The 57,671-nt window shown below is 31.2% G+C and carries 57 protein-coding genes, 1 tRNA gene and 1 pseudogene (1 of these 59 running past the window's edge); 40 read left to right on the plus strand and 19 right to left on the minus strand.

Annotation, left to right across the window (positions count from 1 at the left end; translation table 11 throughout):
- Nucleotides 1-326: 326 nt before the first annotated feature.
- The 3 genes from ES044_RS05585 to ES044_RS05595 form a co-directional block, all read right to left on the minus strand.
- Nucleotides 327-545 carry a Gfo/Idh/MocA family oxidoreductase gene (locus tag ES044_RS05585; RefSeq protein WP_147120321.1) on the minus strand — a complete coding sequence of 73 codons (219 nt, stop codon included), beginning with the start codon at nt 543-545 and terminating at the stop codon, nt 327-329.
- Between the two features lie 33 nt (nt 546-578).
- Nucleotides 579-1,982 carry a glucuronate isomerase gene (gene uxaC / locus ES044_RS05590; RefSeq protein WP_147120320.1) on the minus strand — a complete coding sequence of 468 codons (1,404 nt, stop codon included), beginning with the start codon at nt 1,980-1,982 and terminating at the stop codon, nt 579-581.
- A gap of 80 nt (nt 1,983-2,062) precedes the next feature.
- Nucleotides 2,063-3,085, minus strand: coding sequence for a LacI family DNA-binding transcriptional regulator (locus tag ES044_RS05595; RefSeq protein ID WP_147120322.1), 1,023 nt, complete (start codon nt 3,083-3,085; stop codon nt 2,063-2,065).
- 154 nt (nt 3,086-3,239) lie between these two features.
- Between ES044_RS05595 and ES044_RS05600 the strand changes: the two genes are divergently transcribed.
- From ES044_RS05600 to ES044_RS05615, 4 genes and pseudogenes are all read left to right on the plus strand, one after another.
- Nucleotides 3,240-4,280 carry a sugar kinase gene (locus ES044_RS05600; RefSeq protein WP_147120319.1) on the plus strand — a complete coding sequence of 347 codons (1,041 nt, stop codon included), beginning with the start codon at nt 3,240-3,242 and terminating at the stop codon, nt 4,278-4,280.
- 32 nt (nt 4,281-4,312) lie between these two features.
- Complete coding sequence (locus ES044_RS05605; protein ID WP_147120318.1) at nt 4,313-5,536, plus strand: 6-phosphofructokinase; 1,224 nt, start codon at nt 4,313-4,315, stop codon at nt 5,534-5,536.
- Between the two features lies 1 nt (nt 5,537).
- Nucleotides 5,538-6,206 (plus strand): bifunctional 4-hydroxy-2-oxoglutarate aldolase/2-dehydro-3-deoxy-phosphogluconate aldolase, encoded by a 669-nt coding sequence (locus tag ES044_RS05610; protein ID WP_147120317.1) that lies wholly within the window; start codon nt 5,538-5,540, stop codon nt 6,204-6,206.
- Nucleotides 6,207-6,424: 218 nt separating this feature from the next.
- Nucleotides 6,425-7,649: pseudogene (locus tag ES044_RS05615) on the plus strand (IS3 family transposase).
- Nucleotides 7,650-8,025: 376 nt separating this feature from the next.
- Here the strand turns inward: ES044_RS05615 and ES044_RS05620 are convergent.
- Together ES044_RS05620 and ES044_RS05625 are read right to left on the minus strand one after the other, a co-directional pair.
- Nucleotides 8,026-9,438 (minus strand): sialate O-acetylesterase, encoded by a 1,413-nt coding sequence (locus tag ES044_RS05620; protein ID WP_147120316.1) that lies wholly within the window; start codon nt 9,436-9,438, stop codon nt 8,026-8,028.
- 78 nt (nt 9,439-9,516) lie between these two features.
- A complete protein-coding gene (locus ES044_RS05625; protein WP_147120315.1) occupies nt 9,517-9,825 on the minus strand; it encodes an IS30 family transposase in 309 nt (102 codons plus the stop codon).
- A 687-nt stretch (nt 9,826-10,512) separates the two neighbouring features.
- Between ES044_RS05625 and ES044_RS05630 the strand changes: the two genes are divergently transcribed.
- From ES044_RS05630 to ES044_RS05665, 8 genes are all read left to right on the plus strand, one after another.
- The gene (locus ES044_RS05630) at nt 10,513-11,100 is read left to right on the plus strand and encodes a restriction endonuclease subunit S (protein ID WP_147120314.1); all 588 of its coding nucleotides are present in this window, start codon (nt 10,513-10,515) and stop codon (nt 11,098-11,100) included.
- A gap of 1 nt (nt 11,101) precedes the next feature.
- Nucleotides 11,102-12,625, plus strand: a complete 1,524-nt coding sequence (locus tag ES044_RS05635; protein WP_147120313.1) for a type I restriction-modification system subunit M — start codon at nt 11,102-11,104, stop codon at nt 12,623-12,625.
- 136 nt (nt 12,626-12,761) lie between these two features.
- On the plus strand, nt 12,762-13,772 hold the full coding sequence (locus tag ES044_RS05640) for a virulence RhuM family protein (RefSeq protein WP_147120312.1): 1,011 nt from the start codon (nt 12,762-12,764) through the stop codon (nt 13,770-13,772).
- 2 nt (nt 13,773-13,774) lie between these two features.
- The gene (locus ES044_RS05645; RefSeq protein WP_147120311.1) at nt 13,775-14,191 is read left to right on the plus strand and encodes a hypothetical protein; all 417 of its coding nucleotides are present in this window, start codon (nt 13,775-13,777) and stop codon (nt 14,189-14,191) included.
- A complete protein-coding gene (locus tag ES044_RS05650) occupies nt 14,188-15,477 on the plus strand; it encodes a restriction endonuclease subunit S (protein WP_147120310.1) in 1,290 nt (429 codons plus the stop codon). Before ES044_RS05645 ends, ES044_RS05650 begins: the two co-directional genes overlap by 4 nt.
- An 11-nt stretch (nt 15,478-15,488) precedes the next feature.
- Entirely contained in the window at nt 15,489-17,123 is a 1,635-nt protein-coding gene (locus ES044_RS05655) for an ATP-binding protein (protein ID WP_147120309.1), read from the plus strand.
- Nucleotides 17,124-17,488: 365 nt separating this feature from the next.
- Complete coding sequence (locus tag ES044_RS05660; RefSeq protein ID WP_223269241.1) at nt 17,489-20,608, plus strand: type I restriction endonuclease subunit R; 3,120 nt, start codon at nt 17,489-17,491, stop codon at nt 20,606-20,608.
- Entirely contained in the window at nt 20,608-21,309 is a 702-nt protein-coding gene (locus ES044_RS05665) for a M48 family metallopeptidase (protein WP_147120307.1), read from the plus strand. Before ES044_RS05660 ends, ES044_RS05665 begins: the two co-directional genes overlap by 1 nt.
- A gap of 102 nt (nt 21,310-21,411) precedes the next feature.
- Here ES044_RS05665 and ES044_RS05670 read toward each other — a convergent pair.
- From ES044_RS05670 to ES044_RS05680, 3 genes are all read right to left on the minus strand, one after another.
- A tRNA-Leu gene (locus tag ES044_RS05670) sits at nt 21,412-21,493 on the minus strand.
- A gap of 2 nt (nt 21,494-21,495) precedes the next feature.
- Complete coding sequence (locus ES044_RS05675; protein WP_147120306.1) at nt 21,496-21,741, minus strand: GIY-YIG nuclease family protein; 246 nt, start codon at nt 21,739-21,741, stop codon at nt 21,496-21,498.
- Between the two features lie 63 nt (nt 21,742-21,804).
- Entirely contained in the window at nt 21,805-22,050 is a 246-nt protein-coding gene (locus tag ES044_RS05680) for a GIY-YIG nuclease family protein (protein WP_147186936.1), read from the minus strand.
- Between the two features lie 254 nt (nt 22,051-22,304).
- Between ES044_RS05680 and ES044_RS05685 the strand changes: the two genes are divergently transcribed.
- From ES044_RS05685 to pth, 3 genes are all read left to right on the plus strand, one after another.
- A complete protein-coding gene (locus ES044_RS05685; RefSeq protein ID WP_147118883.1) occupies nt 22,305-23,246 on the plus strand; it encodes a ribose-phosphate pyrophosphokinase in 942 nt (313 codons plus the stop codon).
- A 21-nt stretch (nt 23,247-23,267) separates the two neighbouring features.
- Entirely contained in the window at nt 23,268-23,861 is a 594-nt protein-coding gene (locus ES044_RS05690) for a 50S ribosomal protein L25/general stress protein Ctc (protein WP_147118884.1), read from the plus strand.
- Between the two features lie 283 nt (nt 23,862-24,144).
- Nucleotides 24,145-24,711, plus strand: a complete 567-nt coding sequence (gene pth, locus ES044_RS05695; protein WP_223269162.1) for an aminoacyl-tRNA hydrolase — start codon at nt 24,145-24,147, stop codon at nt 24,709-24,711.
- Between the two features lie 363 nt (nt 24,712-25,074).
- Here the strand turns inward: pth and ES044_RS18470 are convergent, their stop codons facing one another.
- Nucleotides 25,075-25,212, minus strand: a complete 138-nt coding sequence (locus ES044_RS18470; RefSeq protein WP_189663240.1) for a hypothetical protein — start codon at nt 25,210-25,212, stop codon at nt 25,075-25,077.
- Nucleotides 25,213-25,237: 25 nt separating this feature from the next.
- Between ES044_RS18470 and ES044_RS05700 the strand changes: the two genes are divergently transcribed.
- Nucleotides 25,238-25,732, plus strand: coding sequence for a hypothetical protein (locus ES044_RS05700; protein ID WP_147118886.1), 495 nt, complete (start codon nt 25,238-25,240; stop codon nt 25,730-25,732).
- Between the two features lie 5 nt (nt 25,733-25,737).
- Nucleotides 25,738-26,487, plus strand: a complete 750-nt coding sequence (locus ES044_RS05705) for a hypothetical protein (RefSeq protein WP_147118887.1) — start codon at nt 25,738-25,740, stop codon at nt 26,485-26,487.
- A 67-nt stretch (nt 26,488-26,554) separates the two neighbouring features.
- Here the strand turns inward: ES044_RS05705 and ES044_RS05710 are convergent, their stop codons facing one another.
- From ES044_RS05710 to lysM, 9 genes are all read right to left on the minus strand, one after another.
- A complete protein-coding gene (locus ES044_RS05710; RefSeq protein WP_147118888.1) occupies nt 26,555-27,091 on the minus strand; it encodes a hypothetical protein in 537 nt (178 codons plus the stop codon).
- 75 nt (nt 27,092-27,166) lie between these two features.
- On the minus strand, nt 27,167-27,616 hold the full coding sequence (locus tag ES044_RS05715; protein ID WP_147118889.1) for a 6-pyruvoyl trahydropterin synthase family protein: 450 nt from the start codon (nt 27,614-27,616) through the stop codon (nt 27,167-27,169).
- Between the two features lie 152 nt (nt 27,617-27,768).
- The gene (locus ES044_RS05720) at nt 27,769-29,265 is read right to left on the minus strand and encodes a GH3 auxin-responsive promoter family protein (RefSeq protein ID WP_147118890.1); all 1,497 of its coding nucleotides are present in this window, start codon (nt 29,263-29,265) and stop codon (nt 27,769-27,771) included.
- A complete protein-coding gene (locus ES044_RS05725) occupies nt 29,265-30,131 on the minus strand; it encodes a M23 family metallopeptidase (protein ID WP_147118891.1) in 867 nt (288 codons plus the stop codon). Before ES044_RS05725 ends, ES044_RS05720 begins: the two co-directional genes overlap by 1 nt.
- 51 nt (nt 30,132-30,182) lie before the next feature.
- Nucleotides 30,183-30,767, minus strand: coding sequence for a nicotinate (nicotinamide) nucleotide adenylyltransferase (gene nadD / locus ES044_RS05730; RefSeq protein ID WP_147118892.1), 585 nt, complete (start codon nt 30,765-30,767; stop codon nt 30,183-30,185).
- A 140-nt stretch (nt 30,768-30,907) separates the two neighbouring features.
- Nucleotides 30,908-31,495: a guanylate kinase gene (gmk, locus tag ES044_RS05735; protein ID WP_147118893.1), complete on the minus strand. Its 588-nt coding sequence runs from the start codon at nt 31,493-31,495 to the stop codon at nt 30,908-30,910.
- Nucleotides 31,496-31,581: 86 nt separating this feature from the next.
- On the minus strand, nt 31,582-32,448 hold the full coding sequence (locus ES044_RS05740; RefSeq protein ID WP_223269163.1) for a YicC/YloC family endoribonuclease: 867 nt from the start codon (nt 32,446-32,448) through the stop codon (nt 31,582-31,584).
- A gap of 126 nt (nt 32,449-32,574) precedes the next feature.
- A complete protein-coding gene (locus ES044_RS05745; RefSeq protein ID WP_147118894.1) occupies nt 32,575-33,483 on the minus strand; it encodes a DMT family transporter in 909 nt (302 codons plus the stop codon).
- A 117-nt stretch (nt 33,484-33,600) separates the two neighbouring features.
- Nucleotides 33,601-34,071: a peptidoglycan-binding protein LysM gene (gene lysM, locus ES044_RS05750; protein WP_147118895.1), complete on the minus strand. Its 471-nt coding sequence runs from the start codon at nt 34,069-34,071 to the stop codon at nt 33,601-33,603.
- A 202-nt stretch (nt 34,072-34,273) separates the two neighbouring features.
- Here lysM and ES044_RS05755 point away from each other — a divergent pair, with 202 nt between their 5' ends.
- From ES044_RS05755 to upp, 5 genes are all read left to right on the plus strand, one after another.
- Nucleotides 34,274-35,026, plus strand: coding sequence for a hypothetical protein (locus ES044_RS05755; RefSeq protein ID WP_147118896.1), 753 nt, complete (start codon nt 34,274-34,276; stop codon nt 35,024-35,026).
- 41 nt (nt 35,027-35,067) lie between these two features.
- Nucleotides 35,068-35,898, plus strand: a complete 831-nt coding sequence (locus ES044_RS05760) for a hypothetical protein (RefSeq protein WP_147118897.1) — start codon at nt 35,068-35,070, stop codon at nt 35,896-35,898.
- Between the two features lie 11 nt (nt 35,899-35,909).
- Nucleotides 35,910-36,452 (plus strand): hypothetical protein, encoded by a 543-nt coding sequence (locus ES044_RS05765; protein ID WP_147118898.1) that lies wholly within the window; start codon nt 35,910-35,912, stop codon nt 36,450-36,452.
- Nucleotides 36,453-36,461: 9 nt separating this feature from the next.
- A complete protein-coding gene (locus ES044_RS05770) occupies nt 36,462-37,025 on the plus strand; it encodes a hypothetical protein (RefSeq protein WP_147118899.1) in 564 nt (187 codons plus the stop codon).
- A gap of 87 nt (nt 37,026-37,112) precedes the next feature.
- Nucleotides 37,113-37,766, plus strand: coding sequence for a uracil phosphoribosyltransferase (gene upp, locus ES044_RS05775; RefSeq protein WP_147118900.1), 654 nt, complete (start codon nt 37,113-37,115; stop codon nt 37,764-37,766).
- On the opposite strand, the gene ES044_RS05780 is transcribed toward upp, so the two are convergent.
- Nucleotides 37,761-38,690, minus strand: coding sequence for a DUF6427 family protein (locus ES044_RS05780; protein WP_147118901.1), 930 nt, complete (start codon nt 38,688-38,690; stop codon nt 37,761-37,763). The two genes, upp and ES044_RS05780, sit on opposite strands and share 6 nt — an antisense overlap.
- Nucleotides 38,691-38,731: 41 nt before the next feature.
- On the opposite strand from ES044_RS05780, the gene ES044_RS05785 reads away from it, so the two are divergent.
- The 18 genes from ES044_RS05785 to ES044_RS05870 all read left to right on the plus strand — a co-directional run.
- A complete protein-coding gene (locus tag ES044_RS05785; RefSeq protein ID WP_147118902.1) occupies nt 38,732-38,953 on the plus strand; it encodes a DUF6341 family protein in 222 nt (73 codons plus the stop codon).
- 9 nt (nt 38,954-38,962) lie between these two features.
- Nucleotides 38,963-39,634: a tRNA (guanosine(46)-N7)-methyltransferase TrmB gene (gene trmB / locus ES044_RS05790; protein WP_147118903.1), complete on the plus strand. Its 672-nt coding sequence runs from the start codon at nt 38,963-38,965 to the stop codon at nt 39,632-39,634.
- A gap of 373 nt (nt 39,635-40,007) precedes the next feature.
- Nucleotides 40,008-40,343, plus strand: a complete 336-nt coding sequence (locus ES044_RS05795) for an MGMT family protein (protein ID WP_147118904.1) — start codon at nt 40,008-40,010, stop codon at nt 40,341-40,343.
- A 229-nt stretch (nt 40,344-40,572) separates the two neighbouring features.
- The gene (locus ES044_RS05800) at nt 40,573-41,715 is read left to right on the plus strand and encodes an Mrp/NBP35 family ATP-binding protein (RefSeq protein WP_147118905.1); all 1,143 of its coding nucleotides are present in this window, start codon (nt 40,573-40,575) and stop codon (nt 41,713-41,715) included.
- Between the two features lie 143 nt (nt 41,716-41,858).
- Nucleotides 41,859-42,095 carry a NifU family protein gene (locus ES044_RS05805; protein ID WP_147118906.1) on the plus strand — a complete coding sequence of 79 codons (237 nt, stop codon included), beginning with the start codon at nt 41,859-41,861 and terminating at the stop codon, nt 42,093-42,095.
- A 268-nt stretch (nt 42,096-42,363) separates the two neighbouring features.
- Nucleotides 42,364-43,419 (plus strand): NAD(P)/FAD-dependent oxidoreductase, encoded by a 1,056-nt coding sequence (locus ES044_RS05810; protein WP_147118907.1) that lies wholly within the window; start codon nt 42,364-42,366, stop codon nt 43,417-43,419.
- Between the two features lie 89 nt (nt 43,420-43,508).
- A complete protein-coding gene (locus tag ES044_RS05815) occupies nt 43,509-43,838 on the plus strand; it encodes a hypothetical protein (RefSeq protein ID WP_189663241.1) in 330 nt (109 codons plus the stop codon).
- A 75-nt stretch (nt 43,839-43,913) separates the two neighbouring features.
- Nucleotides 43,914-44,201: a hypothetical protein gene (locus ES044_RS05820; RefSeq protein ID WP_147118908.1), complete on the plus strand. Its 288-nt coding sequence runs from the start codon at nt 43,914-43,916 to the stop codon at nt 44,199-44,201.
- Between the two features lie 94 nt (nt 44,202-44,295).
- The gene (locus ES044_RS05825) at nt 44,296-44,802 is read left to right on the plus strand and encodes a ferritin (RefSeq protein WP_147118909.1); all 507 of its coding nucleotides are present in this window, start codon (nt 44,296-44,298) and stop codon (nt 44,800-44,802) included.
- 271 nt (nt 44,803-45,073) lie between these two features.
- Nucleotides 45,074-46,237 carry a homogentisate 1,2-dioxygenase gene (locus ES044_RS05830; RefSeq protein WP_147118910.1) on the plus strand — a complete coding sequence of 388 codons (1,164 nt, stop codon included), beginning with the start codon at nt 45,074-45,076 and terminating at the stop codon, nt 46,235-46,237.
- A gap of 272 nt (nt 46,238-46,509) precedes the next feature.
- Nucleotides 46,510-47,670 carry a 4-hydroxyphenylpyruvate dioxygenase gene (gene hppD / locus ES044_RS05835; RefSeq protein ID WP_147118911.1) on the plus strand — a complete coding sequence of 387 codons (1,161 nt, stop codon included), beginning with the start codon at nt 46,510-46,512 and terminating at the stop codon, nt 47,668-47,670.
- A gap of 694 nt (nt 47,671-48,364) precedes the next feature.
- Nucleotides 48,365-49,282 (plus strand): tryptophan 2,3-dioxygenase family protein, encoded by a 918-nt coding sequence (locus ES044_RS05840; protein WP_147118912.1) that lies wholly within the window; start codon nt 48,365-48,367, stop codon nt 49,280-49,282.
- A 178-nt stretch (nt 49,283-49,460) separates the two neighbouring features.
- Nucleotides 49,461-50,231 carry a DUF3108 domain-containing protein gene (locus tag ES044_RS05845; RefSeq protein ID WP_147118913.1) on the plus strand — a complete coding sequence of 257 codons (771 nt, stop codon included), beginning with the start codon at nt 49,461-49,463 and terminating at the stop codon, nt 50,229-50,231.
- A gap of 99 nt (nt 50,232-50,330) precedes the next feature.
- Nucleotides 50,331-51,602 carry a M23 family metallopeptidase gene (locus ES044_RS05850; protein ID WP_147186938.1) on the plus strand — a complete coding sequence of 424 codons (1,272 nt, stop codon included), beginning with the start codon at nt 50,331-50,333 and terminating at the stop codon, nt 51,600-51,602.
- Between the two features lie 3 nt (nt 51,603-51,605).
- Nucleotides 51,606-53,171 carry a glucose-6-phosphate isomerase gene (gene pgi / locus ES044_RS05855; RefSeq protein WP_147118915.1) on the plus strand — a complete coding sequence of 522 codons (1,566 nt, stop codon included), beginning with the start codon at nt 51,606-51,608 and terminating at the stop codon, nt 53,169-53,171.
- Nucleotides 53,172-53,413: 242 nt separating this feature from the next.
- On the plus strand, nt 53,414-56,698 hold the full coding sequence (locus ES044_RS05860) for a TonB-dependent receptor domain-containing protein (protein ID WP_147118944.1): 3,285 nt from the start codon (nt 53,414-53,416) through the stop codon (nt 56,696-56,698).
- Between the two features lie 346 nt (nt 56,699-57,044).
- Complete coding sequence (locus tag ES044_RS05865; RefSeq protein ID WP_147118916.1) at nt 57,045-57,350, plus strand: hypothetical protein; 306 nt, start codon at nt 57,045-57,047, stop codon at nt 57,348-57,350.
- A gap of 215 nt (nt 57,351-57,565) precedes the next feature.
- Nucleotides 57,566-57,671 carry the start of a TonB-dependent receptor gene (locus ES044_RS05870; protein WP_147118917.1) on the plus strand. It continues 2,432 nt past the right edge of the window, so only the first 106 of its 2,538 coding nucleotides appear in the window; the start codon lies at nt 57,566-57,568; its stop codon lies beyond the right edge, outside the window.

Raw genomic sequence — 57,671 nt, forward strand, 5'->3', positions numbered from 1 at the left:
ATATTCTTTGCAATTTTTATCTGTTTTAAACCGTTCAGTAAACTCTAAAAGGTTTTGTCCTGTAAATAAATCCATAATCACCCTATTTTATTGACTTACAAGATATGAAATTATCTACTTACCTCAATAAAATTTTTCCGATTATAGCAGCATCAACTAATTCTTTTACTTTTTCAAAAGTAGGTAGTTTCCTTCTATAATGTATAACGACTAGTTTATCTGTTTTTATCTTTGAATGTATCCAATTCTATTACTTTAGAGAAGTTTAAGATTATAGGTTTTTCTAAATAAATAAATTTTTGCAGGCAAACATTTTTTGGCGATTTCTAAATGAGTAGAAGGTGGGTTGCAATATAAACAGCGTTTATCTTGCTGTTTTCTAGCAACTCACCTACAGAATTATACCAAAAAGGAACTTGATGTCTTTCTGCGAAATGGTGCGCTTTTGCCGAACTTCTTCTCATAACTGCAATTAGTTTTGAGTTTTTTACTTTCTGAAAAACCGGTCCGCTTTTTATTTCAGCAACGTCTCCACAGCTAATTATACCCTAATTAGTTGTTTTTATACTAGAAAAAACTTATTTAAAATTAAAATAATTTTGAGCATTGTAATAACAAATATCACTTATGATACTACCTAAAAATTTTTCATCATTTGGTAGTTCACCGTTCTCAACATCAGTTCCAATTATATTGCATAAAATTCTTCTAAAATAATCGTGTCTTGGAAACGATAAGAAGCTTCTAGAATCGGTTAACATGCCAACAAAACAAGTTAATAAACCTTGATTAGAAAGTGTGTTAATTTGTTTTTCCATGCCGTCTTTTTGATCTAAAAACCACCAAGCCGCACCAAATTGTACTTTTCCTTTTACAGTACCATCATTAAAATTACCAACCATAGTAGCAAAAACTTCATTATCAGACGGATTCAAATTGTAAACAATTGTTTTTGTCAACTGATTTGTACTGTCTAGCGCATTTAAAAATCCGCTTAATGCTTTTGCTTGCGAGAAATCTCCAATAGAATCAAAACCAGTATCCGGGCCTAACTCTTTTAATAAACGTTTGTTATTATTTCTGATGGCACCCAAATGCAATTGCTGCGTCCATCCTTTTTTATGATACATTTTTCCTAAAGCAATCATTGTTTTTGCTTTAAAAAATGAGACCTCTTCAGGCGCTAATTCTTGGTGTGCTTTTACTTTATCAAAAAGGTCTGCAATAGCATATTTTTCAGTTTCAAAATAGTACAATTGTTCCAAACCATGATCGGACAATCTACAGCCGTTTTCATTAAAAAAATCAACTCTATTTTCTAGGGCAGCTAATAAATCAGTATAAGAATTAATAGAAATTGCACTCGCTTTTTCTAGTTCTAATAAGTAAGTATTATATGTTTTTACATCTTCTACCCCAAAAGATTTATCTGGTCTAAAAGTAGGGAAAGTTTTTACTTTAGAAGCATCCTTTTGAATGGCAATATGATATTCTAGAGAATCTATTGGATCATCTGTTGTGCATAAAGATTCTACATTTTGCATTTTTAATAATCCGTTTGTAGAATGCGTTTTTTGTTGTAAAAGCTCCGATGTTTTCTCATAAATTTCTTCGGCGTTTTCTGGGGATAAAATTTCATCAATTCCAAAATAGGCTTTTAGTTCTAAATGTGTCCAATGAAATAATGGATTTCGAATGGTAAAAGGAACCACTTCTGCCCACTTTAAGAATTTTTCTTTATCCGAAGCAGTACCTGTAATGTACTTTTCATTAATTCCAAAAGCACGCATTGCGCGCCATTTGTAGTGGTCTCCAGACAACCAAACTTGCGTAATGTTTTCAAACTGTTTGTCTTCTGCAATTTGTTGTGGTGCTAAATGATTGTGGTAATCTATAATCGGCAACGACTTTGCATAGTTGTGGTATAATTTTATTGCGAAATCGTTTCGTAATAAAAAATCGTTTGTTATAAAGCTGTTCATGGTATGAATCTCTTATTTTATAATAAATACTTATGGTATTCTTATATTGGTTTATTATGATAACAATATGGAGTAAAAAATTAGGTAAGTTTAGAAGAATCTCTAATAATTAATTCCGCGTTTAATATAATTTTATTTAAATTTTGTTTAATATTTTTTTCATTCTGATAAAATAAAAATCGTTCTGCTGCTTGTTTTCCGATTTCCTCGCTATGTTGATTAATACTAGATATTGTAGGCGTAACCATAGCAGTAAAAGGCTCATTTCCAAAACCAACTAAAGCTATTTCATTAGGTACTTTTATGGTATTCTCTTTCAAAATTTGCAGGGCACCCAGAGCAGCGTAATCTCCTGCAACATAAACGGCATCTGGTTTGTCTTGCAAATTGATCAGTTGTAACATATATTTTCTTCCATCTTCAATGGTCAAATTACACTCTATTAACAATTCCTCTTCCAATGGTAAATTATGTTCTTTTAATGCATCGATATACCCACGAATTCTATTATTAAAGATTCGTGTACGTTTGTAACCGCCAATATGAGCTATTCTTTTACAGCCTTGTTCTGCAAGATGTTTTACAATTAGATGACTGCTTGCATAGTCATCTATACCCACATAGTCTACGTTTAAATCGTTTTCTCCTCGGTCAAATAGAATCAAAGGAATTCCTTTGGATTTTATTTTTTCATAAAAAGATAAATCTACGGTTTCATTCGCCATAGAGGCGATAATACCATCAACTTGCGTAAAAAGTAACGTATCAATACTATCGCATTCTTTCTTATACGATTCGTTAGATTGGGTTATAATAATATTATATCCTTTCTTATTTAAAACTTCTTCAATATTTTGAATAACTGATGAAAAAAAACTACTATTTGTTCTTGGTACAATGACACCAACTAAATAACTCTTTCCACTTCTTAAGGCACTTGCCAAATGATTTCGTTGGTAATTTAATTTTTCTGCAACTTCTCTTACTGCTATTTTTGTTTTTTCACTTATTCTAGAATCGTTATGTAACGCTTTAGAAACAGCTGCTGCAGAAATATTTAACACGTTTGCAATATCTTTTATCGTAGTTTTTTTAGTTTTTATCAAAATATTTATATATTTGCTTAAACGTTTAAACAAATATAACTTGTTTTCACTTTATAATCAAAACAAATAATAGAATATATGTTTTGATTTTATTTTAACAAGTTGCTTAAACGTTTAACTAAATAATTAAAAACAATTAATTTAAATAAAAATGGGTAAAGTAGTAACATTTGGAGAAATCATGTTAAGATTAGCTCCTCAAGGATTTTTAAGATTTTCACAAGCCAATAATTTTGATGTTGTTTATGGTGGTGGAGAATCTAACGTAGCAGTTTCATTAGCAAATTACGGAGTTGATGTTGATTTTGTAACACGCTTACCAAAAAATGATATTGGTGAATGTGCTATGATGGAAATGAGAAAACGTGGAGTTGGCGTAGATAAAATTGTATATGGTGGTGATCGTTTAGGAATTTATTTTTTAGAAACAGGTGCAGTATCTAGAGGTTCTAAAGTTGTGTATGACAGAGCACATTCTGCAATCGCAGAAATTGAATCTGGAATGATCGATTGGGATACTGTTTTTGATGGAGTGGAATGGTTTCATTGGACCGGAATTACACCTGCAATTTCTCAAGGAGCAGCAGATGTTTGTTTAGAAGCTGTTAAAGCTGCAAGTGCAAAAGGAATTACAATCTCTACTGATTTAAATTACCGAGCTAAACTATGGAATTATGGCGGAGATAGAGAAGCAATTATGACAGAGTTAACATCTTATTGCGATGTTATTTTGGGAAATGAAGAAGATGCAGAAAAACATTTTGGAATTCATCCAGAGGGTTTAGATGTTCACAAAGATGGTCATGATGTAAAAGCAGAAGCATTTTTATCTGTATGTAAACAAATGATGGAGAAATTTCCAAGAGCTAAAAAAGTAATTACAACTTTAAGAGGTTCAATTTCTGCTTCTCATAATACTTGGGCTGGTGTTTTATATGATGGAACAAAAATGTTACAAACGCGTCAATACCAAATAACAGATATCGTAGATAGAGTTGGCGGTGGTGATTCTTTTATGGGTGGTTTAATATATGGATTATTAACATATCCAGAAGATGATCAAAATGCTTTAGATTTTGCCGTAGCTGCTTCTTGTTTAAAACACACTATAAAAGGAGATGCAAACTTAGTAACCGTTGCTGAAGTAGAAAAATTAATGGGAGGAGATTCTTCTGGTAGAGTAGCAAGATAATACATAACTCTTCTTTTAAAAAAAATCAAAAGATGTTAGAGCCTAAAATGTCTGTTTTAATTTTATGTGGAGGTGGTCCTGCACCCGGAATAAATGCTGTAATCAGCACGGTGGCAAAAGTCTTTTTAGAGGATGGCTATCGCGTAATAGGTATTCATGAGGGCTTTAAAGGTCTTTTTTCTGAAGAACCTAAATTAAAAGAATTTGATTTTTTTCATGCAGATAGAATATTTAGTAGAGGTGGTTCGACTTTAATCATGAGTCGCTTTAAGCCTAATAATGAAGTATTGAATACGTCTATTTTTAAGGATAATAATGTAAAGTTACTTGTTACTATTGGAGGTGATGATACGGCGTCTACAGCCAATAGAATTTCACAATATTTAAAAAAGGAAGCTATATTTATATCCAATATTCACGTACCAAAAACAATAGATAATGATTTGCCTTTACCTGATAGGAATCCAACGTTTGGATTTCATTCGGCCAAAGACGAAGGTGTTAAAATAGGAAACACAGTTTATGAAGACGCGCGTACAAGTCAAAACTGGTTTGTGATGTCTGCGATGGGAAGATCTGCAGGACATTTAGCATTTGGAATCGCGGCAAGTTGTCATTTTCCAATGACGGTTATTCCTGAAATGTTTGCTAAAACTGAAATCACGATAGATAAAGTTGTCCGCTTAATTGTGTCTTCTATCATAAAAAGGAAGTTAAAAAACATCCATTATGGTGTTGCCATGGTTAGTGAAGGGATCTTTCATAATTTAAAGAAATCAGAACTAGATAAGATAGGAATCAATTTTACGTATGACTCTCATGGACATCCAGAACTAGGAAACGTTAGTAAATCTCATATTTTAAATGTACTTGTTCAAGATCAACTAAAAAAGATTGGATTGGTTATAAAAACACGTCCGAGTGAATTGGGTTATGAACTGCGTTGTTGCAGACCTATTGGTTTTGATTTAACTTTATGTACTCTTTTAGGAATAGGTGTAAAAAAACTTTTTGATCAAGGAAAGAGTGGTTGTTTGGTCTCCGCAAACTCCAAAGGTGAGATATCGCCTTTGTATTTAAAAGAGTTACAAGATAAAGAGGGTAAAATCAAACCTCGTTTAGTAGAGATTGATTCAGAGTTTGCACATTTATTTTTTCAAAACCTTCATTACATAAAAGAAAGTGATTATAAAGATTTAAAGGGTTATCATATAATCCCTGAAGCATATGATTTTAATAAAATACTAATAGAATAAAATGGCACAATTTACAAGATTAGAAGTAGCACAAATAATGAAAGATACAGGCATGGTTCCTTTATTTTATCATAAAGATTTAGAAATCAGCAAAAAAGTAATCACCGCTTGTTATAAAGGGGGTGCAAGACTTTTAGAATTTACAGCTCGTGGAGACTTCGCACACGAAGTTTTTGGAGAATTAGTGAAATATGTAACTAAAGAATTACCAGGAATGGTCATGGGTGTTGGTTCTGTAACAGATGCAGCAGCAGCTTCTAGATTTATGTCTTTGGGTGCAAACTTTATTGTTACACCGGTTTTACGTGAAGATATCGCAATTGTGTGTAATAGAAGAAAAGTTTTGTGGTCTCCTGGATGCGGAACGCTCACAGAAATTGCAAGAGCAGAAGAATTAGGCTGTGAAATCGTTAAATTATTTCCTGGTGATATTTATGGTCCTCAATTTGTAAAAGGAATTAAAGGTCCTCAACCCTGGACAAGTATTATGCCAACAGGTGGGGTATCGCCGACCAAAGAAAATTTAGAAGCTTGGTTTAGCGCAGGTGTAACTTGTGTCGGTATGGGATCTCAATTAATGGCAAAAGATGCTGATGGTAATTTTGATTATGTTAAAATTGAAAGTTTAACTGAAAATGCCATTAAAATTATACAAGATTTAAAAAAATAGTTTTGTGCAGTTGATTAGTTTATAACACGAACAAAAACCCGAAATTCATTGTAAATTCGGGTTTTTTATTTAAATTTAATTGCGGTAAGTAGATAAATATATTCATTGAAGTCAATAAACCTAATGAATAATGGATGTATTTTAAGGATAAAAGCTTCTTGGAGTGTCTACCTTTGATGTGACGATTTTTATGAGCTTATTAATTTTATAGTTGACTTATGGTAAAAAAGTATGACAATGAATTTAAAGTTATAATCGTAGAACTATTAAATTCGGTCATTAAGACAAAACAAGTTAGTGAGGATTATGGTTTAAGCTTTAGTATGGTTGGGCGTTGGAAACGCGAATACAAGTTAAAATCGGGTGATTTCTCAAAAAAGAAGGAGTTATCAGTTAAGTATCAATAAATCAATACTTTAAAGAAATAGTTAAAGAATGTAACAATGGAGCGTGAAATCTTAAAAAAGGCGGTAATCAAACAACCCGAAAACGATATTTTCTCCTCTTAATATCAAATTTTCAAGAGCGACTTATAAGATATCAATTCATTTTAGAAAATGTTGATATATCTAGTGGAAAAGATATGTAAATCTATGAAAGTTAGTAAAACGTTGATTAAAATTGATTTAAGAACAAATACATTGTGTTTTTAAAAACACCAACAGCACATCTAAAAGAAAGAATTAAAATCGTCTTTGAAGATAACCGAGAAATTTATGGTAGCTGTAGGGTTCAAAAAGACTGGAAAGGGAAGACCTGTTTTACTCCCAATCTTACATAGGATTACTAATGAAAGAAATGGGTTTAAGAAGTGTTCTAAAAAGAAAATTTGTAATTACAACAGACTCTAATCATCAATATTTAATTGCAGAAAATACGTTAAATAAAGAGTTTTCTAGTCTTAAATTAGCAGAAATATAGGTGTATGATATCACCTATATTTGAGTTAATGACGATTGGAGTTATTTAACAACCATCATATATCTTGCTGATAGAAAAGTTGTTGAATGGTCTTTGAGTGAAGGTATGACAACTCAAAATACAGTAATGAAAGCTTGGATTAAAGCTCGAAAAACAAGAAGTATTAGCAATAGACTTATTTTTTATTCTGATAGAGGTGTCCAGTATGCATCAAAAAAAATGACTAATTTCTGTAACTTTAACCTTAAAATAACTCAAAGTATGAGCAGGAAAGATTTGATATTAAGAACAAAAGCGCAGTTTTTAATAAAAAAGGAATGCTGTAACTAAAAGTTTTTTTAAAACAATCAAATATGAATGGCTATATCGATTTAAATCCACCTCAAATAACCAATTATATGACTCTATACAAGGCTATATATGCATTGGTATAATACAGAAAGATTACATGCTAGTTTAGGGTATCTCTCACCTCTAGAAATGGAAATAAAATTGAAAGGAATTATTAAAAAGATAACTTAAGAAAATAGTCACAAATTTACTAGATAGTCCATGATACCGCACAGAGTTGGATTGGGGTAATATTCTTTATAATGAATTTAATAACATCAAAAAAAATAGCTAAGGAATATGCTATTTTTTGTGCGATGTTTAAAGATTGGAAAATAGTAAGATTTATTAAATTATTTAAAGTGATTTTCCTTCAAAGTGAAACAAGAGCCTATAGACGAAATCAAAAATACTTAAAGTTAAAGCTTAAATACGTTTGTTAAAATCAGCATGTCCTAAATAGTATTTAAATAAAAACATATATTTTATTCATTTTAAAAAACCTATTTAATCTTTTTTAAGCTGTTCTTTGAATTACAAGAACAGCTTTTGTTTTAGTTAATATTAGCTATTTATTCTCAATTTCCCAAGAATCAGTTCTAAAGGAAGAAGCTGGTATACCCGCAGTATTATAGAGTGATGCATTGGTGCAGTTTTTAAAACCATAACGAACTGCAATAGGCTTTTTTATTTTATTAGACCAAACTGTAATTTTATTCTTTCTACCGAATTTTATTTTTGCGGGATAAAAAACTTTATCCTCTCCACAAATTTCAAAATCAGTAACTTTCTTTTTAAAATTTGTTAAGCCATTTTCAGCATAATCAAAAGCAATTTCGATTTTATCCTCTTTTACTTCCATCGACTTGTAAATAGGTCCAGAAAATGAAAATCCTTTGATATTATAGGTTTTTGCTAAAGCCCAATATGCCAATCTTTCGCCCGCAATTCGCTTATTAGGAGGATGAATACCCTTACACCAATCTGTATCTAAAATCGTTGCCATTCCTGTATTTTCAACAGTTTGCATTACCTGCATTTGTGCTTCACGTAACAAGGCTGAGTTTGGTTTATGCCATTCATAAGGTGCAATTTGAACGAAATAAAAAGGTAGTTTTCCTAAGTTCCATTGTTTACGCCACGTATTTATCAAGGTTGTAAATCGTTCTTTATATTGATGGGCATTCTTCGTATTTGATTCACCTTGATACCAAATAAAACCTTTAATATTAAAACCTAAAAGTGGGTAGGTCATTGCATTATATAGTAATAACGGAGCTTTTTGAGGTACACTATTTGGCATTTCTGTAGGAATATCAATATCATTAAATTGAGAAAGGGTCTTTTTATCCATCCAAGCTTCTACTGGAGATGAACCCCTTGAAGAAACAATAAGTCCAACAGGTACATCTAAATTCATTTGTAACAATTTACCGTAGAAATAAGCTGTAGCACTAAATTCGCTAACTGCTAATGGGTTCGCTTCTTTCCATTGACCACCTTTTATATCATTTAAAGGGGTTGTACTAAAATTTTCCTTAACTGTAAATAAACGGATTTTAGAATTTTTAGAATTTAAAATGGCTTCATTATTTCCCGTTATAGGTTGATCGTGCCCACCTTTCATTTTCATTGCCATATTAGATTGCCCAGAACAAAACCAAACTTCACCAATAAGCACATTTTTTAAAATAATTTTTTCACTTCCATTTATGCTAACTTTATAAGGGCCACCAGCTTTTGGAGTTTGGATTTTCAATTTCCACTTTCCATCTTCTTTAGTAATTGTTTCTTCTTCTGCTCCCCATTCTCCAGAAACTTTTATTTTAGTTCCTTTTGAATCTGTTCCCCAAATTGAAACTTCTTGATTCTGTTGCAAAACCATATCACTACCAAAAATTTTTGACAGTTTAGTTTGTGCCGAAATTTGAATAGCACATATTGCTAAAATTAAAAATGTAATTAATTTATGTTTTTTCATAATCTATGATGGCTTTTAAATAATCGTATTTGTAATTTGTTGAAAAGTTAATTTCCTAATTATAACCAAACGCTGAATTCAAGGCACAAAAGTAACCTTCTGTTTAAATAATAATTGTTCCATAACAAATATAGGATTTTCAAATTTATACCTTTTCCTAGGTTTGTTATTTAGTTTATTTTTCACCTGTTTGATTGTTTGTTCAGTTATAGATGAGAAGTCAGAACCCTTTGCAAAATACTGTCTAATTAAGCCGTTTAGATTTTCGTTAGACCCTCTTTCCCATGAATGATAAGGATGTGCAAAATAGGAATCAATATCAAGTTTTTCTAGCACTTGTAGATGCCCTGCAAATTCTTTTCCGTTATCCGCTGTAATAGTAAACAAATAAGGTTTCTAGTCCTCTTATAGTTTTATGATAGCTTTGGTTACGACATCGGCTTGTTTGGATGCAATTTTTTTCATTTTAAGCATTCCAGAAGCGCTATCGTCGACGGTCAGAATAGCTTAATGATGATTTTTACCTATAATTAAGGCCACTACAGAATGTTGGTTTTGTGACTTGAATTTAGCAAACGAAAAAACTACGAGAGTAAATGTATGCTTAAAACTAAAATTAGCGTAAATTTTAATTGAAATTACCCTCGTTTATATATTTAGCAATTCTACACAGGTTGCTTATATAGACGAGCGATTGGAAAGTAGATGTAAATATTAAACTAGAAAGCAATTTAGAATTATGAAGCCTTATCTAGCAGAAGAAAGCTCTTTGGAAATAACTTTATCAAATATAAGAATTAGTAAATAGATGTGAATTAATAGAGGTTTTCGTTAATGATTTTTTCTTCTAGATTTTTTGATTTTACTAAATTTTAAAATCTTACTAAAAGATTATAACTTTTCTAATACTATTTAATTTTAGCTGAATAACCTTTAGAGTTACAATAAATAAATAGTATTAAAGATTTAGTTAGTGAGTTAAAAAATTGCATCATAGAAATTATGCGGTAAAAAAACTATAAATTTAAAATATTTTACATATATTTGCATCGTACTAATTATGTATGTAAAATTATGCAAAGTAAAACAGTTATTCTAAAATCAATTTTAATCTATGAAGGTCTTTCCTCTGGACATTCATTTAGAGGAAAAATAAAACACGTCCATAAGGGAGGAGTTCGTGTTATTCAACTTAAAGACTTTGAAGAAAACTATACAATTATTGGTAATAACTGTGTTTTAGTAGATAGCGAAAAAATTAAAGCTAAGAACCATTTAAAAGAAGGAGATATACTGTTTACGTCTAAAGGAGCGAATAATTTCGCAGTGCCTTATAAAGAAATAGATAGAATTCCCACAATAGCTTCTTCTGCTCTTTTTGTTCTCAAAATAGATGAGAATCTTGCAAACCCAGATTTTATTGCCTGGTACATTAACCAATCGAAAGCTCAAAATTACTTTAAGAGTAATGAATCTGGCACATATACAACAAGCATCAATAAAACAGTGTTAGAGGAAACACCAATAGAACTTCCATCTTTAGAAAAACAAGCTAAAATTGCTAAAATAGCACAACTTCAAAATAGAAACTTAATAATTAGCAACCAATTAATCGAATTAAATAAAAAACTAACAACAACCCAACTTATAAATAGCTTATAAAATGACAAATACAGTAAAACCAACACAAGATCAAATAAACTCTGCATTATGGAATGCTTGCGACACCTTTAGAGGTGCTTTTGATTCATCAGAATACAAAAACTACATTTTAGTTTTTATGTTCATAAAGTATTTAAGTGATGTTTGGAAAGATCATTACAATGAACTGAAAGAACGTTTCGGAGATGATGAAGAATTAATTCAAAGAAAATTAAATAGAGAGCGTTTTGTATTGCCACCTAACAGTTCTTTTGATTTTATTTTTGAACATAGAAATGATACAGATATCGGTGAGAAAATTGACACTATTTTTGCAAAGATTGAAGAAAAAAACATTGAAAAATTAGACGGTGTATTTAGAAACATCAGTTTTAATTCAGACAAATTAGGGCAAACTAAAGACCGTAACAGAAGATTAAAAAACCTAATTAACGATTTTGCAAAACCAGAATTAGATTTTCGTCCATCTCTTTGGGATAAAAAAGAAGATATTTTAGGAGAAGCTTATATGTTTCTTTTAGAAAAGTTTGCTTCTGGAGCTGGTAAAAAAGGAGGAGAATTTTTTACTCCAAAAGAAGTATCCAGCTTATTAGCAAAATTAGTAGCACCAAAAGAAGGTGATCGTATTTTTGATCCAACTTGTGGTTCTGGTTCTCTGTTAATAAAAGTTGCCGAAGAAACAAAAGATAACGCAGGGAAACCTACCGATAATTTTGCAATTTACGGACAAGAAAGTAACGGAGACACCTGGGCATTAAGTAAAATGAATTGCTTTTTACATAAAATGGATTCTGCTCAAATTGAGTGGTGTGATACTATTAATAACCCGAAATTAATAGAAGGTGATGTTTTGATGACGTTTGATATTGTAGTAGCAAATCCGCCATTTAGCTTGGATAAATGGGGACACGAGAACGCAGAAGCAGATCGTTACAAAAGATTTCTTCGAGGTGTACCTCCAAAATCTAAAGGAGATTATGCTTTTATCTTGCATATGATTGAAACTACAACGCCAGCAGGAAAAGTTGGTGTAATTGTGCCACACGGAGTCCTTTTTAGAGGAAGTGCAGAACAGAAAATACGCCAGAAATTAATTGAAGAGAACTTACTGGAAACTGTTATTGGTTTGCCAACCAACTTATTTTATGGTACAGGAATACCTGCTGCAATTCTTATTTTTAACAAAGCGAAAACAACAAAAGATATTTTATTTATTGATGCCAGTAAAGATTTTGAAGGTGGAAAAAAGCAAAATGTTTTAAGAGCGCAAGATATTGACAGGATTGTGAATACACATCAAGATCGAAAAACAATCGAAAAATACAGTTCTTTAGTAAAACCAGAAGAGGTTGCAGAGAATGATTACAATTTGAATATCCCACGTTACGTAGATACATTTGAAGAAGAAGAGCCAATTGATATTGCAGCAGTGCAGAAAAATATTATACAATTAGAAACTGAATTGGTGGTAGTTCGAGAAGAAATGGATAAGCATCTAAAAGATTTAGGATTTTTCCCATCCTAATACTTCCCGAAAGGAAGGACTTTTGGTGGATAAAATAGAAATAGTGGTTGTTCGAAAAATTCGACTAACTGTATGAAAAAATAATATAATTTATTAAGCAATCAAGTAATCCTTGACAACTTAAAATAAAAATTTTATGAGTAACCAGGAAGAAAATAACATTATCATTTATACTACACAAGATGGTAAAAGTTCCGTTGCACTTTTTGCCCGAGATGGCAATGTGTGGATGAATCAAAAACAACTTTCAGGACTTTTTGACACCTCTGTACCAAACATCAGTATGCATATTACAAGTATACTAAAAGACAATGAGTTAAACTCTAATTCAGTTGTTAAGGATTACTTAACAACTGCGGTAGATAATAAAGAATACAAGGTTACTTTTTATGCATTAGATATGATCTTAGCGATTGGATATCGCGTGCGTAGCAAACGTGGTGTACAATTTAGGCAATGGGCAACCAGAAACCTAAGTGAGTTTATTATTAAGGGTTTTGTAATGGATGATGAGCGTTTAAAAAATCCTAATGGTCGTCCAGATTATTTTGACGAATTATTAGAACGTATTCGTGGTATCCGCGCTTCAGAAAAACGCTTTTACCAAAAAGTACGAGACTTGTTTAGTTTAAGTAGCGATTATGATTCCACCGATAAAGCCACACAAATGTTCTTTGCGGAAGCTCAAAATAAATTGTTGTATGCTACTATAAACCAAACAGCAGCTTCACTTATTGTAAAACGTGCCGATGCTAAAAAACTAAATATGGGATTGTCTACTTTTAAAGGTAGCGTAGTTAGAAAACAAGATATTACAGTAGCTAAAAATTATTTAACAGAAGATGAGCTAGATAGTTTAAACAGGTTAGTTGTTATTTTTTTAGAAACTGCGGAACTGCGTGCAAAAAATAAGCAAGATTTAACGATGCGTTATTGGCAAAATAATTTAGATAAAATTATTGAATTTAACGACCTAAAAGTACTAGAAAACGCAGGGAAAGTAAGTCACAAACAAATGGAAAATAAAGTGCGGGCACATTATGAAGTATATGACGAGAAACGAAAAAAACTGGCGGCAGAAGAGGCAGACCGTATAGATTTAGAAGATTTGAAGATGTTGGAAGCTAAAATAAAAAGGAAAAGTTAAATATGAGGAATACACAAGCAAGTAAAGAAATTATTCAACTTTGGAAATTTACAGTTGACATAGCGATTAAGCTTTGTGAGCTATTGGAGCAAGATCATAATTATAAGAACATACGATTGCTATATGAAAATGGTCAAATGATGGTTTCTAATAATTTTAAAAATCAAAAAGAATTACTATATCCTATTTCTAGTGAATCTAAAATAAAATCACTTTGGATAAATGCGAATAATCCCAATGATTTCGAAAACCCTATGCAAATCCAAGCAGTTTTGCATTTTCAACCAAAACTTAAAAATACGGTTTGTCTGATATGGAAAACAGATGAACAGTTTGAATTCTCATTACAAGATAATTTGGATTCAGATACATTAGCACAAGACATATTTGCAAAAGTAGAATCAAAATTCGCAATATGAATTTAGAAAAAAAAGAAGGTTATAAAGAAACTAAATTGGGTTGGATTCCTGAAGATTGGAATACGCCAACGATAATAGAAGTCTTTGATTTTTTAAGAACAACATCTTTTTCAAGGAGCCAATTAAATTACGAAGAAGAAAACGAAATCCTATATATTCATTACGGCGATATACACGCTACTTATAAAACACCAATTCTTGATTTTGATAAGGTTAAAACTATACCAAGGTTAAATAATGATGTAAAATTATCATCAACCGTTCAATATTTGCAAGATGGTGATGTAATTATTGCAGATGCTTCTGAAGATTATGAAGGCATTGGCACTGCTATAGAATTGCAAAATGTTGATAAAAAAAAAGTAATTAGCGGTTTACATACATTTGCACTTAGAGATAAAGAAGATTTAACTTTAGAAGGATTTAGAACTTACATCTTTAAAAATCCAATTGTAAAAAAAGCTCTAAAAACGATTGCTACAGGAAGTAAGGTTTTTGGCATCTCTAAAGGTAATGTTCAAAAATTTGAAATCGTTTTACCTACACTTCCAGAACAACAAAAAATAGCCAATATTCTAAATACTTGGGATAAAGCCATAGTTGCTCAAGAAAAACTCATTGCGCAAAAACAAGCGCTTAAAAAAGGCTTGATGCAACAGTTGTTGACTGGAAAGAAACGGTTTGCTGGGTTTGAGGAGGAGTGGGAAGTAAAATTCATATCTGAAATAACTTCAAAAATTGGAGATGGACTTCATAGCACACCAAATTATGACGAAAAAGGAACTTATTATTTTATAAATGGAAATAATTTAGTTGAAAATAAAATTATAATAACTTCAAATACCAAAAAAGTTAATCATAAAGAATTTCTGAAACATAAAAAATTAATCAATAATAGAACAATTTTACTTTCTATTAATGGAACAATAGGCAATGTAGCTTTTTATAATAAAGAACCTGTAATTCTTGGAAAAAGTGCGGCTTATATTAATATTCTTGAGAATGTTTCAAAAGAATATATTGCTTTTCAGTTACAGGCTGAAAATATTAAGAATCATTTTAAAAAGGTTGCAATAGGTTCAACTATCAAAAATTTAGGACTAAAAGCGATTGGTAAAACAAAAATTGCGATTCCTACTAATACTGAACAAGAAAAAATTGTAGAGATTTTGAAAAAATCAGAGGATGAAATAGTATCATTTCAAAAACATTTAGAATCATTGAAACTACAAAAACAAGGATTAATGCAGCAGTTGTTAACTGGTGAGAAACGGGTTAAAATTTAAAAGAAAAAGTTATGACAGAAAATAGTGAATACGACCAAAAATCCTTGCGCCTTGTAAAAGGCAAAACAGCAGATTGGGATGAGTTAGCAAAAGACTGTGTTGCTTTTGCCAATGGCAGAGGTGGTTTTATCTATATAGGAATTGAAGATGGAGAAGACGAACCGCCTACCAATCAAATAGTTTCAGATGATTTATTAGAGAAAGTGCGCAAAATAATTCCGCAACGGAATATAAGTGTTGCTATTTTTGTCAGTAGAATTATAAGAGAGAACAGTGGGCAGATAATTAAATTAGAAATAATGCGTAGTGTGCAATCTATAGCAGCTACAACTAATGGGAGATATTATATTCGTATTTCGGATGAATCGAAACCAATTATGCCAGACGAATTATCTAGAGTTGCAGCAGAAAAGCAAGCATTTATTTGGGAGGAAAAAGTAGTGCGTAAAGTTCCTTATCAAAATGCTGAACCTAATAGAATTCAACAATTTATTAAAGATTTAAAAAATTCTAATAGAGTAAGCGAATTTGTTAAAGAAATGCCTCTTGAAGAGCTATTGGAGTATTATTTTTTTATTAGCGATGGCTTACTTACTAATCTAGGAATTTTATGGTTGGGTGAGCGAAAAGAAAGAGCTAGCATATACTATGCACCTTCCATACAGTTTATAAAGTATGACGAGAACGAAAAAAAAATCAACAAAATTATTTGGGATGATTTTACGTTAAATCCTAAACAGCTTCTTGCAGAAATAATTGCTTTATCAGACTGGAAAGAATCTATAGAGATTTCAGATGGTCTTTTTCGAAAAAACATTCCAAACTACGATGTTGAGATTATTCGTGAACTAATCGTAAATGCTTTAGTTCATAGAATATATACGATGCGTGGTGATATTTTTATCAATTTATATCACGACAGGTTAGAAATTCACAGTCCTGGATTATTACCACTTGGAGTTACTCCTAATAATATCATTAGTAAATCTATTTATCGAAATACACATTTGGCAAAAGTATTCTACGATTTACAGTTAATGGAAAAAGAAGGAAGTGGCTATGATAAAGTTTATGAATTACTTCTTTTTAATGGAAAACCAGAGCCTTTAGTCGAAGAATGGGATGACAGAGTAGTTGTTACTGTTAAAAAAAATATTATTAGTAAGGAAGTAGTTCACTTGATGAGTAAAATTAATAATGATTATTTATTAACACAAAAAGAAATTATCGCTTTAGGGTTAATTGCTCAAAGTAATTCGATGCCAACCACGTTTTTAAGTAAAAAGTTAAGCTTAAGAAATGATGACTCTTTAAAGTATTGGATAGGTGGATTAATTAAAGAAGATATTATTTTGTCTAAAGGAAAAACCAAAGCTACTGAATACTTTGTGAATCCAGAGTTATTAAAACAACTCGATTTTAAAGGTAAAACTGACCTTAAGAATATTGAATCTCATCGTCTTGAACAATTAATTTTAGAGGATTTGAGAATCTATCAACCATGTTCTATTAGCGATTTACATCAAAGAATTGGTAAAGAAATTAATCAAAAGAAAGTTAAAAGACAATTAGATAAAATGATTGAAGAAGCTAAAATAGAAGGAGTTGGAGAAAAAAGATGGAGAACTTATAAAGCTTTAAAATAATTCTATCGGACATTCTATCGGACATCTATCGGACATTCTGTAGTTATTTATCAATATTTGTCTTATAGGGTATTTAATAATAATTCTTGTAAAAAAAAGATTAAAATAATTTACTCAAAAGATGTTGAAACAAGTTCCCCAAAAACTGATAAAGTTTCCCCAAAAACTAATAATGGAGTTAGTGATAGAAGGAATGATTTATTCATTAAAACTATTGATTAATATAGGTATTATAAGGGATTTAGAACATTTTAGCATCATAAACACTAAATTTTATAGTAAGTTTCAATTGCCTAAAAGCGAATAATAGTTCCCCGAAAAAATATCAGATTCCCTAAAAAGTAAAAATAATACCAAGAGAAATAATGGCAGCAAATTATAAAGAGTACAACGACTCACAAAAACCGGCTTTAGATTTACTTCAAAAAATGGGTTGGGAATACCTATCACCCCAACAAGTATTTGAAGCACGTAATGAAATATACACCAATGTTATTTTAGACGCTGTTTTAGCACAACAATTGTCTAAAATTAATGCTTTTGATTATAAAGGTGAATCTTATAAATTCTCTACAGGTAGCATTCAGGGCGCTGTAAATGCACTTAAAAATGTACCAAACGAAGGTCTGATACAAACTAATGAACGTGTTTATGACTTAATTACTTTAGGAAAAAGTTTTAACGAAACTGTTCAAGGAGACCGTAAGGCTTACACGGTGAATTATATCGACTGGAAAAACCCAGAGAATAATATATTTCACGTTACTGAAGAATTTGAAGTAGAAGGAGGTAAAGGTAAACGCAGACCAGATATAGTACTTTTTGTAAATGGTATTCCGTTTGTAATTATAGAAAACAAACGCAGAGATAAAAATAATTCTATAGACGAAGCTATTTCTCAAAACATAAGAAACCAAAAAGAAAAAGAAGGAATTCCGAAGCTATTTTATTATTCACAATTACTTTTGGCTGTGCACCCTAACGAAGTTAAATATGGCGCTACAGGAACGCTTGCTAAATTTTGGTCGCTATGGAAAGAAGATACAGAAAAAGAAGTTGCTAAACTTTTAAAAAAGAAAACAAAAAATACGGATTCGGAAGATCGTTTCGTAACCGAGCAAGACAAAGGTATTTATTCTTTATGCAGACCAAACCGTTTGTTAGAATTGGTTTACAAGTATATTGTTTTCGATGGCCCAGATAAAAAAATATGCCGTTATCAACAATATTTTGCAGTTCAAGACACCATTAAACGAGTAAAATCTCGAAATAATGAAGGTAATCGTCAAGGTGGTGTAATTTGGCACACTACAGGTAGCGGTAAATCTTTAACAATGGTGATGTTGTCGAAAGCATTAGCTTTAGACACAAGTATAGAATCTCCAAGAGTTATTATTGTTACAGATAGAATAAGTTTAGATAAACAAATATTTAAAACATTTGTTAATTGCGGTAAACACGTTAAAAAAGCAAAAAGCGGTAATGATTTAGTAGAATTGCTGCAAGACAAGGGTAATGAAATCATAACCACTATTATAGATAAATTTGAAATTGCCACAAAGCGTGCAGCTTTTAAAGACGAATCGCAAAATATATTTGTTTTAGTAGATGAAAGCCATCGTAGTCAATACGGTTCTGCACACGCCAATATGAAACGTATCGTTCCAAATGCATCTTATATTGGTTTTACAGGAACACCATTAATGAAATCCCAAAAAAATACATCGAAAAAGTTTGGTGGTTTCATTCATAAATATACCATAGATCAAGCGGTAAAAGACGGTGCAGTTCTACCGCTATTGTATGAAGGAAGATCTGCCAAATTAAGCATCAACAAAAAACAGATAGATAAAGGTTTTGAGCGTTTAGCTGCTCCTTTAAGTGAAGAAGCTCAAAAAGATTTAAAAAAGAAGTTTGCAACTATTGCCAAAATTTATGAATCGGATAATGTAATTGAAGAAATTGCTTTCGATATTTCTAAACACTTTTCTGAAAATTGGAAAGGAACAGGTTTTAAGGCGCAATTAGCAGTTCCAAAAATTGATACCGCTATTAAATATCAAAAATATTTTGAAGAGCAGTCCAACGAGTCACTAAAAATAAATACCAGCGTGGTTTTTACACCACCAGATAGCAGACAAAATAATGATGATGTTTGGTCTGAAACTACAAGCGAATCTCAAAAATATTGGGCAAAAATTTTAGAACGCTTTAATGATCAAGAAGCCTATGAAACTTATGTCATTGACCGTTTTAAAGAAGAAAGTAATGAAGTAGAAATTATTATTGTAGTGAGTAAGCTTCTTACGGGTTTTGACGCACCTAGAAATACCGTACTTTATTTAGCAAAACCTTTGGTTGCACATAATTTACTTCAAGCCATAGCAAGAGTAAATCGTTTATTTAACGGTAAAGAATACGGTCATATTATTGATTATGTTGGCGTATTAGGAAAACTCGATGAAGCACTAACAGAATATAGTGCTTTAGAAGATTTTGATGAGGAAGATTTAAAAAACACCGTTGTAGATGTTAAAGAGGAAATTCGAAAATTGCCTGTTCGTCACGAAGAAGTGTGGGATATTTTTAAAGAAGTTTACAATAAAAATGATATTGAAGCATTAGAAAGACACATTTCAGAAAAAGACTTGCGAGATCAATTTTATGATCGTGTTTCTATTTTTGCAAGGTTACTACAGACAGCATTGGCGTCAGATGATTTTTATGCGGAATTCAATACCGAACAAATTGGTTTTTATAAAAATGAATTAAAGAAATTTCAAAGCCTGCGGTTATCAGTCCAATTTAGATATGCTGAAAAAGTGTCTTATAAAGAATATGAACCAAGAGTTCGTAAATTATTAGATACTTATATTAATGCTGAAGAAGTTCAAGTTTTAGCAAAAGATGTTAATATATTTGATAAAAATATGGTTGAGGAAGCTCTCGAAACCTATGGTAAAACCCCAGCTTCAAAAGCAGATTTTATTGCTAATCAGATGAAAAGAGTGATTACCGAAAATATGGAGAAAGATGAAGCTTTTTATAAGAAGTTTTCCCAGCTCATTGAAGATACCATAAACGATTTTTATGACGAACGAATTACGGAGAAAGAGTATTTAGAAGCGATGCAAAAAACTCGTGAAGATTTAGCAAATGGATATCAAGACGGAATTCCAGAAGATTTACAAAACAACCCAAGAGCACGTGCCTTTTATGGAGCTTTAAATGAAGTGTTAATTAAAAAATTAGACAAAGAAATTAGCAAAAATAAAGTAGCTAAAGCAGGTTTAGAAATTGAAACAATCGTGAACAATCTAATAATAACAGACTGGAAAAAGAATGTAGATATTCAAAACCGAATGGAAAATGAAATAGAGGATTATTTGATCGGAAAAAGAACCCAATTAGGTATTGAGATAAGTTTTGATGAAATAGATTCTATTTTGATTAAATGTTTAAGAGTAGCAAAAAATAATTTTTGATGCATAAAATACAATACGGTAGTCAGGAAATTTTTTATGAACTCAAACGATCCAATAGAAAAACATTAGGAATTGAAGTTCACCCCGATAGTTCAGTTCATATTATAGCACCAACTTCAAGTTTATTTGAAGACATTGAACAAAAAGTTGAGAAACGTGCTAAGTGGATAATAAAACAACAGGCTTATTTTGAACAGTTTTTGCCACGCACACCAGAACGCAACTATGTTTCTGGAGAAACGCATTATTATCTAGGTAAATCCTATCTTTTAAAAGTTAGCGTCGGAAAAGAGAATCAAGTGAAGCTAAAAGCAGGAAAGCTTGAGGTCGTTTGTAAAAATGAAATAAAGCAAGGACGAGCAAAAAAACTATTAGCACATTGGTATTATGTGCATGCTGAAAAAAAGTTTAGGAGCATAGCAATTGAAGCGTATTCTAAATTTAAGGAATATGATTTTGAAATGCCTGAAATTGAAATTAGAAGAATGGCAAAGCGATGGGGAAGTTGCAATACAATAGATAAAGTAATATTAAACCCTGAAATTATAAAAGCATCCTCAAAATGTATTGAATACGTTCTAATCCACGAAATGTGTCATTTAATAGTAACTAACCATAACAAAGAATTTTATAAAATATTAGATACTATAATGCCAACTTGGAGAAAATGGAAAGGTAAATTAGAAAATAAATTGTCTTAAATAGGTTAATCTGTTTATACGATAAATCAAAATTAGTAGCCCCTTTAATAGCCCCAAAAATTAAAAAACCCTGAAAATCAAATGATTTAAAGGGTTTTACAGTACTCAAGGCGGGAATCGAACCCGCACTTCCGAAAAAACTGGATTTTGAATCCAGCTCGTCTACCAATTCCGCCACTTGAGCATTTATTTAGAATCCCGCAAAGATCGTAATTTTTCTTTGCCAATTCCAGATTTCCAATATTTTTCTTTTTTTCTTGCTTCTATTCTATTGATAGCTTCTTCCATGTAAATTAGCTCAAAAGGAGCATAAGCTTTAGTTGTTTTCTCTCTCAAACTGTTATGCCTTTTAAATCTTTCTTCAAAATTTGATGTTAAACCAACATAAATATAATTTCTAACAACGCTTGAAATAGCATATACAAAGAACATAATTTCTAATTTAGCGCGCCTGCCTGTCGGCAGACAGGTCTACCAATTCCGCCACTTGAGCATTTATTTAGAATCTCGCAAAGATCGTAATTTTTCTTTGCCAATTCCAGATTTCCAATATTTTTCTTTTTTTCTTGCCTCTATTCTATTGATAGCTTCTTCCATGTAAATTAGCTCAAAAGGAGCATAAGCTTTAGTTGTTTTCTCTCTCAAACTGTTATGCTTTTTAAATCTTTCTTCAAAATTTGATGTTAAACCAACATAAATATAATTTCTAACAACGCTTGAAATAGCATATACAAAGAACATAACTTTTAATTTAGCGCGCCTGCCTGTCGGCAGACAGGTCTACCAATTCCGCCACTTGAGCATTTATAAAGTTGTGTATATAAATACATCACTTTTTTGATAGCATCTCTAAAATGTTGAATTTTACTTCTTATTTTAAAGACTGCAAAGCCACTAAATATTTTTAGTTTTTAAACTGAAAATTTTAACTTCAAACTTAATAAATAAATTCTACTTTTGCTATCGTATAAAAACACAACAAAAAATCTTATTTTATGACAACCAGCCAACTTGCACCAAAGCTTTTTGCTTGCAGGCAGAGTACCGTTTTAGCAGAGAAAATAGCAAAAGAATACAATATAACGTTAGGTAAAGTAGACACAACATATTTTAGTGACGGTGAGTTTCAACCAGCATTTGAAGAGTCTGTTCGTGGAAGGCGTGTTTTTATCATTGGTTCTACGTTTCCGAATGCAGATAATTTAATGGAAATGTTATTAATGTTAGATGCTGCAAAAAGAGCTTCTGCAAGACATATAACTGCTGTGATGCCTTATTTTGGTTGGGCAAGACAAGATAGAAAAGATAAGCCAAGAGTTGCAATCGGTGCAAAATTAGTAGCTAATTTATTGCAATCTGCGGGTGCTACAAGAATTATGACCATGGATTTACATGCAGATCAAATTCAAGGGTTTTTTGAAAAACCAGTAGATCATTTATATGCATCTACTATATTTATGCCATACATTAAAAGCTTAAAGTTAGAAAACTTAACAATTGCATCACCAGACATGGGAGGTTCTAAAAGAGCTTATGCATATTCTAAACATTTATTGTGTGATGTGGTTATTTGTTACAAACAAAGACTAAAAGCGAATGTAATTGAGCACATGGAATTGATTGGAGATGTGCAAGGAAAAAATGTCATTTTGGTTGATGATATGATCGATACAGGCGGAACTTTGGCACATGCGGCAAATTTAATGATGGAAAGAGGTGCAATAAGTGTACGTGCAATCTGTACACATCCAATACTTTCTGGAGGAGCTTACGAAAAGATTGAAAATTCTGGACTAACAGAATTGATTGTTTCTGATAGTATTCCGCTTAAACAAGAGACCTCCAAAATAAAAGTTGTATCTTGCGCGCCATTATTTGCGGATGTTATGCATAAAGTGCAAGACAATACTTCAATTAGTGGACAATTTTTAATGTAAATAATTAATAATAAAAAAGTAATGAAATCAATTACAATTAAAGGATCAAAAAGAGAAAGCGTAGGTAAAGTAGCAACAAAAGCCTTACGTAATGCTGGTATGGTTCCTTGCGTTATATACGGAGGAGAAACAGCGATACACTTTTCAGCACAAGAAAAAGCGTTTAAAGACCTGGTTTATACTCCAAATGTATATACTGCAACAATTAATGTTGATGGTCAAAAAATAGCAACAATCTTAAAAGACATACAATTTCATCCTGTTTCGGATAATATTATTCATGTAGATTTTTATCAAATATTTGAAGATAAAGAAATTACAATGAACATTCCTGTAAAATTAACGGGTACTTCTCCAGGAGTTTTAAACGGTGGGTCTTTGCGTTTTACAAACCGTAAATTAAAGGTAAAAGCATTACCAGCTAATTTGCCAGATTCTGTATCTGCAGATATTTCTAAATTAAAAATTGGAGGTAAATTAACAATAGCGTCTATGAATACAGACGGATATACATTTATGCACCCAGATAATACTGTTGTTGTTCAGGTAAGAACTTCTCGTAATGCAACTGTTTCAGAAGATGAAGAAGAAGCTGCAGAAGCTGCTGCAGAATAAACTTTGCAACTATAATTTATTAAAAGCGTTACAAATTTGTAACGCTTTTTTCTTGTCTTGAATTCATTTCAAGATCACTCTGAATTTATTTTAGGGTCTTTATAAATATTCTTATAGTTCTAATTGAATTTATTTCAGGGTCTTTTTTATGAGCTTTCTTAAAGTTTTATTCAATTCATTTTAGAGCATCATATTATTTATTTCTTCTTATTTTTGAAGTATGAATATTGTTGCGTTTTTTAAAAATCTTACACGCTTTCATAAAGAAACTAAAGAAGAGTTGATGAAGAAATTTTTAATTGTTGGATTAGGAAATATTGGTGATACTTACACAGATACGCGCCATAATATAGGTTTTAAAATTCTTGATGAAATTGCTGAAGAGCAAAAGAGTACCTTTGAAACAGATACTTTAGGCGATGTTGCTAGTTTTCGTTCTAAAGGACGAACTTTTATATTGTTAAAGCCTAATACGTATATGAATTTAAGCGGAAAAGCGGTAAAACACTGGATGCTTAAAGAAAATATTCCCGTCGATAATTTATTAATTGTTACAGACGATTTAAATATCGATTTTGGAACCATCAGAATTAAAGCAAAAGGCAGTGATGGCGGGCATAACGGACTCAAAGATATTCAAGAGAAATTAAACACAAACGTATATCCAAGATTTCGATTTGGCGTAGGATCAAATTACTCAAAAGGGCGTCAAGTAGATTATGTTTTAGGCAAATGGAATAAAGAGGAAACTAGTTTGCTAATTGAGCGTTTACCATTAGCATCAAAAGTAATTACTTCTTTCGGCACTGCTGGTTTAGCCAATACGATGAACACTTTTAACGGAAAATAACGATCTATTGTTTTTATCATAAGTATATCCCTTTAAAATATTTTAGGTTTATACATATTTTTTAAAATAATTTCATTAAAATAAAGCAGATAATTTTATTTTAATTTTTAGCAAATGGTTAGAATATTTTACTGGTTTTTGGTTCTAAAAGTGAAGTGATTTATCTATTGTATTCTACACTAATGATTCTCTATCATTAGTGTCCGATTAAAAAATATTTTTAGTTTGATAAACCCTAATAAAATAAAGGACTGAACAATTTTTTTAAATTACACCTTGCTTTTTTGAAAATAGTTTCATGGGGATAAACTAGACAGTTTTATTTTAAGTTATGTGAGTTTATCAGATAGTTAGGGTCAAGTCCTAGTTCCCTGCCGGCAGGTAGGTTGGTTTTGCAAACATAGGAGCAATCTTGCGTCTTTTATCATACAATAATGATTTTTTATAGTAATTTATCGCAACCATTTCATAACTTGGGCATCTATGAGATATAAACTTCATTTAAATATCTTTAAAAAATAACACCATGAAAAAATTAATTGTACTCATTTGCTGTTTTTCTTTAAGTAGTTGTTTTTTTAATTGGGAGGACAATACAACAACAGTAGATCCTGTTTTTTCAAGATATGATCCTGTGGTTTTAACAGTAGCAGCTTTAGAAAACTCAATTGAAATACAAGACAAAAAAGAAGTAACAGAAGCTTCTAAAATTTACATTATTCACGATTTTATTTTTATCAATGATAAAAGAACTGGTTTTCACATTTTTGACAATTCAGATCCTTCAAATCCGATTAAAAAGAAATTTTTAAAAGCACCAGGAGCCACAGATATCGCAATCAGAAATAATGTACTTTATATCAATCAGGCAACAGATTTGGTTGTGTTAACCTTCGATTTTACTGCATTTACAACAATTGTAAGTAAAAGAGTTAAAAATGTATTTCCCGAATTACGTTCACCTGACGGTGAATCTTTTTATGAAGAGGATAAAGTTGTTGTTAATTGGATTCAAAAATAAAAATCATGATAAAAAAAATAATTACACTATGCACCATCGTTTTATTTTTGGTTGCTTGTGGTCAAGATTCAAATGATACGAGTCAAAACTCAGAATTTTCAGATGGGCAAGGAGGTTCTTTAGCTACATTTTCTTTAAAAGGAAACTATTTGTATACGGTAGATTTTAGTAATTTATCTGTTTTTAATATCGATAACCCTACAAATCCTATTAAAGTAAATACTATTAATGTGGGTTTTGATATCGAAACCTTATTTAGCTACAATGATTTCTTATTTATTGGCTCGCAAAATGCCATGTATATTTATGATATTACAAATGCAGAATTGCCTAAAAAAATGTCGCAATCAGATCATTTTAGAGCCTGTGATCCTGTGGTTGCAAACGGAACAAATGCCTATGTTACATTGCATAGTAATGCAAACTGTGGTGGTTCGGTAAATGAATTAAAAACCTATGACATTACCGATATAGAAAATCCTATATTATTAAACACAAGAGGTTTAACGCAGCCTAAAGGATTAAGTTTATACGGTTCAGATTTTCTTTTGGTTTGTGATGGTAGTGTAAAGATTTTTGATGTTACAGACCCAAGTGATTCAAAATATTTAGAAGAAATACCTACAACAGGTGCTATTGATATTATCATTAGAAATAATAATGCTTTCATTATTTCAGAAAACAGTATTTCTCAATATCAATTAGTCGTTACTGATATTACAAATTTTAAAAAGATTAGTGAATTTACTTTTTAGAAGTAAAGTAAATTGCACAAAAAAAAGTCATCTAATCTAGAGGGTCTTTTTTTTTAAAAATGTACAATTATTTTCTTACAAGGCTAATATTTGCTTTAAGCGTAGTTGTAATTCCACCATCTACATCGGTTTCTTCTTGTGTCATTTTTATAGAGGTTTCAGTAAAAGTAATTACGGTAAATAGACCTTCAATAAAATCACCAGTACTAGGATTAAAAGTAATCGTATTGTCTATATTGTTTATTTGGTAAGAGCCAGTAGCATCAAAAACAGCAATTTCAAAATCGTTTACAGGAGTTCCACCATTTGGTGTTTCTGTAATTACAATTCTATATTTTCCAGAAGCAGTATAAGTTCCGTTTGCATTAAGTATAAAATTAATGTCATCAAAAGAATCTCCTACAAAGGTGGTTGTAGAAACGTTTACAACTGTGCCAGAGTTAGAGGTAGCAGTTTCTTCCTCTTCTTCGTTAATGGAATTAATAGTATAGTTTCCTGCTATATTTGCCGAGGATAAAGTAAAAGGTGGTGCACTTGTATCATCACCACAGCTACTAATTGAAACACAAATAATCAGTGTTAAAATAAATTTAAGGTTTTTCATAAAAATAAAACTTTTACCAAAGATACCTTTTAATTTAAAATCACCTCGTTTAAATAGATTGTTTTTGCATCCATATTAGTTCTCACTAGCAAACCATTCTGCGAAACTAGTATCTGTTTCTTGTAATTTTATTGAATGTAATTTGATCTTTTTCGGTAACCTTGTTTTTATTTTTTCAGCAAAATCAATCACCATCATTTCGCTGGTTGGCTGGTAGTCTACTAATAAAACATCATGACCTCTGTCCATTAATTCTTTTGCTAACTCTACGTGAGGCGTGTTTTTATTAAAAACGGTTGCATGATCAAAAACGTCTACGATCTCTTCGTTTACAATTTTCTTTAAATCGCCAAAATCAATGACCATCCCGAATTTTACGTTGGTATTGTCTTTTATTGGGTTTCCTGAAACGGTTACAGAAAGTTTGTAAGAATGGCCGTGAACGTTCTTGCATTTGCCATCATAACCATATAAAGCATGTCCTGTTTCAAAACTAAATCGTTTGGTAATTCTAATTGTGCTCATTTGTTTTTTGTTGATAATGCCAATTCGAGAAATGGAGATATTTATAATAAAAAATCTTCATTATTCTAAATTCCGAATGGCAATTAATACTGCGTGTGGTTTGTTTCTAAATTCGATGCAAAAATAGAGATTCTCCTCTTATTTATGCTGTTTTATACGTCTAAAAAGTCTTGCAAAACGTCTGCAATTTTTCTGTTATCAGATAATTGCGGAATTTTATTTTGTCCGCCAAATTTACCAATAGATTTCATATATTCATGAAAACCACCTTTTTTTACTTTTCGAATCACCAACGGACGTAAAACTTTTCCTGTGATCAAATCGAAATAATAAATATTTTGCGCTTGCATAGAAGCATCAATCAGTGTAGAAAATTTTTCTAGATCTTTTGGTTCATCTGTAAACTCTATAAACCATTCATGATAAGGTAAACCACTTTCAGGATTTACTTGTGGTGCTACTGTAAACTCGCTAATGTTTATGTTTGTTCCTGAAATGGAATCTTTTAAAGCTTTTTCTACTTCTTTGCCAATAACGTGTTCGCCAAAGGCGGATATAAAATGTTTAATTCTACCGGTAACTTTAATTTTGTAAGGTTTGGTTGATGTAAACTCTACAGTATCGCCAATATTATAGCCCCAGAGGCCTGCAGTTGTATTTAAAATAATAACGTAATTCACACCAATTTTTACATCCTTTAAAGAAATTCTTGTGGCATTTTCATTATAAAATTCGGTTGCAATTATAAATTCATAAAAAATACCAGAATCTAATTGCAATAACATTCCTTTTTCGGTTTGCGAATCTTGGTAGGCTATAAACCCTTCGGATGCCGGATATAATTCTATATAATCTACTTTTTTACCAATTAAAGCTTCAAACTTATTTTTATAAGGTTCAAAATTTACACCCCCGTAGACAAAGAAATTAAAATTCGGAAAAATTTCTGAAATAGACTTTCCTGTTTTCTCAATTAATTTTTCGAAATACATTTGAACCCAAGAAGGGATGCCGCTTATTACCGATAAATCTTCATGTAAAGTTTCTTCTACAACTGCATTCACTTTGGTGTCCCAATCTTCAATACAATTCGTTTCCCAACTAGGTAAACGGTTTTTGAGCAAGTAATTTGGTACATAATGTGCAGCAATACCACTTAATCTGCCCAATTTAACGCCATTTTTATCCTCTAAAACAGGACTTCCCTGCAAAAAAATCATTTTACCATCTACAAAACTAGCATCATTTTTTTCTACAATATAAAATAACAAGGCATTTCTAGCAGCTTTTATATGCGTTGGCATCGATTCTTTAGAAATCGGAATGTATTTTGCCCCAGAAGTTGTGCCAGAAGTTTTTGCAAAATACAAAGGTTTCCCTTTCCATAAAACATCAGATTCGCCAGCAACCATTCTATCTACATAAGGTTTTAAACCTTCGTAATCAGTCACTTTTACACGCTTTTTAAAATCATCATAAGAAACAATATTTTTAAAATCGTGGTCTTTACCAAAGGCAGTTTCTTTTGCTTGTGCAATTAAGTTTTTAAAAACTTTTTTTTGGGTTTTATGGGGTTTCCTTGCCCATTTATTTACTTGTTTGGTGGCAATTTTGGCAAACGGAATCGCGAAAATAGATTTTATACTCATTATTTAAAGTCGATCAAATTTGTAGGATTTACGGCATAACCATCACTCCAAAGTTCAAAATGCAAATGAGGTCCGGTGGTTAACTCACCTGTAGAACCCACGCTGGCAATTACTTCACCAGATTTTACAAAGTCTCCTTGTTGTTTTAGCAAGTTACCATTGTGTTTATAAACAGAAATATAGTTGTACGCATGTTTTAAAATAATTACGTTTCCTGTTTCTGTGGTCCATCCAGAAAAGATAACGGTACCATCTGCAGTTGCTTTTACAGGCGCATTTTTCTTGGCAACAATATCTACTGCTAAATGCTTTGTTTTAGAATCAAAATCTTGAGAAATTATACCTTGTAAAGGAGCAAAAAAAACAATTTTAACATTGGTTGCTGTATTATTTTGAATAGGAAAGCGATCTTGACTTTCAATTCTTTCTCTAAAAATAGAATCTTCTTTAGAAGCATTTAACAAACTATCTTGTATAATTATTCTTTCAGACTCTAACTGAACCGAGTCAATAATTCCTGCTTTAATATCTCCTCTTAAAATTGGTTGTAAGGCTATTGTATAATCATGTAAAATAGCTAACTTTTTCTTTAAAGAATCTGCTTGTATGGCAAGTTTTGTTGCTTTTATTTTTAAATCTGTAGAGGAATATCCGGGAATAAATTCTTTAATAGGTGTAAATGTAATGAAAAAAGTAGTCACTAAAATCAACAAGAAAGAAAGTACACCGCCTAAAACAAAAATGTTAAGCAATGATAGTTTTAATGAGAAACGCTCTTCGAAAGTGTCTTCATTTAAAACCACTAATCTGTACTTATCAGTTAGTTTCTGTTTTAGTTTTCCTTTTTTTTTGTTTGACTTTTTCAAAAAAAATGTTTTTGTTAATGTTGTTTTATATAGAACGTAAAAATAGCGAAACTATTTTTTATAAAAATTCATCTCATCGATATATTCCCAAACATCTTTAGTTAACATGGGTTTTACGTTCTTTTTATCTTTAATTCCTTTTCTAATCATGGTCGATGAAATCTGAACAATTGGCGCATCCATCTTATGAATTTTTGGGTGCTTTTTAAATTGATGGTCTATTTCTCTTTGCGTAATTCTTGGATATACATACAGGTGATGATGTTCTAAAATGGTTTCATAATTTTTCCATTTATGAAAACTTTTTAAGTTGTCTTCGCCCATAATTAGGCAAAATTCCTTTTCAGGATATACTTCAGACATATGAGCCAATGTATAAACGGTGTAGTTTGGTTGCGGTAATTTAAACTCAATATCAGAGGGTTTAATTTTCTCGTATCCTTCAGTCGCTTTGAGGACTAATTCAAATCTATCGTGATTATCTAGCAACGAGCTTTTCTTTTTAAACGGGTTATGAGGTGTTACCACCAACCAGATTTCATCTAAATCTGAATGCTCTACCATGTAATTAGCAATGATTAAATGCCCAACATGAATTGGATTGAATGTGCCAAAGTATAAACCAATTTTACTCATATTTTTTTAAATAGATATTAGAAAATAGCGTGTAGAAAAAAGACATCTAACTCTTCTCTTGTTCTATTTCCCTTTGTTCTTTTCTCTTGTTTTCTTTTTGCCTTGTCTCTTGGTTCTCTTTCTTCTATATTCTTTTAGCGCTATTCTTTCAACTCCAAAAAATCACTCATTAAACTTTCTGCTTCTTTCAAAGCAACTTCTAAATCGTAGTTTTTGATAATCTTATCAAATTGAGGCGCAGTTGCTAATTCTATGGAAGCTTTTGCAATGCGCATATTTATTTTTTCTTCACTTTCTGTTTTGCGCTTTTTGAGTCTTATTTTTAGCTCGTCTACACTTGGTGGTTTTACAAAAACAGACAAGGTTTCATTCGGGAATTTCTTTTTAATTCGCAAACCTCCTGCAACGTCAATATCAAAAATAACGTGTTTTTTCTGCGCCCAAATTCGTTCAACCTCTGTTTTTAAAGTACCGTAAAAGTTATCTCTGTAAACTTCTTCCCATTCTAAAAAATGATCAGTTTTAATGTGGTTTTTAAATTCTTTTAGTGATATAAAATAGTAATCTATACCATTTCTTTCATCACCTCTTGGGTCTCTAGAAGTGGCTGAAATTGAGAATTCTAAATTAAATTTTTCTTGTTTTAATAAATGGCGAACAATCGTTGTTTTACCAGAACCAGAAGGTGCTGAAAACACAAATAATTTTCCTACAAAATTATCTTTCATACTTAATTTTGTTATGCTAAACTTGATTCAGCATCTTTAATTTATAATCAGAAGCTGCATCAAGTTCAGCTTACTTTAAACGGTGTTTAAAGTACATTTAAAATTTGCTCTTTAATTTGCTCTAATTCATTTTTCATCTGAATTACTGCTTTTTGCATGGGTGCATAATTGGCTTTAGAGCCTGTAGTATTTATTTCTCTACCCATTTCTTGCACTATAAAACCTAATTTTTTTCCGTTAGAATCTTCTGTTTTTAAGGTTTGTAAAAAATAGTCTAAATGGTTTGCCAAGCGTACTTTTTCTTCGTTAATATCTAATTTTTCTAAATAATAAATTAACTCTTGTTCAAATCTATTTTCATCAGTATCTACCTTTAAATCGTCGATCGCTTTCTTTAAACGCGTTTTAACGTGTTCAATTCTATCGGCATCTAAAGCTTTTACTTCTTCTAAATAGTTCTCAATGTTGGTAATTCTTTCTTTAAAATCGATTTCTAAAGAGGCTGCTTCATCAACTCGATACTGAACAATCTCTTTGAGTGCTTTATCAATATGTTGGTTAATGAGGCTCCACTCATTTTCATCTAATTCTTCACGTTCCGTTTTTAAAGCATCGGGCATCGTAATAGCCATTTTTAAGAACGCTACATCATCAGAACTTCCTGTTTGTACAACATTTCTTAATTGCTGAATGTATTGTTTTACAACGCCATGATTTACGGTTGTAGAGGTTTCATCCGCAGTCATTTCTACAAAAATAGAAAAATCTACTTTTCCTCTCACCAAGGTATTTGCGAGCTTTTTGCGAACATTTAATTCCTTTTCTTTATAATAAGAGGGAATTCTGACATTCAAATCTAAATTTTTACTATTTAAAGATTTTATTTCTATCGTTACTTTTTTTGTTGGCAACTGCAATACAGATTTTCCGTAACCAGTCATAGATTGAATCATACAAATTTCGTTTTAAATGAAGGGCAAATATACCTTTTTATTTTGTTGATTTTAGTGTTGTTAGCTATTCAAATATCGGAAATTAGGGAAAGGTGAATTTTTGGTAATTTCAAATTTTTTGAACACCTATTCTTTGGGGACTTTCTGCTTTTCTTCTACCTGTTTTGTCACAAGATACACGCCTAAAAAGATAAAAATAGTAGCAAAAACTTTTACCATATTTAAAGTATCACTCCCAACAATTAAGGCGTAAACAGTCGCAATTACGGGTTGTAAATAAATAAAAACACTTACGGTGGTTGGTTTTAATTTAGATAAACCATATAAATTAAAAAGATAGGTAATACAGGTTGTAAAGATGACTACAAAACCAATATTCCAATAAATGTTTGTGGGTATTTTATGCCAAACAACTTCTGTTAATTCAACAAATCCAAAAGGTGTTACTAAAATTAACCCAAATAAATAAAACCATTTGATAAACGTAATAGGATGGTATTTTTTACTTAAGTCTTTTGCTAATACTAAGTACAAACCATAAGAAGTTGCATTTATAAACACCAAAAAATTGCCCCAGTTACTATTGGTTGATGTTGCGGTAGCAGAACTACCATACGTAATGAGTAAAACAGTGCCTATTAAGCCTATAAAAACGCCTAAAATTCTTTGCCTACCAATTGGTTTTCTAATTAAGATGCTCGAAAAGATAAGCACCATAATTGGCGACATTACCATCATTACAGAGGCACTTATAGGTGTTGTTAAACTCAATCCTTTAAAAAATGAAAGCATATTTAAAGCCACACCAAAGATTGCTGCCACAAAGATTTTCTTAAAATCGGCCTTGTCAATTTTTTCTGATTTCATAAACAAACTAACCAACCAAAAAATAGCAGTTGCACCAAGAACTCTAATTAAAATGAATCCGAAAGGTTTCACATATAAGGGCATTACCTCTTTTGCAATGGTATAATTTAAACCGTAAATTAGGGTTGCTATAGAAACAGCGATGAGGGCTAATGTTCTTGTATTCATTACAAATAAACTCTAAAAATTAATCTGCAAAGTTGGGGTTTTATTTTAGATTGAAAACAAAAAAAGAGTCCCAAAATTAATTGAAACTCTTCACTAGGTTGGTTGTCTAGCTTTTGGTTAGTCCACCAAAGGTGGTATTCTTAAAACCTGACCCGGATAAATCTTATCTGGATGCGTTAACATTGGTTTGTTTGCTTCAAAAATTACTGGGTACTTCATAGCATTTCCATAAAATGTTTTTGCTATTTTCCCTAAAGTGTCTCCACTTTCTACAGTGTGAAATTGTGCCATTTCAGCTTCTTCAATAACTTTAACTTCTTTTACTGTTAAATTATCTTCAACAGAAGCAATCCCTTTTGTATTTCCTGCAACAAGTACAGCCTTTTCTTTGGTTGCTAAATCTACAGCTTCTCCCCAAAGTTTTACAGCATCATCATCTACTTCTATAGATAAATCTGCAACTTCTAAATTATGAGAAGCAATTGCGTCTCTTAATTGTCCAGATTTTTCTGCATTTTCTTCTTCTGTGGTTTTTCCTATACCGAAAACCTTTGCGCCTGCATTTTTAATAAATGAAAAAATTCCCATTTCTTTTTTTGATTTAAAATTAATATTTCGATTTAATGATGATTCAATATACAAATTTTTAGTTTTTCTTAAAAATAATTTTATGATATGATGACTGGCGGAAATTTGTTTAAAATTTATAAAAAAGTCAAGATCTATGAAAAATTTAGTAAATTGGTAAAAAAAAATATATGAATAAAATTAGCTTTGTTGTTTGTTGTTTATGGCATTAATTGCTTGTAGTAAAGACGATTTAGATTTTAGAAATACTAATAAAACTAATTTGCAAGAACAAATTAGTTATGATTTTGAAAATAATAATTTAAAAATTAATTCATCCACAACATTAAAGAGTCTTTATGAAAATATAAAGGATGGTAAAGAGAATGAAATAAATTTAATTAAAAATTATTATAAGGAAGGTTTTTTTCCTATGGAATTAGTTTATAATGCTTCAAATGCAGAAATAGATAATTTTAAACAGCATATAGAGAAGAAAAAACTATTATCTGGAAATTTTCAGAAAAATGAAAATGAAGAGAAAATTGTTATAAATAATGATAATTTCGCTTCCATTTTAAGTTCTAATGGAGAGGTACAGGTTGGAGATTCTATATACAAATACACTAAAAAAGGTTTATTTATTGCACACATTGAAGACCGAAATATACTTAACATAGGGAATAAGTCAAATTTTAAAAATTATGCAAAATCTAATTTTAAGTTATCTTTGTATGTACCGAATAAAAGTAATTTATTAGATTTTAGTATTGAAAAAGTAGACGAATGTAATCCAGATAATGTTTTTTCTGATGAAATTCAGCTAGTTTCTGAGTTTTATGGATGCAACGCAGGCGGTGCTCCAGGTTCTTCTAGTAATTCAGGCTCAATATCTAATACCTCAAATTATAACGAATGTGTAAATAGTAAATCAGGTTGGGTAGATAATATTTTTTCACAAGTAATAAAAAGTTAAGAACTATTTTTGAAGCTGCAGATTTCTACTTTTTTCAAGACGTGCATGCACAAGCTAAATTTAAAGATAAAACTTTATTTGGTTGGTTTGCTGATAGAGGTGCAGACAAAGTTTATTTACTAAACAAAAAAGTGATTTTAAATACAAAAACTGAAAAAAGAGGTTTTGATTTTGCCATAGATTGGGGTAAAGTTGTTGAAATATTTAACAAAATATATACATTTTTCTTATCTAAACCAGAAAGTAGCACTATTTATATTTCTAATGAGTACGATTTTAAAACTAAATTAATAACAAATTATATAGTAGATCCAGATAATTTACTTTCATTAGCATCTAATATTCCAAATCTAATAATACCAACAAATAAAGTAAATAAACCTTTAGTGGATATAGATTTTAATTTAGAAAACTTTTTTGGTAAAAAAATTGATAAAGCTATTACAATAAATGTTATGTCTTTAGAATATAAACTAAGCAATGATGACATAATTAAACTTTCTTATGAAGCTTTGTCTGGTAAAAAAATTAAATTAGATGAGGGAGAAACGGGTGCAATAGTTTTTATTTATACAGATCCAAAAACTATGGAAGCAAAACCTGTTGCATATAGCTTATTTGGTGAAAAAATTACTGTTCAAAATCTTGCAGTAGCTTCTCGAGATTTTGATGTTCCACAAAATTTTAAACTAGACGATTTATCTTTCTTATACAAATATAAATTAGACCACGCAACTGGTAGTTCAAAAGAAATTTTTGGTTTGAAATTCAAGTTTAGAATAGATATTGTTAGCTCTGTAGATGTTGAGTTAGAATCAGGTGCATATTATCTTGGTAATTGGGGTGGATCAAAATTTAAAGTTAAATATTAAATTTTACATTTATGAAAAAAGTTGCTTGTTTATTAATATATTTTTTTGTCGTAAGTCTATTTTCCCAAGAAGAAAACCTACAGAAACAATTTAAAGCTGAGTTTAATTTTTTAGGAATTGGTGCTTCTTATGAATTACCAATAAGTGAAAATTGGCTTTTAGATATAGGTGCTGGTGTTGGTGGAGGTGTAGAAGATGGAGATGGTTATGTTTGGGAATTAAATAGTTCTTTGTCTTTTTATTCTAAAGGAGAATTAAGATATTACATCAATAGAAAAAAAAGAGCAAAAAAGAATAAAAATAACATTAATAATTCTGGTAATTACTTTGGTTTACAAACTAAATATTTTAGCAAGCGTTTTACGGAAAATTCAGGTTTAGATCCCTTAACAAATAGTTTACTAACAGAGTTACATTGGGGTTTGCAACGTTCGCTTGGCGATAATTGGTTGTTTAATTTTCATGTTGGCTTAGGTGCTTTAAGAAAATTAGACGAAGATAGAGGTTTAATGTCTCCTGCAATTGGTTTGAAATTCTCCTATAAATTATTTTAGAAATTAATTATGAAAAAAATATTTTATATAATTATTTCAACAATTCTATTTTCTTTTTCAACATTTTCTCAAGAAAAAACCTACAGTGTAGAAATCTCAATATATGGTTTTCAAACAGGTTTATTTGGAGCTTGGGTTTATAATGAAACAAAATTAAATAACGAATTCACTTTAAAAACAGAAATTGGTTTGGATGCTGGTTATTCTTATAGCGATTTCGATTCGCCAAAATCACAATATATTTTGATTCCTTCTTTATCTTTAGAACCAAGATGGTATTATAATTTTTCGAAAAGAGATAAAAAAGGAAAATCGCTTTCAAATAATGCAGCTAATTATTTAAGTTTAAAAACAACTTATAATCCTGATTTGTTTGTTATTGCAAATATTATAAATCCAGATCTCACTAGTATTTTTAGAATTATCCCTTCTTGGGGAATTCGTAGAGATTTAGGCTCTAATTTCGATTTTGATTTAAGACTTGGTTTTGGTTACGTTTTTGCCTCCAATAATACAGCTACTGCAAATGGTTTTGCACCAGATTTTTCTGTACGTTTTGGGTATATTTTTTAGCTACAAAAATTACTTTAAATCTTAAAACGCAATGTACTTTTTAAATTGCGTTTTCTTTTTTTGTAAGTTTGATAAAATTCTTACACAATGACAATTCATCATATAGCAGAAAATAATTCAGTTTTAAATACTTTTTTATCAGAAATAAGAGATAAAAACATTCAAAAAGATTCTTTACGTTTTAGAAGAAATATCGAACGAATAGGAGAAATTTTAAGCTACGAATTAAGCAAAACACTTACTTATAATAAGGTTGATGTAAAAACCCCTTTAGGGACTAAAGAAATAGAAATAGCTTCTAACAATTTGGTTTTATGTTCCATTTTAAGAGCAGGTTTGCCTTTACATCAAGGACTTTTAAATTATTTTGACAAAGCAGAAAATGCCTTTATTTCTGCATACAGGCATCACCCAAATAATGATGCCGATTTTGAAATTGTTGTAGAATATTTTGCATCACCAGAAATTGAAAACAAAACCTTGTTATTGGCAGACCCAATGTTGGCAACTGGGCAAAGTCTAGTGGCTGTTTATGAAGCTATTAAAAAACACGGAACTCCAAAAGAAATCCATATTCTTGCTGTAATTGGCGCAAAAGAAGGTGTAGATTTTGTTGCTGAACATTTTCCTGAAAACACGCATTTATGGATTGCCACAATCGATGATTCTTTAAACGAAAAAGGCTATATTATTCCGGGTTTAGGAGATGCAGGAGATTTGGCTTTTGGTCAAAAATTATAAGAAAAAACTGATGATAATTCCGCCAATCAGACTCACAGATAAAATGATGTTTTTAAGTGTTTTTTTCTGAACGAGTTCAACGCCATTTGCCAAAATAATAGAAATAGGAAACAGAATAAAAATAAGTTCTGATCCATTTTTTTGAGGTAGAAAAAGTAAGAAAAAAACAAGAATTATAAAATTTGCAATCAATAAAATCCAACTTTTTCTAAACGTATTATTGACCGAAAGCGCTTTTATCGATTTAAAAAATATAGCGAAAACGGTAAAAAATAAAACACTACAAATTAACCAAAAATACGATGTATTTGTGTATAATTGAATATCAAAAATAAGCTCAAAATTAAAAAGATTGGTAAACTCTTGTGTTGCATCAAACCAAAAAAAGTAGGTAAAATAAACAAATAATGGTGCTGCAAAGCCAACTATAGGAACAAAAATTGTGTGGACTGTTATTTTTTTATGCAGATAACTAGCCATATAAATGAGTAAAAAGAAGATGCAAAAAAAAGGCTCTAATAGGCATAAAACACCAAGCCAAAAACCACTGTCGAACAATTTTTCTAGTACTTTTTTTTCTGAACGTAAACTATAAATTTTTCTTACAAAAAGTAGGTAAATAATAGTTAATAGTAAAGTTTGATAGTTTATAAAGTCAGGTAAAAAAACCATTACTAACAGCGTAAAGAAAAAATAGGCGTAAGAATTGTCTGAAGTAAGTTTGTTTTTACCGATGATAAAGTTGTAGAAGAAAAAAATCACTAAAAAAAGAACGAGTAAAATGGCACTTTCTAGAAGATGATTGCCAGTAAAACTAGCTGTAAAAAGCCTAAAATAAAGGTTTGTTATCAAAGCAACAAAGAAAAGAATCAGTAAAGTAATGAAGTTAATCGGTTTAGATTTGTTTAAAAAATTGGCTAGCATTGATTCTTTTGTTATTTTTGCAGTGTAAAGATAATTAAGTTATGATAGCAGGCAATATTTTCAAATGGATTGGTAGTTTATTTACTGATATTTTATTTCTACCTTTTAATTGGGTTCGTACAGAAATCGCTTCTGCAGATTTAGGTTGGTGGATTTCTAACATACCAAATTTTGGTTTTTTACTGATACTTATTGTTCTTTTTGCTTATTGGATGAAAGAATCAAAGAAGTTTGCAAAAGAAGGTACAGAAGACAGAGCTTAAAACTACATCTTGGGAAGTAAAAATAAACAAAAACGTTTCACAGAAAATGAAGCGTTTAAAAATGTCGTTCAACCTACTAGAGAAGAAGTTGTTACTAACTTTTCTTTAAAAGGCGAGTGGCATTCTTTTTTTAAAAACAACAATCCTATTGTTGTTGAGTTGGGTTGTGGTAAAGGCGAGTATACAATAGCCTTAGCCAGAAAAAACCCGAATAAAAATTATATTGGCATCGATATTAAAGGAGCTCGTTTTTGGCGTGGAGCAAAAACTGCCATTGAAGAAAACCTTGAGAACGTAGCTTTTGTAAGAACTCAAATTGAATTGGTCGATTTTATTTTTGCAGAAAATGAAGTTTCAGAAATCTGGATTACTTTTCCAGATCCTCAAATAAAATACCAGCGCACAAAACATAGAATGACAAATGGTAGTTTTTTAAAGAAATATCATCATATTTTAAAAGAAGATGGTATCATGAATTTAAAAACAGATTCAGAGTTTATGCATGGCTATACTTTGGGCTTGTTACAAGGTGAGGGGCATGAAATTTTGTATGCAAATCATAATGTATATCATAATGAAGGTGCGCCAATAGAAGTTACAGAAACACAAACATTTTACGAAAATCAGTATTTAGAGGTCGATAAGTCGATAACCTATATTCAGTTTCGTTTAAAGTATTAGTTCTTTAGGAGATCTTTTTTTTAAAACGTTATCCACAAAATTTGTCATTCTGAAAGAATTCTACGTTCTGTTTTTTAGGTTAAATTTTGTCTAAAATGGTTAAGTGTAACAAACTAAATAAGAAATTTAACTTTTTATTTGTGAATCTTTGAGTTTCCTCCGTGAATCTCTGCGTAATAATTTATTCTATCATAACCACTAATTTGCAGAATGAAAAAAGAACACGTTCTACTTTTTAGGTTAAATTTTGTCTAAAATGGTTAAAGTGTAACAAACTAAATAAGAAATTTAACTTTTTATTTGTGAATCTTTGAGCTTCTTCCGTGAATCTCTGCGTAATAATTTATTCCATCATATCTACTACCTTCACAAAATGAAAGAATCAGATAATTTTTTCGATAAAGTATACATCATTGCGCGCAAGATTCCTTTTGGTAGAGTTACAAGTTATGGGTCAATAGCCACGTATTTAGGAGCAGCAAAATCTGCAAGAATGGTAGGTTGGGCAATGAATAATTCTCACAATCAAACAGAAGAAGTGCCTGCACACAGAGTGGTTAATAGAAAAGGATTATTGACAGGGAAACATCATTTTAAGGGTACAAATTTAATGCAGCAATTATTAGAAAATGAAGGCGTTGTGGTTGTTGAAAATCAAATTCAAGATTTTGAAAATATTTTTTGGAATCCTTTAGAGGAATTATCCTAATATTTCTTTAGCAGTTAAAAATCAGGAAATAATTACAAAAATAAATAAATTATTGTGGAGATAAATTTGTCAAATTTTTCTTCAAAATCTTAAATTTTTCATAAATAATTGGTTCTATAAACTCCAACTATCAATCTATAAATAATCACAATTTATTCGCCTTATTTTCTTGTTGCTAAAATGTATCTTTGTAGTCTAGATTAAATAAAAATAATCTTAAATACAATTTATGAGTTTTAATAAACAAGACATATACAAAGTATTAGATACTATTACTGCGCCTGGAGAAGGGAAAAGTTTAATAGAAAATAATAACGTTACAAACGTAGTTACTTTTGGTAATGAAGTTATTGTAGATGTAACCATCAGCAATCCTACATTACAAGCAAAAAAGAAGATTGAGTCTGAAATTACCAAAGTAATTCAAACCAATATCGACAAAAATATTGATGTTAAAATCAATTTAAAGGTAGAGAAACCAGCAGCAAAAGAAGATCCGAATTTAATAAGAGGAAAAGAAATTCCGAATATAAAAAATATCATTGCAATCGCATCAGGTAAAGGGGGGGTTGGTAAATCTACGATTACAGCAAATACAGCCGTTTCATTGGCAAAAATGGGCTTTAGTGTGGGTGTTTTAGACGCAGATATTTACGGACCATCACAACATATTATGTTCGATGTTGAAAAAGCAAAACCACTTTCTGTAAATGTAGATGGTCGTTCTAAAATGAAACCCGTAGAAAATTACGGTGTTAAGTTACTTTCTTTAGGATTTTTTACAGATCCAAACCAAGCGGTAATTTGGCGAGGACCTATGGCATCTAAAGCATTAAAGCAATTAATTTTTGATGCAGATTGGGGCGAGTTAGATTTTCTTTTGATAGATTTACCTCCAGGAACCGGCGATGTGCATTTATCAATTGTACAAGCCTTGCCAATTAATGGTGCGGTTGTGGTAAGTACGCCACAAAATATTGCATTGGCAGATGCTAAAAAAGGAGTTGCAATGTTTCAACAAGAAAGCATTAAAGTTCCCGTTTTAGGAATTATAGAAAACATGGCCTATTTTACTCCAGAAGAATTGCCAGATAATAAGTATTATATTTTTGGTAAAGACGGCGCTAAAAACTTGGCAAACGATATAGACACTAAATTTTTAGGTGAAATTCCGTTAGTACAAAGTATTCGAGAATCTGGTGATGTTGGGCATCCTGTAGCATTGCAAAATGGTACTGTTTTAGAAGAATCTTTTAATCAAATTACCAAAGAGATGCTATCTCAATTATTAATAAGAAATGAAAATTTACCACCAACAGAAGTGGTAAGAATTACTACAATGAGTGGTTGTAGTGCGGTAAAAAAGAAATAGTTCAGATTTTTCTTCCCAAATGGAAGGAAAGTGTTGTGGGAAAAAATGAGAAAGTATTATCATACTTTTGAAATATAAATAAAAACGCAAAATACCCGTTTTGAGTTTCTCCCCTCGAGGGAGATTAAGAGGGGCCTTAAGATATGACAGCACAAGAAACACATGATAATGTAGAGAAAGCGTTAGAAGAAATTCGTCCTTTTTTAATGAGTGATGGTGGCAACATTAAGTTACTTTCTATAGAGAATTTTATTGTAAAAGTACAATTAGAAGGCGCTTGCACAGGTTGTTCCGTGAATCAAATGACCTTAAAAAATGGCGTTGAAGCCACTATTAAAAAATACGCACCACAAATAGAAGAAGTTATAAACGTGGCATAAACTGATAAAAATCAGCTTTTAAACCTTTATAAAAATATATTTTTGGGCGTTCCCACGCAAAAAAAGCGTGGTCGGGCTTTCCGTTATATCTTTTTTGAAAAAACAAAAAAGGATGTCACTTCAATCCCTAACACGTTCACCAGAATGAAAAAAGAATTTTAAAGTTCAATAAATTTTTTAAAGTAACGTCTTTGCGAGGAACGAAGCAATCTCATCTAAATAAATAGATTGTTGCGTTCCTCGCAATAACGAAGTAAAGAAAATAGAAATGATTACAACAGATATCTTAATTATTGGTGCTGGTCCAACAGGATTATTTACCGTTTTTGAAGCAGGGTTGTTAAAACTGCGTTGTCATTTAATAGATGCTTTGCCACAAGCTGGCGGCCAATGTTCAGAAATTTATCCGAAGAAACCTATTTATGATATTCCTGCATATCCAGAAATTTTAGCAGGAGATTTAACAGAGAAATTATTAGAACAATCTAAACAATTCGAACCCGGTTTTACGTTAGGAGAACGTGCAGAAACCATCGAAAAACAAGAAGATGAATCTTTTATCGTTACGACCAATAAAGGCACAAAGCATCAAGCAAAAATAGTTGCTATTGCAGGCGGTTTAGGGTCTTTTGAGCCAAGAAAACCACCAATTCCAAACATTATAGATTTTGAAGATAAAGGGGTAGAATATATTATTCGTGATCCAGAATTTTATAGAGATAAAAAAGTAGTAATTTCTGGTGGTGGAGATTCTGCTTTAGATTGGGCTATATTTTTAACAGATGTTGCGGCATCGGTAACATTAATTCATAGAAGAAACGAATTTAGAGGCGCTTTAGATTCTGTAGATAAAGTTCAGGAATTAAAAGATTCGGGTAAAATTACCATGATAACACCCGCAGAGGTAAAAGGAATTGTCGGAACAGATAAAGTTACAGGAGTTTCTGTAGTTCAAAACGGAGGAGAACCTTTTACTATTGAAACCGATCATTTTATTCCGCTTTTTGGTTTATCACCAAAATTAGGACCTATTGGTGATTGGGGATTAGAAATCGAGAAAAACGCCATTAAAGTAAATAACGCATTAGATTATCAAACCAATATTCCTGGAATTTATGCTATTGGAGATGTAAATACCTATCCCGGTAAATTAAAGTTAATTCTTTGTGGTTTTCATGAAGCAACCTTAATGTGTCAAAGTGCTTATCAACGTATTTTTCCTGATAAAAAATATGTAATGAAGTACACTACCGTTGGTGGTGTAGATGGTTTTGACGGTACAAGAAAAGAAGCGCCAAAAGCAGTTATTAAAAAGATTGAGTAAGAAATTACAGCCCTCACAGGTTTTTAAAACCTGTGAGGGCTTGTTAAGATTTTAATTTTAAGTTGTATTTTAGATGAAAATATAAAACTATGCTCGCTTTTAATGCAACACCCAGTTTTTATGATGAGCTTTTATCGGGCTATGATATTTTACTATTTGCCTTAGGCTCATGTATAGTTATTTCAGTGCTACTTTTATATTATAGCCAAATCCCAGAAAACAAAAACTCTAAATCAGCATTAGACAAACCATTGTATCAATCAAAAGATGTTTTATTACAATCTAATAATTTAGAAGCAAATTTTATAAATACCAAAAAATCAGCATCAACCTTTACGAAATTATTTGTATTTGTTTTGGTTTTTTGGGTGATTTTTATACCACTTTATCAGTTGTTAGGCGTAAATCATTTCATTTGAAAGAATTTATTGAGATGAATTTATTTTTCTCAAATATTATCTTTATTTATTCTAAATAATAATTATATTTGCAGCATGGAACTATTAAGTGATGTAACTTTCAATATTCAGCTTACAAAAATTACGTTTTGTAACTATCAACTAAAGATAGACGAAAAAATAATGACACTCACTTTTCCGCAAGTACTTCAATTAAGAAATAAAATAAATCTATTTACATCTGCACAAGGTATAGAAGACATTATTCAAAATGAAAATTTTGTATTGTTATTTATTGCAGATAAAAAGCATTTAGTATTTCTAGATATTCCGAAGTTATTAGATTTAAAAGAAGAATTAGCCTATTGTTTTTCTGATTTTTAAAAACCTGTTATCTTTATTTAGATTGCTTTTAAATTTTTTACCTGCTTAAAATCAACTCCTTTTTGACGTACCTTTGTTTCAAACAGGTTTAGATATGAAAGTAGCAATAAGAAGACAAATGACAATTCATCCAGAAGTAATGGATGTTTTAAACGAACAAATAGCATTAGAAATGCACGCATCTGCCTCTTATTTAGCAATGGCATCTTGGTGCGATCAGCGTGGGCTTGTAAACAGTAAAGCTTTTTTTTACAAACAATCACAAGAAGAAAGAGAGCACGGAATGAAAATTTTCGAGTTTATAAATAACGCAGGTGGCGCAGCTTTATCTCCTGCAGTTGCAGCAGTTAATCATGATTTTGAAGAATTAAGAGAAACGTACGAAAAATCTTTAGATCAAGAAATTAAAGTAACACAATCTGTGTATAAGTGCTTTAAAAAAGCAAGAAGTGTAGACGATTTTGCATCTGAAGTTTTCTTACAGTGGTTTGTTTCTGAACAATTAGAAGAAGAAGATGCCGTAAGAAGTATTTTAGATATTTTTGATTTAATGGCAGATATGCCAGCAAAAATGGTCGATGAGCGCTTGCCAACTGAATAAAAGTAGAAACACGTATATAAAAACCCGAAACATTAATGTTTCGGGTTTTTTGTTACTTTCTAGTTATATAAATTCTCTTTTCTTATATTTGTGCAAGTCACTAAATCGATTGAAATGTTTGAAGAATTATTAATTCAATTAAAATTTTTGATAAAAAGAAATCCAGAATAATTTCTTTGGCTACTATTTTATCTAACTTTTAAATAAAGTTAAGGTAGGGATTTCATCAAAATTAAACGATTAAACAGTTTAACAATTAAACATTTTCATTATGCCTTTCTATCATAAATTAGGGAAAATTCCACCCAAAAGACACACGCAATTTCGTAAGAAAGACGGAACTTTATATTCCGAGCAACTTTTTGGTACTATTGGTTTCGACGGAATGTCTACCAACTCTTACCACGAGCACAGACCAACCATGGTTAAACATATTGGAAAGCAATATTCTGTAAAACCAGTTATTGCGAAAGCTAATAATATTCAATCGTATAAATTTATCGGATTTCAAGTTCCGCCTGAAAACGATTATTTAGAAAGCAGAAAAATTGTGTTGACAAATACCGATTGTAACATTATTTTATCAGCTCCAAAAAAATCTACCACAGCATATTTTTATAAAAATACAGATGCCGACGAAGTTATATTTATTCATAAAGGAACCGGTAAGTTAAGAACACATTTAGGAAACATCGATTTCAAATACGGCGATTATTTAGTAATTCCGAGAGGCGTTATTTACAAGTTAGATTTTGATGACGAGAATAACAGACTTTTTATTGTAGAATCGTATTCGCCAATTTATACACCAAAACGGTATCGAAACTATTTTGGTCAATTGTTAGAGCATTCGCCTTTTTGCGAAAGAGATTTAAGAAGACCGCACGAATTAGAAACCTATAACGAGTTAGGCGATTTTTTAATCAAAGTAAAAAAACAAGGCGAAATTATAGAAATGACTTATGCTTCACATCCTTTTGATGTGGTTGGTTATGACGGATATAATTTTCCGTATGCATTTTCAATTCATGATTTTGAACCTATAACGGGCAGAATTCATCAACCGCCACCTGTGCATCAAACGTTTGAAACCAATGCGTTTGTGATCTGTAGTTTTGTGCCGCGTATGTATGACTACCATCCAGATTCAATCCCTGCACCATACAATCATAGTAATATCGATTCAGACGAAGTAATTTATTATGTCGATGGCGATTTTATGAGCAGAAACGATATTGATCAAGGTCATATTTCTTTGCATCCGTCAGGTATTCCTCATGGGCCGCACCCCGGAGCTGCAGAGCGCAGTATTGGTAAAATAAAAACCGAAGAATTGGCAGTCATGGTAGATACTTTTAAACCTTTACAGGTTACAGAAGAAGCTATGAAAATTGCCGATGAAGAGTATTATAAATCGTGGTTAAGCCAATCCTAGTCTTCCCGAAGGGAAGGGAAACTCGGCTGGAATCGTTTTGTTTACATAGCTTATTAAAATAATAATTATTTGAAGTTATGTCCTGCTTTTCACTATATCTTTTTTGTGAAAAACAAAAAAGTATAGAGCCTGTTTTGAGCGAAGTCGAAAGGTTTCAATCAGGACCAAACTTGTTTGATCATACATCGTTTATAATAGAGAAATAGTTAATTTAGAAACACAAAGATCTCACAGGTTTTTAAAACCTGTGAGATCTGCAAAATCATCAAAAGATGGATAAAAAAATAGAATCAGTAAATTACAGTTTAGAAAAAATATTTGAAGGAGCACAAGATTTTCTTCCCCTTTTAGGAACAGATTATGTAGAATTTTATGTGGGTAACGCCAAACAAGCTGCACATTTTTACAAAACAGCATTTGGTTTTCAGTCGTATGCTTACCGCGGATTAGAAACAGGTTCTAAAGACTCCGTGAGTTATGTGTTAACACAAGATAAAATTAAAATTATCTTAACAACTCCGCTAAATAGTAAGTCAGAAATAAACAATCATATTGTAAAACATGGTGATGGCGTAAAAGTGATTGCGCTTTGGGTAGAAGATGCAAGACAAGCCTATGAAGAAACGACAAAACGTGGGGCAAAATCGTACATGGAGCCGGTTGTAGAATCAGACGAACATGGCGAAGTTGTGAGAGCAGGAATCTATACGTACGGAGAAACGGTGCATATGTTTGTAGAGCGTAAAAATTATAACGGAACATTTTTACCGGGTTTTCAAAAATGGGAATCAGATTACAATCCGCCAAGTGCAGGTTTAAAATACATCGATCATATGGTTGGTAATGTTGGTTGGAATCAAATGAATACTTGGGTAAAATTTTATGAAGATGTAATGGGTTTTGTTAACTTTTTGTCTTTTGATGATAAGCAAATTCACACCGAATATTCTGCATTAATGAGTAAAGTAATGTCGAATGGAAACGGCCGTATCAAGTTTCCGATAAACGAACCAGCAGAAGGAAAAAAACGTTCTCAAATAGAAGAGTATTTAGATTTTTATGAAGGTTCTGGAGTGCAACACATTGCAGTAGCAACAGATGATATTATTAAAACAGTTTCTCAATTAAAAGCAAACGGAATCGAATTTTTATCGACACCGCCAGAAGAATATTATAACTCGGTACCTGCAAGATTAAAAGAATTTAGTCACGAATTAGCTGAAGATATCGAAAAATTAAGGGGTTTAGGAATCATGATAGATGCTGATGAAGAGGGTTATTTATTACAAATTTTCACGAAACCAATCGAAGACAGACCAACCTTATTTTTTGAAGTAATTCAAAGAATGGGCGCAAAAGGTTTTGGCGCAGGAAACTTTAAAGCATTGTTTGAATCTATAGAAAGAGAGCAGGCGAAGAGAGGAACGCTATAATTTAGGAGACAGTTTTCAGTATCAGTTCACAATGAAATACGCGTCATTGCAAGGCACGAAGCAATCTTTGAATGAACCAACAGATTGCTTCGTAGCTCGCAATGGCTTATGAATAACAATTAAAATGAAAAATCAATTAAGAAAATATATATATTTAATTGAAAAACGCACACAAGAAAAGCCTATTTTAAGATTACTCATATACGCTATTTTAATAGTATTCGCTTTATTACTCATAGCATCCATAATCGTAAATTAAAAATTACAAGGATTAAAGAATCAAACATCAAAATACATTGAATGGATTTCTAATTCTATAAATCTAAATTTGAATAGTTCATTTTAAGCAGCATAGAAAACTTACAATTTATCTTGGTTTTGACGCTATCTTGGTTCTTGGCTCGAATCATCTTGATTCTAAAGTTTATCTCGAATCAAAAAAAATACAAAGAGAAGAAATTCAATTTGAAGGATTCTTATGTGTGCTATTTTAGTTTTATATCGAGTTTTAGTTTTACTTCAAATGTTATGCTAGGTATCCGCTAAAATATAAGTAAGATTTACAGATACCAGACGTATTGAAGGGGCTTCTAATTCTATAAATCTTAATTTTTGTGGTAAATTGCACTCAATGTCGAAAACCTAAAATTCACCTTGTTTCTTGGCGCTAATTACCTTGAATCTTAAAGCAAAAATGGAAAGAGAAGAAATTTTAAAAGCAATAGAAGAAAAGTACGATAAACTAGGCGTTCCTGTAGATGCCATGTTAGAGGGGTTGTTGTGGAGTACACCAATTACGTATTGGGATTATATTCAGACAGATGCACTTTTAGGTCTGCAAATTCCAAGAACTACACAACCCGATGAAATGGTTTTTATCATGTATCATCAGGTAAATGAATTACTTTTTAAAATGATTTTATGGGAAATAGATCAAGTTGCCAAAACAACAGAGGTTTCTGCGGATAAATTTTCTTTGCATTTAGGAAGAGTTAGTCGGTATTTTGATATGCTGTGCAATTCTTTTAATGTAATGGCAGACGGAATGGAGAAAGAGCAATATTTAAAATTTAGAAACACCTTAACACCTGCAAGTGGTTTTCAGTCGGCGCAATACCGTAAAATTGAATTTGCATCTACAGAGTTAATCAATTTAATTGATGCTCGTTTTAGAGAGGATATCGATAGAAACTCTTCTTTTAAGAACGCATACAACCATTTGTACTGGCAAGCCGCAGGTAAAAATTATACTACGGGTCAAAAATCTACGCTATTAAATCTTTTCGAAGAAAAATACATGGGCATATTTATTGACTTTATGGAAGATTATGAGGATATTAATTTGTCTTTAAAATTTAAACAACTGCCTAGAGAAGTTCAAGAAAATGAAGATTTAATAAAGGCAATGCGCCATTATGATTATACGGTAAATGTAAAATGGGTCATGGCGCATTACAATGCGGCCGGTAAGTATTTAGGCGGAAAAGAGAAAGATTTAGAAGCTACCGGGGGCACTAGTTGGCGTAAATACATGCATCCAAAATTTCAACGAAGAATTTTTTATCCCTATTTATGGAGTGAAGAAGAGTTAAAAAATTGGGGGAGCTTTTAAAAGCACTCATTTTGGTAGCAAATAAGTATAAATAGCACTCATTTAAAAATTATATTTTACTAATGTAGGTTGCAAAACCTAAATTAATCGTTAAAAAGTAGTTTACATAACGCTTCAAAGTACTTTTTTTTGTTTTCGGAACGGTAATTGTCAATACTTTTTTATAAGTTTGATTTTTATGAAAAAACTCGTCCTATTATTTTATTCCTTATTTTTTTTAACGCTGACTTTTAGTCAAGATAAAAAAGATGCCTTTAAAGGAGGAGAATCTCTTCGTTTTAAGATGAGCTACAGTGGCTTTTTAAGAGCCGGTACAGCAGTTTTAGAAGTAAAAGAGACCGCGTTAAACGGCAAAAAAGTTTTTCATACCATAGGAACTGGTTGGACTTCTGGCATGATAAAATGGTTTTTTGAGGTCGATGACGTTTATGAGTCTTATTTTGATAAAGATACTATTAAGCCGTATTTGTTTAAGAGAAAAATTGATGAAGGTGGTTATCTAAAACATAGAATTACCTCTTTCAACTACAAGGCTAAAACAGCGTATGTACAAGATTTTACTACGCAACAAGACACTTCTATCGCTTTTAACAATGTGCAAGACATGCTTTCCTCTTTCTATTACTTAAGAACGGTAGATACAAAAGGGCTAAAAAAGGGAGATGAAATTAAATTAGATATGTTTTTAGATTCGCAAGTATATCCATTTAAATTGCTGTTTTTAGGAAGAGAAGTTTTAAAAACAAAATTTGGTAAGGTTAACTCTTTGGTATTTATCCCTTTGGTGCAGTCAGGTAGAATTTTTGAGGCAGAAGAAAGTGTTAAAATATGGATTACCGATGACGCTAACAAAATTCCGATTAAAATGACTGCTTCTCTAGCAGTAGGCTCTTTAAGAGCAGAGCTAGAGGCCTATAAAGGTTTGGCAAATCCTTTTGGTGAACTTTAGAAAACTTTAACGAAACCTTTTTATGAACTTCTCTTATTAGGTTTAAAATAAATCAATTTTATTTGTACTTTTGAAAATCGATCCAAAAGTAACAACTTCTTGAAAAAAATTTTAATTTTATTCGCTTTTACGCTCTCCTTTTTATCCTGTAAAAAAGAAGAAAAAAAACCAATTTTGCCGCCGGTAATTATTGAAAAAATACCAGAAATAAGGTTTGGTTATAAAATTGATGATTATAGAGTAATTCACGACACCATTAAAAATGGAGAAAGTTTTGGAGTAATTTTAGACAGGCACCATGTTTTATATCCTAAAATAAATCAGATTGCCATTACTGTTAAAGATACTTTTGATGTTAGACGTGTAAGAGCCGGAAAGCCTTATACCATATTAGCAAGCAAAGATTCTACGAAGAAAGCACAGGTTTTTATCTATAAGCATGATAAAATAAGTGCCACAATTGTAGATTTTAAAGATTCTATAATCACGGCAACACGTTATAAAAAACCAATTAAAATTATTGAAAAAGAAGTAGAAGGTGTTATTTTAACAAGCCTTTCTGCTACGATGGATAGTTTGGGGTTGAATACAAATTTAACATGGACAATTGCAGATATGTATGCTTGGACTTTAGATTTTTATAAACTTCAAAAAGGAGATTCTTTTAAATTTGTCTACGAAGAAAAGTTTATCGATGATTCTACTTTTGCTGGATATGGTAAGGTGAAATCAGCAGTTTTTAAACACCGAGGAAAAGATTTATACGCATTTCGTTTTTTGGCAGATTCCATTTTAAATATTCATGAATATTATGATGAAAATGCAAAAATGCTGCGAAGTCAATTTTTAAAAGCACCTATTAAATTTCAATACAGAATATCTTCTAGGTACAATTTAAAAAGAAAAATAGCGTATTATGGCAATAGAGTTAGACCTCATAGAGGCACAGACTTCGCTGCTAGAATTAATACACCAATTATAGCCACAGCAAATGGTACTGTTTCAGAATCTGAAAGAAGAGGTGGTAACGGTAATTACGTAAAAATAAAACACAATAGCACCTATTCTACGCAGTATTTGCACATGAAGAGACGTAAAGTTAAAAGAGGAGATTTTGTAAAACAAGGAGATGTCATTGGCTGGGTTGGTATGACCGGCAATACAGGTGGACCACATGTTTGTTATCGTTTCTGTAAATATGGCAAACAAGTAGATCCTTTAAAAGAGAAATTGCCAGATGCAAAACCGATGGAGAAACACGTGAAACCAGTATTTTTTGATTTCATCAAACCTTTAAAATATCAGCTGGATTATAAAAAAATACCAGTAAAAAAACCAGAAATTGTTACAGAAACAATCGCACAAAATTAAAAAATGGCTTTAAAAAACATCAACCCGACTTCAACAAATGCATGGACAGCATTAACAAATCATTTTAATGATATTAAAAATATCAATATCAAAGATTTGTACAAAGATGAACAGAGAAAAGAAGAGTTTTCTTTAGAGTTTGAAGATTTGCTAGTAGATTTTTCAAAAAACAGAATTACAAAAGAAACCATTAATTTATTAGTTGATTTAGCAAATGAGGTTGACTTAAAAGATGCTATTGAAAAGCAATATTCTGGAGCAGTAATTAACGTAACAGAGGGCAGAGAAGTTTTACATACCGCATTAAGAAGTACTTCGGATGATCCTGTTTTAGTAGATGGCAAAAATGTGAAGCCACAAATACAAGCAGCTTTAAGAAAGATAAAAAGTTTTTCTAATAAAGTAATTTCCGGCAAATGGAAAGGGTATACAGGTAAATCTATTACAGATATTGTGAATATTGGTATTGGCGGTTCTGATTTAGGACCAGATATGATTGTTGAATCTTTGCAATTTTATAAAAATCAATTAACAACACATTTCGTTTCTAATATTGATGGTGATCATGTTTCAGAGGTGATGAAAAAACTAAATCCAGAAACTACCTTATTTGTCATTGTATCAAAAACATTTACAACGCAAGAAACAATTACAAATGCAGAAACGCTAAAAAATTGGTTCTTAAAATCAGCCACTATCTTTGATATTCCAAAACATTTTGTTGCGGTTTCTACAAATTTAAAGTTAGTTGATGATTTTGGGATTGATAAAAAGAACGTTTTCACGATGTGGAATTGGGTTGGGGGTCGTTTTTCTTTATGGTCTGGAGTTGGTTTATCTATTAGTTTAGCAGTAGGTTTTGATCATTATAAGGCACTTTTAAACGGTGCAGAGGAAATGGATATTCATTATAGAGATACACCATTCGAAAAAAATATTCCTGTAATTTTAGCTTTGTTAAGTATTTGGTATAACAATTTCTATTTAGCAGAAACAGAAGCAGTTTTACCGTACTCACAATATTTAAAGAAACTTCCAGATTATTTGCAACAGGCAATTATGGAGAGTAATGGAAAAGGTGTTGATAGAAATGGCGATAAAGTAAACTATCAAACAGGGACTATTGTTTGGGGAAGCACAGGTACTAATATGCAGCATGCTTTTATGCAATTGGTGCATCAAGGAACAAAGTTAATTCCTGCAGATTTTATTGGCTACAAAGAATCTTTATACGGTTTAACAGATCATCACAAAAAATTAATGGCAAATTATTATGGTCAAATGGAGGCTTTAGCTTTTGGTAAAACGAAAGAGGAAGTACATTTAGAACTAAAATTTTCTGGAGATGAAGATAAAATTGCAACACTATTACCTTTTAAAGTCTTTGAAGGTAATAGACCTAGCAACGCCATTCTTTTTGATAAGTTAACGCCAAGGTCTTTAGGAAAATTAGTCGCTATGTATGAACACAAAATTTTTACCCAAGGTATTTTATGGAATATTTATAGCTATGATCAATTTGGAGTAGAATTAGGGAAGGAGCTTGCTAAAAAATTACTAAATGCTTAGGGCTTTTAATAAAAATAGCATAAAAATTTAAGGAAAATTAATATTTTAACTTTTTATTCCTTTTTTATGAACCAAGATAATGTATTTTAAAACACTCATTAACAATTTGTTATTTATATTTTATTGAATTTAAATGTCTTAATTTATTGTTAAAACTTAACATTAACTTAACATACCAATCGCGCAAAAGTTCCAATTTTGCATAACATTTAAAAACATAAAATGAAATAATGAAAAATACCATGAAAAAAATCATTCAATTTTTATTTTTACCATTAGCGTTATTACTGTCTACTGTAATTACGGCGCAAATAACTTCATCTAGTATGAATGGGCGAGTTACAGATGATTTAGGAACTGTTATGGGAGCATCAGTAGTAGCTACTCATACACCTTCAGGAACAAACTATGGTACTACAACAAATGAAGAGGGTCGTTACAATTTACCCGGTATGCGTGTTGGAGGACCTTATAGTGTAAAAGTATCTTTTCTTGGTTATGGAGAAAACGTTACGTATAATATTATGATCAATTTAGGGGCTTCTTATGTTCATGATGTAGTTTTAACAGAAGAAAATGTTTCTTTAGATGAGATTGTCATTTCTTCAAAAAGATCAAAATTTTCAGCAGATAAAACAGGTGCTACAACAAATATTTCTAATGCAGATTTAACAATTATGCCAACAGTCAGTAGAAGTATTACTGATATTGCTCGTCTTTCACCTTATGCAAACGGTATGAGCATTGCAGGTGGCGATGGAAGATCTACCAACTTTACCGTAGATGGTGCTAATTTTAACAATAACTTCGGATTAAGCTCTAGCTTACCTGGTGGCGGAAGTCCTATCTCAATAGACGCCATTGAAGAAATACAAGTAGTAATTGCTCCTTTTGATGTTCGCCAAACAAATTTTATTGGAGGAGGTATCAACGCAATTACGAAGTCTGGAAATAATAAATTTAAAGGTTCTGCATATACTTATTTTACCAACCAAGATATGCGTGGTAATAGAGTGGATGATGTAGATTTTGGAGTACGTCCAGAAGAATCTACTACAACCTATGGTATGACTCTTGGAGGTCCGATTATTAAAGATAAATTATTCTTTTTCTTAAATGCAGAGGCTATCGATCGACCAAATCAGGTTGTTCTTTGGAGAGCGTCTGAAGATGGAGTTGCTAACTTAGATTTGTTACAATCAAGAGCAAGTATAGCAGATATGGATAGAGTTAGAACCCATTTAAAAGATAACTATGGTTATGAAACAGGTTCTTATACTGATTTTCCTGGTGATGAAACAAACAGAAAACTTTTAGTTCGTTTAGATTGGAACATCAATGATGCACACAAATTAAGTGTGCGTTACAATCACACCAAAAATCAAGGTTGGAATCCTACAAATGGGAATTCAAATGACGCCGGTTTCCGTAACCGTAGTATGAATCGTATTTCAGAAAATTCTATGGCTTTTTCTAATTCTATTTATTCATCAGATAATATTGTGAATACAGTATCATTCGATTTGAATAGTAGATTTTCTGATAAGCTTTCTAATCAGTTTCTTGCTACGTATTCTCAAATTAAAGATTCACGTGGCTCTACGTCTTCTCCGTTCCCTTTTATAGATATCATGAATGGTGTTACTCCAGCCGGAAATCAAATTTTAGAACCTTACATATCTGCAGGTTATGAATTATTTACATGGAACAATGCCGTAAATAACAATACTTTAACACTTTTTAATAATTTAACGTATTATTCAAATAATCATAAAATTGTTGCAGGTGTAAGTTTCGAGCGCCAATTAGCGAATAACTCATTTATGCGTAATGGAAGAGGTTATTATAGATACGCAAGTATAGATGATTTTTTGAACCAAGCTGCACCACGAGATTTTGCGTTAACTTATGGTTATGATGGCGAACAAAACCCTACTGCCGAAGTTGCTTTTAATCAGTTAGGTGTGTATGCGCAAGACGATTGGGATATAAATGAAAACTTTAAATTATCTTATGGTATTCGTGCCGATTATTTAAGGTACGACGATAATCTTATTGGAAACAACGCAATTTCTGACCTCGATTTTGGAGGTAATAAAATTGATGTAGGTAAATTTCCAGCAGCAAATGTTTTATTTTCACCAAGAGTTGGTTTTGCATGGGATGTAAAAGGAGATAAGTCTATGAAATTACGTGGTGGAACAGGGGTCTTTACAGGAAGATTACCATTAGTGTTTTTTACAAATATGCCAACCGCTTCAGGAATGGTACAGGGTAGTTATGCTGCTGTTACTAGATATAATGGAGATGGTTCTGTAAGATCGGCAGATCCAGCTTTAGAAGGTTTAGCGGGACCCATCATTACAGATGTAGATGAAATGATTCAACGATTAGGATTACCGAACACAATAACTCCAGAAGATGGTGTTTTACCACGTGATATAAATTCTGTAGATCCTAATTTTAAAATGCCACAAGTATGGAAATCATCTTTAGCTTTAGATTATCAAATTCCAGTTTCTTTTCCATTCTTTGTGACTGTAGAAGGAATTGCTACAAGAAATATTAACGGTGTAATGCTTAAAAATTACAACTTACAACAACCTGATGAAACTTGGGAACGTTTTTCTGGTCCTGATAATAGATATATTTATCCAGATGAAGATGATATCGCTTACACGTCTAGAGATGCTTTTGTGCTTTCTAATAATAATGAAGGTTGGGGAGCAATCGGTAACATCACTGTAAATGCAGAGCCAATAAAAGATTTAAAATTATTAGCTGCATATACCTATACCGAATCACAAGAAATTTCTGGGATGCCAGGTAGTAGTGCACGTTCTGCATATAATGGACTCGTTTCAATAAACGGACCACACTTACCAAACTTAGAACGTTCGCAATTTGTGGTACCAAGTAAAGTAATTGGGTCGGTTTCTTATAAAATTCCTTGGGCAACAGAAAACTTAAAATCATCTACTTTAATCAACGTATTTTATTCAGGTTCGGCTGCTTATACGTATAGCTATACCTATTCTAATGATATGAACAATGACGGTATTTTTACAGATTTAATATATATTCCTTCGGGAAGAGGAGATATTAATTTTATATCACCAGCTGACGAAGACGCCTTCTTTAATTTTATGGAACAAGACAGCTACTTAAAAGCTAACAAAGGTAAATATGCAGGAGCGAATGAAGCTGCTGCACCATGGGTTCATAATTTTGACTTAAGAATACTACGCGAATATTATATCAAAGCAGGTGAAACCAAAAATACTTTACAATTTAGTTTTGATATTATTAATGTGGGTAACCTTTTAAATTCTACATGGGGTGTTACTCAAAGTAACAGAGTATCAGATAGAGGACAAATTTTACGATATGAAGGTGTAGACACTAATAATGAACCTACTTTTTCTTTTACTAAAGTTGGGGGTGAATTTATAACTGATACATTTGACTATGATTTTAACTTTAACCAAACTTGGAGATTTCAAGCTGGTGTTAAATATTCTTTCTAAAAACACTAATCCTAAATTTTAGGCTATTAAATTTTATGTACAATACAGTATAATTTAAAATTTTAAAGGTCTTAAGATTATAATCCAACCATCTTTTCCGAAGTTTCGGAAGAGGTGGTTTTTTTGTACGTAAAAATCAGGAACTTTGCTAGATGTAAAAAATCAACTATTATGATGAAAGACATCCATTCGTATTGAGCATATTTAGTGCTTGCTATTTTGCTTTAGTAAATGCTAATTTTGGTATAACTCAAAGAAATAATTTACAGACAAAGATGAATGTATTGGTTTATTTACGCTAATAGTTAACCATGTACAATTGTTAATAAAGGTAGTTTGGTGTTTTATGTTTCTTTGGTTTAAATTATTAATTACAAATGCATTCACCGTTATAAAAACAAAAGATGAAGTACATTTAGAATTAAAATTTGCTATTGATGAAGATAAAATGGCAACCTTATTAACTTTTAAAGTTTTTGAGGTTAATAGACCTAGCAACGTCATTTTTTTTGATAAGCCAACGCCAAAGTCTTTAGGCGAGATAGTCGGTTTATATGAACATAAAATTTTTACGCAAGGTATTTTAAAAAATAGGTATTGCTTTGATCAATTTGAAGTGGAATTAGGCAAGGAGCTTGTTAAAAAATTATGAAATGCAAAAGGCAATTAATTAAATGTTTAAATATTAAAAATTTAACTTTGTATTAATCAAGTTAATTTTGAGTAAAATAGTCATTACGAGTTTATCAACCTTTATTTTATTGAATTTGAATGTCTTAATTTCTTGTTAAAACTTAACATTAAATTAACATGTCAACCATACAAAAACTTCAATTTTGCAGAACATTCAAAACACAAAACTAAATAATGAAAAATTTTAAAAACTTATTATTTGTAGCTTTATTTTTTGCGACGGCTGCAGTATTAGGACAAACTACAATTACAGGTATAATTATTGACGAAACAAACCAAT

Origin of the sequence: Polaribacter sp. IC066 (assembly GCF_007997085.1) — a bacterium.
Taxonomy (GTDB): Bacteria; Bacteroidota; Bacteroidia; order Flavobacteriales; family Flavobacteriaceae; genus Polaribacter.

Excerpts from the sequence above, each read along its gene's own strand:
- uxaC (WP_147120320.1), bottom strand. The coding sequence starts at position 1,982 with ATGAACAGCTTTATAACAAACGATTTTTTATTACGAAACGATTTCGCA.
- ES044_RS05600 (WP_147120319.1), top strand. The coding sequence starts at position 3,240 with ATGGGTAAAGTAGTAACATTTGGAGAAATCATGTTAAGATTAGCTCCT.
- ES044_RS05605 (WP_147120318.1), top strand. The coding sequence starts at position 4,313 with ATGTTAGAGCCTAAAATGTCTGTTTTAATTTTATGTGGAGGTGGTCCT.
- ES044_RS05610 (WP_147120317.1), top strand. The coding sequence starts at position 5,538 with ATGGCACAATTTACAAGATTAGAAGTAGCACAAATAATGAAAGATACA.
- ES044_RS05620 (WP_147120316.1), bottom strand. The coding sequence starts at position 9,438 with ATGAAAAAACATAAATTAATTACATTTTTAATTTTAGCAATATGTGCT.
- ES044_RS05630 (WP_147120314.1), top strand. The coding sequence starts at position 10,513 with ATGCAAAGTAAAACAGTTATTCTAAAATCAATTTTAATCTATGAAGGT.
- ES044_RS05635 (WP_147120313.1), top strand. The coding sequence starts at position 11,102 with ATGACAAATACAGTAAAACCAACACAAGATCAAATAAACTCTGCATTA.
- ES044_RS05640 (WP_147120312.1), top strand. The coding sequence starts at position 12,762 with ATGAGTAACCAGGAAGAAAATAACATTATCATTTATACTACACAAGAT.
- ES044_RS05645 (WP_147120311.1), top strand. The coding sequence starts at position 13,775 with ATGAGGAATACACAAGCAAGTAAAGAAATTATTCAACTTTGGAAATTT.
- ES044_RS05650 (WP_147120310.1), top strand. The coding sequence starts at position 14,188 with ATGAATTTAGAAAAAAAAGAAGGTTATAAAGAAACTAAATTGGGTTGG.
- ES044_RS05655 (WP_147120309.1), top strand. The coding sequence starts at position 15,489 with ATGACAGAAAATAGTGAATACGACCAAAAATCCTTGCGCCTTGTAAAA.
- ES044_RS05660 (WP_223269241.1), top strand. The coding sequence starts at position 17,489 with ATGGCAGCAAATTATAAAGAGTACAACGACTCACAAAAACCGGCTTTA.
- ES044_RS05665 (WP_147120307.1), top strand. The coding sequence starts at position 20,608 with ATGCATAAAATACAATACGGTAGTCAGGAAATTTTTTATGAACTCAAA.
- ES044_RS05675 (WP_147120306.1), bottom strand. The coding sequence starts at position 21,741 with ATGTTCTTTGTATATGCTATTTCAAGCGTTGTTAGAAATTATATTTAT.
- ES044_RS05680 (WP_147186936.1), bottom strand. The coding sequence starts at position 22,050 with ATGTTCTTTGTATATGCTATTTCAAGCGTTGTTAGAAATTATATTTAT.
- ES044_RS05685 (WP_147118883.1), top strand. The coding sequence starts at position 22,305 with ATGACAACCAGCCAACTTGCACCAAAGCTTTTTGCTTGCAGGCAGAGT.
- ES044_RS05690 (WP_147118884.1), top strand. The coding sequence starts at position 23,268 with ATGAAATCAATTACAATTAAAGGATCAAAAAGAGAAAGCGTAGGTAAA.
- pth (WP_223269162.1), top strand. The coding sequence starts at position 24,145 with ATGAAGAAATTTTTAATTGTTGGATTAGGAAATATTGGTGATACTTAC.
- ES044_RS18470 (WP_189663240.1), bottom strand. The coding sequence starts at position 25,212 with ATGAAGTTTATATCTCATAGATGCCCAAGTTATGAAATGGTTGCGATA.
- ES044_RS05700 (WP_147118886.1), top strand. The coding sequence starts at position 25,238 with ATGAAAAAATTAATTGTACTCATTTGCTGTTTTTCTTTAAGTAGTTGT.
- ES044_RS05705 (WP_147118887.1), top strand. The coding sequence starts at position 25,738 with ATGATAAAAAAAATAATTACACTATGCACCATCGTTTTATTTTTGGTT.
- ES044_RS05710 (WP_147118888.1), bottom strand. The coding sequence starts at position 27,091 with ATGAAAAACCTTAAATTTATTTTAACACTGATTATTTGTGTTTCAATT.
- ES044_RS05715 (WP_147118889.1), bottom strand. The coding sequence starts at position 27,616 with ATGAGCACAATTAGAATTACCAAACGATTTAGTTTTGAAACAGGACAT.
- ES044_RS05720 (WP_147118890.1), bottom strand. The coding sequence starts at position 29,265 with ATGAGTATAAAATCTATTTTCGCGATTCCGTTTGCCAAAATTGCCACC.
- nadD (WP_147118892.1), bottom strand. The coding sequence starts at position 30,767 with ATGAGTAAAATTGGTTTATACTTTGGCACATTCAATCCAATTCATGTT.
- gmk (WP_147118893.1), bottom strand. The coding sequence starts at position 31,495 with ATGAAAGATAATTTTGTAGGAAAATTATTTGTGTTTTCAGCACCTTCT.
- ES044_RS05740 (WP_223269163.1), bottom strand. The coding sequence starts at position 32,448 with ATGATTCAATCTATGACTGGTTACGGAAAATCTGTATTGCAGTTGCCA.
- ES044_RS05745 (WP_147118894.1), bottom strand. The coding sequence starts at position 33,483 with ATGAATACAAGAACATTAGCCCTCATCGCTGTTTCTATAGCAACCCTA.
- lysM (WP_147118895.1), bottom strand. The coding sequence starts at position 34,071 with ATGGGAATTTTTTCATTTATTAAAAATGCAGGCGCAAAGGTTTTCGGT.
- ES044_RS05755 (WP_147118896.1), top strand. The coding sequence starts at position 34,274 with ATGGCATTAATTGCTTGTAGTAAAGACGATTTAGATTTTAGAAATACT.
- ES044_RS05765 (WP_147118898.1), top strand. The coding sequence starts at position 35,910 with ATGAAAAAAGTTGCTTGTTTATTAATATATTTTTTTGTCGTAAGTCTA.
- ES044_RS05770 (WP_147118899.1), top strand. The coding sequence starts at position 36,462 with ATGAAAAAAATATTTTATATAATTATTTCAACAATTCTATTTTCTTTT.
- upp (WP_147118900.1), top strand. The coding sequence starts at position 37,113 with ATGACAATTCATCATATAGCAGAAAATAATTCAGTTTTAAATACTTTT.
- ES044_RS05780 (WP_147118901.1), bottom strand. The coding sequence starts at position 38,690 with ATGCTAGCCAATTTTTTAAACAAATCTAAACCGATTAACTTCATTACT.
- ES044_RS05785 (WP_147118902.1), top strand. The coding sequence starts at position 38,732 with ATGATAGCAGGCAATATTTTCAAATGGATTGGTAGTTTATTTACTGAT.
- ES044_RS05795 (WP_147118904.1), top strand. The coding sequence starts at position 40,008 with ATGAAAGAATCAGATAATTTTTTCGATAAAGTATACATCATTGCGCGC.
- ES044_RS05800 (WP_147118905.1), top strand. The coding sequence starts at position 40,573 with ATGAGTTTTAATAAACAAGACATATACAAAGTATTAGATACTATTACT.
- ES044_RS05805 (WP_147118906.1), top strand. The coding sequence starts at position 41,859 with ATGACAGCACAAGAAACACATGATAATGTAGAGAAAGCGTTAGAAGAA.
- ES044_RS05810 (WP_147118907.1), top strand. The coding sequence starts at position 42,364 with ATGATTACAACAGATATCTTAATTATTGGTGCTGGTCCAACAGGATTA.
- ES044_RS05815 (WP_189663241.1), top strand. The coding sequence starts at position 43,509 with ATGCTCGCTTTTAATGCAACACCCAGTTTTTATGATGAGCTTTTATCG.
- ES044_RS05820 (WP_147118908.1), top strand. The coding sequence starts at position 43,914 with ATGGAACTATTAAGTGATGTAACTTTCAATATTCAGCTTACAAAAATT.
- ES044_RS05825 (WP_147118909.1), top strand. The coding sequence starts at position 44,296 with ATGAAAGTAGCAATAAGAAGACAAATGACAATTCATCCAGAAGTAATG.
- ES044_RS05830 (WP_147118910.1), top strand. The coding sequence starts at position 45,074 with ATGCCTTTCTATCATAAATTAGGGAAAATTCCACCCAAAAGACACACG.
- hppD (WP_147118911.1), top strand. The coding sequence starts at position 46,510 with ATGGATAAAAAAATAGAATCAGTAAATTACAGTTTAGAAAAAATATTT.
- ES044_RS05840 (WP_147118912.1), top strand. The coding sequence starts at position 48,365 with ATGGAAAGAGAAGAAATTTTAAAAGCAATAGAAGAAAAGTACGATAAA.
- ES044_RS05845 (WP_147118913.1), top strand. The coding sequence starts at position 49,461 with ATGAAAAAACTCGTCCTATTATTTTATTCCTTATTTTTTTTAACGCTG.
- pgi (WP_147118915.1), top strand. The coding sequence starts at position 51,606 with ATGGCTTTAAAAAACATCAACCCGACTTCAACAAATGCATGGACAGCA.
- ES044_RS05860 (WP_147118944.1), top strand. The coding sequence starts at position 53,414 with ATGAAAAAAATCATTCAATTTTTATTTTTACCATTAGCGTTATTACTG.
- ES044_RS05865 (WP_147118916.1), top strand. The coding sequence starts at position 57,045 with ATGTTTCTTTGGTTTAAATTATTAATTACAAATGCATTCACCGTTATA.